Raw genomic sequence first — 57,671 nt, forward strand, 5'->3', positions numbered from 1 at the left:
GTCATCTCGTTCAAATACCGTTACTTCATGCCCCATTTGATTAAGTTGATCTGCTGCTGCTAGACCTGCTGGACCTGAACCAACAATCGCTACACGATAACCTGTTCTAGCATTTGGAATACGTGGTTTTACCCACCCTTCTTCAAAACCACGATCAATAATTGCTCGCTCAATATTTTTAATCGCTACTGCTGGATCATGAATAGCTACCGTACATGCTCCTTCACATGGCGCCGGACAGACTCTACCTGTGAATTCTGGGAAGTTATTTGTTAATTGTAATCTTTCTAACGCTTCTTTCCACTGGCCTTTGTAAACTAAATCATTCCATTCAGGCATTAAATTATGAATCGGACAACCTGCTGCCATTCCTCGAATCTCTACGCCCATATGACAAAAAGGTGTACCACAATCCATACAACGCGCGCCCTGAATTGATAAAACATCATCTTCGAATCGACGTGTATATTCATCAAAATTCGTCACACGTTTTTTAGGTGCAACTTCATTCCCTTTTTGTCTCTCATATTCCATAAAACCAGTTTTCTTTCCCATGATGGACACCTCCTATTTTGTCGCAGACATGAATGCTTGCATCGCTGCTTCTTCTTTATTTAACCCTTCATCTTCAAATGTTTGAATCTCCTGTAGCATCATTTCATATTGCTCTGGAATTACTTTAATAAATGCTTTTTTCTTTTCTTCAAAATGATTTAAAATATCTTGTGCTTTTGTACTTTCTGTAATCAAATAGTGCTGTTCAATTAAATGATGTAAGTTCGTTTCATCTTTTTTCGTTAATACATCTGCGATACGAATCATCTCTTTATTACATGCTTTTTCGAATTCCTCACGATTTGTAGGGCAAATATAGACCACACCACCAGACATACCTGCTGCAAAGTTTTTACCGACATCACCTAAAATGACTACATGACCACCTGTCATATATTCACAGCCATGGTCGCCTATTCCTTCTACCACGATATCAGCGCCACTATTTCGAACTGCAAAACGTTCACCTGCTCGACCATTAATTAGCGCTTGACCACCTGTTGCACCGTAAAGACAGACATTCCCTGCAACAACATTTTCCTCGGCCTGCCCTTTCAATGGTGAGATGACAGCCGCTGTACCACCTGATAGCCCTTTTGCAAAGTAATCATTCGCATCACCTTCTACAGTCATCAACATTCCTTTTGGCATGAAAGCACCGAAACTTTGACCTGCACTTCCTTTAAAATGCAGTTGAATCAGTTGGTCTGGTAATCCTTTTGCACCGTATCTTTTTGAGATTTCGCTACCAACTATTGTCCCCACTACACGGTCTACGTTTCGAATTGGTGAAGTGACTTGGATGGCTGTTTTTGTTTGAATTGCGTAATCAACTTGTCTGAACAATGAACGCATATCAAGTGATTGATCTAAATGATGATTTTGTTCTACTTGTTTCGTACGCGGTCCTTCTACTTGCACAAGCAGTTTCGATAAATCTAAGTGGCGTGCTTTCCAATGCTCTTGCCCTTTCTTTCCTTGTTCGAGTATATCTGTACGTCCAACCATTTCGTCAAATGTACGGAAACCTAATTTCGACATCCACAAGCGAACATCTTCTGCAATAAAGTACATGAAGTTGACTACATGTTCTGGTTTTCCCATGAACTTTTCACGAAGCGCTGGATTTTGTGTAGCTACCCCTACAGGACATGTATCTAAGTGACATGCACGCATCATGACACATCCAAGTGCAATCAGAGGCGCGGTCGCAAAGCCAAATTCTTCTGCACCAAGTAATGCTGCTAGAATTACGTCTTTCCCTGTCATAAGTTTACCGTCTGTTTCCAATGTGACACGCTCACGTAAATGATTCAACATCAATGTTTGATGTGCTTCTGCTAAACCAAGCTCCCACGGTAAGCCCGTATGTTGAATACTCGTCTTAGGTGAAGCACCTGTTCCACCATCGTATCCACTAATAACAATTTTATCAGCTGCACCTTTTGCTACACCTGCTGCAATCGTCCCAACACCTGTTTTCGCTACTAGCTTCACGCTAATACTTGCTTCTCTGTTCGCATTCTTTAAGTCGTGAATCAATTCAGCCATATCTTCAATTGAATAAATATCATGATGTGGTGGAGGTGAAATTAATCCAACACCAGGTGTTGCACCGCGTACTTTCGCGACCCATGGATACACTTTATTTCCTGGTAACTGACCACCTTCACCGGGTTTTGCACCTTGCGCCATTTTAATTTGTAATTCATCTGCATTGACTAAATAATGCGAACTAACACCAAAACGTCCTGAAGCAATTTGCTTAATCGCACTTCTTCTTAATTGTCCTTTTTCATCGACTTCAAAGCGTTCTGGAGATTCTCCTCCCTCACCTGAGTTGCTGCGACCTCCAATTTGATTCATCGCAATCGCTAGTGCTTCATGCGCTTCTTCAGAAATTGAACCATAAGACATAGCACCTGTTTTAAATCGTTTGACAATCGATTGTGCTGATTCTACTTCTTCTAACGGAATTGATTGTAAGTCTTCTTTGAATGTGAATAAATGGCGTAAAAATCCGATTTGTTCTTCATTTGCCATCTCTGCATATTGATAATACAGTCCAGTATCATTTTTACGAACAGCCCACTGTAATGTATGAATCGTTTTCGGATTAAAGGCATGATGTTCTCCACCTGAACGCCATTGATATTCGCTGCCTGATTCTAATAATAAAGAATTAGCTTCAACTGCTTCATGGAATCGTTTTTCAGCTTCTAATTGAATCGTTGCTAAATCAATGCCACTCAACTGTGATTTTGTACCTGTGAAATGTTGAGCAATCACATCCGTATGAATCCCTACTGCTTCAAAAATCTGGGCACCGCGATAACTTTGTACCGTTGAAATCCCCATTTTCGCCATTACTTTAACAATTCCATCTGTCATCGCTTTTCGGTAACATGCGAAAGCTTCTGATAACGTTTGTGACAATTCTTCTGTATGCACTAGTTCCTCTACTGTTGCATAAGCCAAACTTGGATAGATTGCATCTACACCGTAACCGATAAGCGTTGCAAAATGATGAACTTCTCGCACTTCTAGCGACTGTACAACTATGCTGACACGCGTACGTCTACCTGTTCGAATTAAATGATGATGTACGCTACTTGCTGCTAATAAAATAGGTACTGTCGGTGTGATAGTGTGTAGGTCATCTGATAATACGATAATTTCAGCACCATCTTGAATTGCTTCATCTACTTGTTTTGCTAAATTTTTCAATATTTTTTCTAAATCTTCTGTCATTTCAAGAGAGATTGTCGCGATGCGGAATTGATTTTGCTTTTGTAATGCTAGCCATTCTCCTGGTGTTAAAATCGGTGAGTCTAATTGAATGCGACGACTATTATTTTCCGATGGATGTAATAAGTCACCTTCTTTACCAAGCAACGTCATCGTACTTGTTACAATATGTTCTCGAATCGAATCAATTGGCGGATTCGTCACTTGCGCAAATAATTGTTTAAAGTAATGGAATAACGACTGTGGTTTTTCCGATAAAACAGCGAGTGGTGCATCATTCCCCATCGAACCAATCGGATCTTTTCCTTCTTGTAAAACAGGTAACAGATATTTTTTCGTATTTTCATACGTATAGCCATGAATTTTTTGGCGTAATCTTATTTCATTTATTTGCACTTCGTCTTCCAGAGCTGTCAATTTAACAAGGGACTCATCCAACCACTGGCCATATGGTTTTTCTGTCGCCATTTGATGTTTCAGCTCATCATCCGCAATTACGCGACCTTCTTCTAAATCAATTAATAACATCTTCCCTGGACTTAAACGCTCTTTATACAGAACATCTTCTTCTTTTACATCCACTACACCTACTTCAGAAGAAAAGATCATATAGTCATCTTTCGTTACATAATAACGCGCTGGTCGTAAACCATTTCGATCTAAAATCGCTCCAATTTGTTTTCCATCTGTAAAACAAATGGCTGTTGGACCATCCCAAGGTTCCATTAATGTACTGTGATAATTGTAAAAAGCTTTTTTCTCTTTTGAAATATGTGGATTTTCTGTCCAAGGCTCTGGAATCATCATCATCGCTGTTTGTGCTGGTGTACGTCCTGCTAAAACGAAGAACTCAAATGCATTATCTAACATAGAGGAGTCACTACCACTCTCATCAATAATCGGTAAGACTTTTTGTAAATCGTCTCCAAATGCATCTGAAATAAATTGTTGTTCACGCGCTTTCATCCAGTTAACATTTCCTTGTAATGTATTGATTTCACCGTTATGAATCAAGTAACGATTTGGATGTGCTCGTTCCCATGAAGGAAATGTATTCGTACTATAGCGTGAATGGACCATTGAAAAGGCCGAAGTAAAGTGAGGTTGTTGCAAGTCCTTATAAAAAACAGCTACTTCTTCAGGTGCTAATAGACCCTTAAAAACCATTGTTTTACTTGATAGACTCGCACAATAAAATGAGATGTTTTTTGCTTTCGCAAATCGTTCCGTCTGTTTACGAATAAGATATAGTTTACGCTCAAAAGCGAGATTGACTGTTTGTGGGTTTGCTTGAATAAATAATTGTCGAACAACTGGTGCAGTCTTTTTCGCTGTATCACTCAATGTCGACGCATCAACTGGCACTGTTCGGAATCCTAGAACAGTTTGTCCTTCTGCTTCTGCATATTTTTTCATTTGTTCTTCAACTACTTGTTGACCTTTTGCATCGTCTTGCGAAAAGAATAGCATGCCTACACCATACATACCTTCTACCGGTAATTGAAAAGCAGTTATTTCTTGACGAAAGAAATCATGTGGGATTTGTACCATCAGTCCTGAACCATCACCTGTTTTCCCGTCGCTCCCTCTACCCGCACGATGATCTAGACGACATAACATTTCCAATCCTTTTTCAACGATTTCATGTGTTTTTTTTCCTTTTAAATTAACATATAGACCGATACCGCATGCATCATGCTCGTCTCTCGGTGAATATAAACCTTGCTCTTTTGGTAATAAATGAAATGACATATCGATTCCTCCCTTGTATTTTATATTTTAAATTCACAAATTCATATAAACAATATATAATTTATATAGAATCAATCGTTTTTTTAGATGAATAGGGGATGTATAACTATGGAATTAAGACAACTACGCTACTTTGTAGCTGTTGCGGAAAGAGAACACATATCAGAGGCTGCTGAATCTTTACATGTCGCACAGTCAGCAGTCAGTCGACAAATTTCGAATTTAGAAACAGAACTTGGTACAGAATTATTCGAACGTATCGGACGAAATGTTAAACTAACACCAATCGGTAAAATCTTTTTAGAACACGCTCTCATTGCGCTTGAAGCCATCGACTTCGCTGCCAAACAAGTCGAAGAATACTTAGATCCTGAACAAGGAACAATTAAAATCGGCTTCCCAACAAGTCTTGCAAGCTTCTTATTACCAACCGTCATTTCAGCATTTAAAAAAGAGCATCCGAATGTATCTTTTCACTTGCGTCAAGGTTCATATCGCTATCTCATCAATGCGGTGAAAAATCGTGAATTGAATCTTGTTTTTTTAGGACCTGTCCCTAAAAAAGATGAAATCATTGATACAAAAATTCTGTTTACAGAAAAAATATCTGCACTTTTACCTGCTACACACCCACTTGCAACCAAAAAAGAAATTCAACTAGCAGATCTTCGTAACGAACCTTTTGTTTTATTCCCAGATGGCTTTATTCTAAATAAAGTCGTAGTGGACGCTTGTAAGTCGGTTGGGTACACACCAATCGTTAGTTCTGAAGGAGAAGATATGGATGCTCTAAAAGGGCTTGTAGCAGCTGGAATGGGTGTTACATTACTTCCTGAGAGTGCATTTTATGATTCGACACCGAGACGTACGGTGCGCTTGCCATTATCTGAGCCAAGCTTCACACGTAATGTAGGCGTTGTGTTCCCACATAACCGTGAATTAGCACCATCTGAAAAAATCTTTTTAGAATTCGTGAGCACCTTCTTCTCACGTCTTACACAATTCATCTAGTTGTATGAATACCCGAACCTCACATCATCTATACACACCTTAGAAAATGGGATATTAACCGAATGTAAAATAAAAGCTCGGAAAGCTGTGTCATTACACATGCTACTCCGAGCTTTTTCATGTAAAAAAATAAAGAGCATCGCCTAAACTGGCAATACCCTTTAGTTCATTATTGGTTCACAGGAACAACTGAACCTTTCCACTCTTTGTTGATGTAGTCTTGGATTTCTTTTGAGTGTAAAACTTTCATTAATTCTTTGATTTCTTCTTTATCTTTGTCACCTTTACGAACTGCTACTACATTTACATATGGTGAGTTTGAATCTTCAATTGCGATTGCATCTTTTGTAGGAACTAAACCTGCATCAATTGCATAGTTTGAGTTGATAATCACAGCATCACCTTCGTTATTTTTGTACATTTGTACTAATAATTCTGGTGCTGTTTTTGTATCGATTTTTAAGTTTTTAGGGTTTTTATCAATATCTTTTAATTGTGCTGTTGATTTTTTAACGCCGTCTTTTAACGTGATTAAGCCTTTTGCTTCAAGTAATGTTAAAATACGACCTTGGTCTGCTACAGAGTTTGATACTAGAATTGTCGCGCCTTTAGGAAGGTCTTCTAATTTTTTATACTTTTGAGAGTAGATACCGATTGGCTCGATGTGTACGCCACCAGCACTTTCAAAATCATAACCATTTGATTTGATTTGATCTTCTAAATACGGAATGTGCTGGAAGAAGTTCGCATCTAAATCTTTTGAATCTAAATCTTTATTCGGTAAGATGTAATCTTGGTATGGTTCGATTTCTAATTTGATGCCTTCTTTTTCAAGAATTGGTTCTGCTTGTTCAAGAATTTTAGCGTGTGGTACGTTTGAAGCACCGATTTTAATTACTTTTTCATCGCCGTCTCCTGATTTTTCTGAAGAACCACATGCTGCTAAACTAAGTGCTAGTGCTGCTGTTAAAAGACCTGCTACTAATTTTTTTGATGTTTTCATGATTCATTTCCCCTTTTCTTTGCTTTATCGTTTATCAATTTTTGCTGTAATCAAATCTCCAATGAATTGAATGATGAATACAACAACTAATACCAATACTGTTGCGACGAATGTTACGTCGTTTTGACTACGTTGGAAACCATCTTGGAAGGCTAGGTAACCTAGACCACCCGCACCAATGATGCCCGCCATCGCTGTATAACCTACTAAAGCAACTGCCGTCACTGTAATCCCTGAAATTAACGCTGGTAAAGACTCTGGAATGAGTACTTTCCAAATGATTGTTCCTGTTGTTGCTCCCATTGAACGAGCTGCTTCAATCACACCACGATCAATCTCTTTTAATGCAATCAATACCATACGTGCATAGAATGGTGCAGCACCGATAATAAGTGCTGGTAATGCTGCATTTGCACCACGCATTGTTCCCATTAAGAAAATTGTAAATGGAATTAATAAGATAACTAAAATAACGAACGGAATCGAACGGAAAATATTCACGATTGCTCCTGTTAAAAAGTTCACAACCTTATTCGCCCATAATTGGTGCGGTGCTGTTAAGAATAAAATAATCCCTAGCACTAGACCTAAAATAAATGTAATAATTGTTGAAACACCTGTCATATAAAGTGTTTCTAGCGTGGCTTGCCACATTCCTTCCCAATCAACATTTGGGAATAATCCTGTTGCCTCATTATTCATGTGACATCACCTCCGACTTAATTCCTTCAGCAGTTAAATAAGCCACTGCCTTTTCAACTTCTTCATCTGTTCCAGCAAGTTGTACGATTAACGTACCGTATGGACCACTTTTTGTCGGAGATATATTGCCATGTACAATATTTACATCGACATTAAACTGACGAATGAGTTGTGTCATAATCGGTTGCTCTGTTTTTGAGCCGACAAAGAATAATTTAATTAACTTGCCATGTTGGTATTGTTCTTTAATTTGTTCAATCGACTCTTGTTGCCCTACTGTATTCGTTACTTGTTGAACGAATCGTTGTGTAACAGGTGCCTGTGGTGCGTCGAATACTTGAAGAACATCGCCTTCTTCTACGACTTTCCCTTGCTCCATTACGGCTACACGATGACAGATTTTACGAATAACGTGCATCTCATGTGTAATTAAAATAATCGTAATACCGAGTTTTTCATTTACACTGCGTAATAAGTCTAAAATTGAATCCGTTGTTTCAGGGTCTAATGCTGATGTAGCTTCATCACAGAGTAATACTTCTGGGTCATTTGCAAGTGCACGCGCAATCCCTACACGTTGTTTTTGACCACCTGATAATTGTGATGGATAAGCCTTTTCGCGTCCTGTTAACCCAACAAGTTCAATTAATTCAGCTACTTTCTTCTTTTTCGCAGCTGAATCAATACCTGCAATTTCTAAAGGAAAAGCGATATTCTCTTCTACTGTTCTTGACCAAAGTAGATTGAAATGTTGGAATACCATACTAATTTTATGACGTGCTGCACGAAGTTTAGCACCTTTAATTTTTGAAATATCTTCACCATTTACAATTACAGAACCACTTGTTGGTTTCTCTAAGCCATTAAATAAACGAATCATCGTACTCTTACCAGCACCACTGTAACCGATAATACCGAAGATTTCACCATCTTGGATAGTTAAGTTTACTTGATCGACAGCTGTGAGGGGACCATTTGAAGTTTTATATTGTTTTGTCACATTGCTGAGTTGAATCAAATTGTTTCCCACCTTTTTCGAACTTTATTCATAAAAAAACCCCTTCTGTCAGACAACAGAAGGGTTTAAACATCATAAAATATGCTAAACCGTTCTCTCATCTCTCAAAGACCATACAGTCCTTGCGTGAATTGGCACCTTTTCACATAATGTGATGGTTGCCGGGCTTCATAGGGCACTTCCCTCCACCTCTCTTTATAAGAGCAACGAATTAAGTTCATTTAGTTATTGTAGATACTTTATCACTTCTAAATTGAAAGGTCAATACTTCTTTAAAATTTTTTCAAATAAATGTGGTACTGACTGAAAGGCATAAATTTTCTCTACTAACTCGCCATTTTGCGTAATAAGAAGGCAAGGTACACTTTCAATTTCAAAGTCATACGCTAATTGCTCCATATAATTTAAGTTGGCTTTTCCCATTGAAACATGTTCGATTGCTTGCTCCGTTACATCCATCATTCTTGATGCAACTTGGCAAGTCCCACACATTGGTGTATAGAGGTAAAAAGCTGTTTTTTCTTGGGACTTCACTTGTTCTTCCCATTGTTCACGTGTCCATTCTTGCATTATTGTCATCCTTTATCTAATAAGTAACCTGACTTAATCTTAAATTTAGCTCCTTGTAACACTTTTGCTAAATGATAACGCGGCGTGCGTTCAACACCACCGTAACGCGGTAATGTATAAAGATGATGTGTATTGGGATATTCTTGTTGTACAAGCTTACGAAGTTTCTCGCCCATATCATCTGCATCGAAAAATGCATAAAAATCACAACTCTCATAAGGTTGTAATAGTTCATCTAAACGATGAGGACTTACAGTTCCGTTTGTACAGACAATCTCAACAGGTTCATTCAAAATAGGCTTTAACTGTAAACAATCTTGTCTACCTTCTACAATGAGGACTTTCTCAATAATCTTCATACACACCATCCCATCTGATTCCTTATTCTTTTTTCTGTTCTTTCTTACTTTATTTATACCATATTTTCGGTATATTTTTGTAGGAATAGTGCTTATAAAAAAAGTGCATAGAAAAAACTTTACATACTTTACAAAAAATAAAAAAAAGAAGACAACTGAAATCAGTGTCTTCTAATCAAATCGGCATGAAAACGCGCACCTACATGAAAGGGGTGCTATTAACCTGCGACTACTTCTTCATATTGTTCAGCAGTTAATAAAGCTTCTAGTTGTGCAGCGTCAGAAGGTTTTACGACAACCATCCAAGCTTTTTCGTAAGGTGATTCGTTTACTAGCTCTGGGCTATCTTCTAACTCCTCATTTACTTCTACTACTTCACCTGAAAGTGGTGCATATAGCTCAGAAACTGTTTTTACAGACTCAACGCTACCGAATGGTTGATCGATTGTTAATTCATCGCCTACAGATGGTAGTTCAACGAATACGATGTCACCTAGTTCAGATTGTGCAAATTCTGTAATACCGATACGTACTGTACCGTCTTCTTGTAAAACCCACTCATGCTCTTTTGAATAACGTAAATTAGTTGGAATGCTCATTTTTTTACCCCTCCATGAAATATGTAATGTTAATTTCATCTATAGTGTTACATATTTTTTCTGCAAATACAAGTCATTTTAGTTATTTTTTCCAATTTTCAATAAATTTATTTTCATTGAAGCCGACTGTGACACGCTCTCCATCGTACGTAATTGGGCGTTTAATCAACATGCCATCGCTTGCTAATAACTCTAATTGTTCGGATTCTGACATTTCTGCCAAACGATCTTTTAATCCTAACTCCCGATATTTCATACCCGATGTATTAAAGAATTTTTTAAGCGGTAAACCACTTTTTTCTTGCATCTCTTTTATTTCTTCAGCTGTTGGTGTTTCTGTCACAAGATCTTTTGTATCAAATGCAACGCCTTCTGCCTTTAACCAAGCAATTGCTTTTTTACAAGTTGTACATTTTGGATAATGATACACAGTGATTGTCACGATCATTCACTCCATTCTTATTGAATATCCTTATTGTATAAATCTATTAGAAAAGGTGCAACCTATTTCATCACAGATTCATCTATAAATTCCATACTAGATGTACAATTACCAATTGTAAAGGACAAGCTATGTTTATCATTGAGTTTCTACCTATATAATATAGAAGAAATACAATTGATTAAAACGCTTTTTACTGCAAGACAACTAATTGTGAACATTCTGAATGATTTTGTCACTACGTACAACTCTTTCTTTTCTATTTTAATCTTCGAAGCAACAAAAAAGAACCACATCATACTATGCGATTCTCTTTCTAGTTAATTACTTATTTTTTAATAAATTCATCAAATGTTTCTGTTTGTTTGTTTAACAATTCTGCACGATTTTGAATAGAGTCATAATCACTCACTACTTCGCCAATAAATGCTTGATTCAAATCTACTGTCTTTGAAATGGTATCTCCGGCCTTTTCAATCACTTCGATTTGTTTGGTTACATCTTTAATCATCGTACGAATATCCACAATTGATTTATCGACACTTTGCGACAATTTTCGCACTTCCGTCGCCACAACATTAAATCCAAACCCATATTCCCCAGCACGTGCTGCTTCAATCCCAGCATTTAATGCGAGTAAATTTGTTTGTTTCGCAATATGCTGAATCACTTTTACTATCTCTTGAATTGCATCTGTCTTTTCAATTAATTGATGAACAGATTGCTGATTTTGATTTGAAATTTCAACAACTGTATGAAAATTTTCATTCAAATTAGCTACATGATCTTTACCTGCATCAGATAAAACATTCAGATCATCTGACATGGTTTTTAAAGCAGTTGCTAAATCAATCATTTGATTATTTCTCTCTGTAATATCAAATGCAATTTTCATAATGCCAATTAATTTAAAACGTTCATCACGAATCGGCATATATGTTGCTTCTAACCAGACACTTTTTCCGTTCGCATGCTTTCTTTCTACTTTATCTTGAAAGCTTTTCCCAGATAGCAAACTACGCCAAAATTTTTCATACTCAAAACTATTTGCAAACTCTGTTAAACATAACTCAGCATGTTTTTTACCGATTAATTCCTCTACCGAATACCCCATAGCTTCTGCAAATGGCTTACTTGCATATGTAACATTGCGATTCGTATCAAAGCGAATCACAGCTAGATTAGCTTCTAATGCTTTCATCAATAAATCATTCATCGTCACTTGTTCACGCTCTTGTAACTCTCCCATTAAGATGAGACCCCCATTAATTGTAATACTCATATTATACTTTTCCACACAACAAAAACACAGATTTTTCAGTTCTTTTATCACAATCCATTTAAAAACATATGTCTAAAATTTCACTAATAATGATTTTTGAAGCAGTGTAAAGTATGAAAATAAGGAAAAATTGATAATTATTACTGAAAAGTTAATTAAAAAACCTTAGAGTACGACATCATACTCTAAGGTTACTATTTACGTAAGAATATTAAACAATATACTTTTCATTTTCAATTAATTTGCCTGTAGCTTCGCGTTTTTTCGCGACAATATTGTACGGTGTGTGACGTCCTAATTTACGTAGTGCCGATAATAACATACGTAACTCGTCTCCTTCAGTCGCTGTTAGCAATGTTTCTTTTGCTTCTTTTTCGATTTCAGCAAATGCTTCTTGTACAAAAATTTCTGTATATAATACTTTTTGATTTGCTTTTGCTTCACCATCACGTGCAATGGCTTTTTCGGTACGTAATACTACTGACTCCATTGCAAATAATTGATTTGCGATATTTGCGATATTCACTAATACTTCTTGCTCATTTTCAAGTTTTGGACCATATTTCATTGCCGCTGTACCTGCTGCAAGAAGAGCGATTTTCTTCGCCATCTTCACAAGATATTTTTCCTGGGCTAATGTTTCTGTGCCGATTTCTTCTGGCATCATTGAAAGTAGCTCAGCTTGTAATGCTTGTGCTTGTTGTAGAAGTGGTAATTCACCTTTCATCGCTTTCTTCATAAATGTTCCCGGTACAATCAGACGGTTTATTTCATTTGTACCTTCGAAAATACGGTTAATACGTGAATCGCGGTAAATACGTTCTACTTCGTATTCTTGCATGTAACCATATCCACCATGTAACTGAACTGCTTCATCTACCACATAATCAAGTGTTTCTGAACCAAACACTTTATTGATTGAACATTCAATCGCATACTCTGCAATCGCAGCTGCTACTTCTTTACCGTCTTTTATTTCTGCTTCTGTTAATTGGCTCATACGATCTTCAAAGTAGCCTACTGTACGATAGATTAATGATTCAGACGCATAAATTTGTGCTGCCATTGTCGCTAATTTTTCTTTTGTTAGGTTAAATGAAGAAATAGCTGTACCAAATTGTTTACGCTCATTCGTATATTTAATTGCTAACTCTAATGCGCGTTTTGAAGCACCCACTGTACCTACCCCAAGTTTATAACGTCCAATATTTAGAATGTTGAATGCAATCACATGACCGCGTCCAACTTCACCTAGTAAGTTTTCAACTGGAACTGCAACATCTTCTAAAATCAATGTACGTGTTGAAGATGATTTAATCCCCATCTTCTTCTCCTCTGCTCCTGTTGAAACACCGTCATATTCACGTTCTACAATAAATGCTGAGAATTTATCACCATCGACTTTTGCATAAACAATGAAAACATCTGCAAATGCTGAGTTTGTAATCCATTGTTTTTCACCATTTAGTACGTAATGTGTACCTGCTTCATTTAAGCGAGCTACTGTTTTCGCACCTAGTGCATCTGACCCTGAACCTGGCTCTGTTAACGCATAAGCTGCTAATAATTCACCTGATGCTAACTTCGGTAAATATTTCGACTTTTGTTCTTCATTACCGAATAATACGATTGGTAATGAACCTATTCCGACATGCGCACCATGCGTAATCGAGAAGCCACCAGCCGGGGAAATCTTTTCAGCGATTAATGCTGAAGATACTTTATCCAGTCCAAGACCACCATATTCTTCTGGTACATCGGCAGCAAGTAGACCTAAATCGCCTGCTTTTTTCAGTAGTTTTACTGAATGTTCAAACTCATGATTTTCTAGATTTGGTACGACTGGTAACACTTCATTATGCAAATAATCTTCCGTTGTTTTCGCAATCATTAACTGTTCATCTGTAAAATCTTCTGGTGTAAAGATATGTTGGAACTCTGCATCCTCCGTTAAAAAACTACCGCCTTTTACTACGTGCTTTTGTGTGTTTTCTGTCATAATCAATTCCTCCTCATATGTTTGTTAGATCATTTCAAATACGCCTGCTGCACCCATACCGCCACCGATACACATTGTCACAACACCATATTTTTTCCCTTGTCTTTTTAGTTCATGTAATAGTTTTAATGTTAAAATCGCTCCTGTTGCGCCAAGTGGATGTCCAAGCGCAATTGCACCACCATTAACATTCACTTTTTCAAGATCAATTCCTAGCTCTTTTACTACTTGAATCGACTGTGAAGCAAACGCCTCATTTATCTCCCATAAATCAATATCTTCAATCGTTAAGCCTGCAATTTTTAAAGCTTTTGGTACCGCAACTACAGGACCAATCCCCATAATTTCAGGTGGTACACCGCCAACAGCAAACCCTAAAAACTTCGCCATTGGTTGTAACCCTTGCGCCTCTGCTTCCTCGCGGTCCATCACGAGTACAGCTGCTGCTCCGTCCGATGTTTGAGAAGCATTCCCTGCTGTAACACTCCCTTTCACATGAAAGGCTGGACGCAATTTTTGTAACGTTTCAACACTCGTTCCTTGTCTAACGCCTTCATCCATTTTGAAAGTGAATGTCTTTTCTTGTAGTTTATTTTGCTCATCTACAAAACGTTCCGTTACTTCTACTGGTACGATTTCATCATTAAATTTGCCTTCAGCAATTGCCTGTGCCGCTCTTTCGTGTGAACGTACAGCAAACGCATCTTGTTCTTCTCGCGTCACACCATACTTACTTGCAACAGCTTCTGCTGTATGCCCCATTCCGATATAATACTCAGGCGCTTCCTCTGCTAATTTCGCATTTGGTCGAATAACATTCCCCATCATTGGCACCATACTCATCGATTCAATTCCACCAGCTACAATGGCTTTTGCATGTCCGAGCATAATTTTTTCAGCTGCATATGCAATCGCTTGTAAACCTGATGAACAGAAGCGGTTCACTGTAATAGCTGAAGTTGTATCAGGCAATCCTGCCAACGCACCGATATTACGTGCTACATTTAGCCCTTGTTCTGCTTCTGGCATGGCACAACCGATAATTAAATCTTCCACTTCACCTGTATAATTTGCTCGTTTTAGAGCTTCTTTCACAACAAGTCCACCTAAATCATCTGGTCTTACTTGCTTTAACGAGCCTTTTTTTGCTTTTCCAATTGGTGTTCTAGCACCTGCTACGATGACTGCTTCACGCATAATTCAGATCCCCCCTCTTAGTTTCTTAGTGGCTTACCTTTGATTAACATATGCTGCATACGCGCCTGTGTTTTTGGCTGTGCAACAAGTGATAAAAAGGCTTCGCGCTCTAAGTCTAATAAATATTCTTCATCTACAAGAGAACCATATGGTACGAGTCCGCCTGCTAATACATGTGCAATTTTTTTCGCAATTTCTAAATCATATGGCGAGATATAACCTGATTTCAACATGGCATCTGCTCCTAGTAATAAGGCTGCATACCCTGGCGCACCCGATACAGGCACTTTTTCTCGCACTGGCGCTTGATAACCAGCTTGAACTAAACCAAGTACGGCTTGTTTAGCATCATATAATTGATGATCTGGATTCACACTGACAGCGTCTGCTTGATTTAAGAAACCTAAGTCACGTGCTTCTTCACCTGAAGTAGAGGTTTTCGCTGTTGCAATTTTTTCGAATACCGATGCTGCCACTTGTACATAGTCAACTGCTACATCTTTCGGTAAACCTTTTAAGTGCTTCATGTATAATTCTTTATTACCGCCACCGCCTGGTAGCAAGCCCACACCTGCTTCAACAAGCCCCATATACGTTTCTGTTGTCGCTTGAATATGTGCTGCTGGTAAACATACTTCTGTTCCACCACCGAGCGTCATGCCGAATGGTGCTGCAACAACAGGCTTTTTACTATATTTCATACGAAGTGTACCTTGTTGGAATTGGCGCACGATATAATCTAATTCGAATAGAGCATCGTCTTCTGCTTCCATTAAAATCATGGCAAGGTTCGCACCAACTGAGAAGTTTTTACCTTGATTCCCAATCACAAGTCCTTTGTAATCGTCTGATGTATCTAATAAATCAAGTGCATGTGTTAGCATTTGCATAATGTCTAATCCGAGTGCATTTGATTTCGAGTGGAATTCTAGTAGTAATACACCATCTCCAAAATCAATGACGCTTGCACCAGCATTCGACTTTAATACACCATGCTGTTTTTTATATGTTTTTAGATTGATTTCTTTTTCATTCTTTGGAACAGCCACATACGTTTCACCATTATAGTAGTGTAGTACGTGATCCATCTCTTTATAGAAAGTTTGATGTCCTGCTGCTAGTAATTGTTGAACGAAAGTTGGAATGTTTTGTCCTTGTTCTTCCAATCTTTGAACTGCGCGTTCAACACCGATTGCATCCCACATCTCAAATGGTCCTTGTGACCAACCGAATCCCCAGCGCATCGCTTCATCAATCGCTACAATATCATCTGCAATTTCACCATGTTTTTCAGCTGCATATACAAGTGTTGGACTAATAATCTTCCATAATAATTCACCCGCACGATCTTCTGCATAAATTAAATGTTTTAAACGATTCGATAAGCCTTTTAGTTGTTTACTTTGTTCAATTGAAGGAGCTTGCAATTTAGTTGTTGGTACATATTCAAATGTTTCAATGTTCAACTCTAAAATCTCTTTTCCTTGTTTTACAAAGTATCCTTTACCTGATTTCGCTCCTAAGTGACCTGCATCGACCATCTTCTGCATATGTGCCGGTACTTCAAATACACGCTGTTCTTCACCGTCGGTTTTGTGATACACCGTATTCGCTACATGGATGAATGTATCAAGCCCTACAACATCTAATGTACGAAGTGTCGCTGATTTTGGTCGTCCAATTAGTGGTCCTGTTACGGAATCCACTTCACCAACTGAATAACCGTCTTCTAGCATGACTTGTAATGTTTTTAACAACCCATATGTGCCAATACGATTTGCGATAAAGTTCGGTGTATCTTTTGCAATAACAACACCTTTTCCTAATACATCTTCTCCGAATGTTTTCATAAATTGAACAATCGCCTCATCTGTATAAGAGGATGGTACGACTTCAAGTAATTTTAGGTAGCGAGGTGGATTGAAGAAATGTGTTCCTAAAAAATGCTTTTTGAAATCATCTGAACGTCCATCTGCCATGGCATCAATACTAATTCCCGATGTATTTGAACTAACAATCGTTCCTTCTTTTCGAACAGCATCGATTTTTGTATAGAGTGCTTTTTTAATCTCTAAATTTTCAGTTACAACTTCGATAATCCAATCAACTTCGCCTAAGCGATGAGCATCATCTTCTAAATTCCCCGTTGTAATTCTCTGTAGACTTCTCTTGGTTGTAAGTGGTGCAGGTTTTTGCTTTTGTAACTTCTGAATTGCCGTATTAGCAAATTTATTTCGAAACGCTGGATGTTCAACAGTGAACCCCTTCGCCTGATCTTCTTCTGTTAATGTCGGTGGTACGATATCGAATAAGTAGGTATCAATCCCACAATTCGCTAAGTGTGCTGCAATTCCTGAACCCATGACGCCCGAACCAAGAACAGCTGCTTTTTGAATACGTCTTACCATGAACAACTCGCCCCTTCCACATTGAATGAATAACCATTCATTTTTTGATTAAAAAAAATAGCCATTGGCTTATAAACCCATTCTATGCCAATCTAAAAATGATTGCAACGAAAAAATACGATTTTTCTAATAAAAGTATATTTTTTCTTTATTATACGCATTTTCTGTCCTTTACCCCGTACTCGGTACAACATACTATGCGTTTTCTCTAAAAAATTGTAGAATAATAATACATAGGAGGGATTTCATAATGAAACCAATTACAACTGTTGAACAATTCAACGAACTTATTTCGACTGACCAAAAAGTGCTTGTTAAATTTTACGCAGGCTGGTGTCCAGACTGTACACGTATGAACATGTTTATCGACCCAATCATTGAAAAATACACACAATTCGACTGGTATGAATTAAATCGTGACGAACTACCTGAATTAGCTGAAAAATACGATGTAATGGGTATTCCAAGCTTACTAATCTTCCAAAATGGTGAAAAACTAGCACACTTACACAGTGCAAATGCTAAATCACCTGAGCAAGTAACTGAATACTTAGATGCAAACATCTAATGAGTGATGAAGTTAATCACTTCAAACTAGCGTGAATTTTCATTCATGCTAGTTTTTTTCTTTCTGAACAAACCATTTTTCTACTTGAAAACTTTTATTTGTCATATTTCTATATTTACCCAACTACTACTTTTCGGCTATACTTAAGAAAATCAGTTAGAGGATGTGATGATGGGTGGCACAGAATTTAGAAGATCAAATTACTTTACTACGTCATGAAATAGCGCAGTACAAATCGATTATTAAAGAAATGTCTGTTCCATTAATCGAATCCAGCTTAAACAATACATTGCTCATGCCTTTAAGTGGTCATTTATTTCAAGAGCGCATTACACAAATTGAAGCAAAGTTATTCAACTACTTACAAGAACATCGCCATGTAAAAACCGTCATTATGGACTTCACAGGAATTTCGCACAAAAATACGATTATGATGTCGACCGATGAATTATCGGATGCTTTACGTAATCTACACACGACTTTAACTGTTGTAGGAATTCGTGTTGTTTATACAGGATTTCAACCTGAAGTGACTTTCAATTTTGTTAAATCTGGTTTTAATGAGCAGTTGGAGACTTATCCAACATATCGCCTAGCTCTTGAACATCTTTATAAAGAACTACATTTTTTTACAGAGAATTTAAAAAATGAAGATTAATTTTGATTGTCCCGTCTATTCACAATATGATGCAAATGTTAAAAAATCTTATCGTTCTTCCGCTTGTGGTCCTACTGCAGTTGCTTCGATTCTACATTTTTATAAAGATGATGCTCTGTCTATTAATCAACTTTACGAAGCACTACACTGTACAAAGATTGGATTACCTGCTATTTTTATTCATTGGTTTTTACCGAGGGCTGTGCAGGGCAACTATTCAGTTCGAACATTACGGCTCTTTGAAGCTATACATTGGATTCAACAAAAACAGCCAGTAGCTGTTAAATTCGACCGCTATTTTACTTGGAAATTAAATCGCCCTTCTTATTTTAAATATCATTGGACGGTTATGACGGGATTCTATTGGAAACGAGATGGTCTTTATTTAATCGTTGAAGATTTAGGTACACCGAATCGAGCTAGTCGAACACATGAAATTCCTTATGCACCAAATGCACATGCACTCACATTTATAGGAATTCGGCCAACATAGTGTTTTATTTTACTTTCTTCGTGGTATAAATTTTAAAATTGAATGTAGGAAGGTGCGCCTTTATGGACATATATGCACAGGAAGCGCTCTATAAAACGTTATTGCCACACGAAAAGATTGAATATTCTTTAAATGGTCTTCATGCAGATGAGAAAATGAATCGTTTGTTTAAATGTTCGACTTTAGTAGCTGCTACAACCGAACATATTTACTTGTGCATGACAGATGGTGAAAACTATCAGATTCGCAGTATTTCATACGAACAGATTGAAGCTATTTATCAGCGAAATCGAGTGTTAAGCGGTCGTGAAATTATTATTTTAACCAAAAATAAAAGATACTCCATTTCACATATCGAAGAAGCGAATTTACATCATTTTATGCAATTTGTTCAATCGGCTTGGAAGAAGAAATCAGCATACCGTCTATTTCAAGAACAAGAATCTGAAGAAACAGGGGCTTAAATGTCTCTTTTCTTTTAACATATGAGGTTTACATAGACGGTATAAAAGGTATACGGATATATAATATAAAAATAAGCGAGGTGCTTCATATGGAAAATACAACATCAATCTCTACACACTTACATGCTTTTTTAAATAAAAATGAACGTGTTCAAGTGCAATTAGTTGGGAATTTCGCTTATGTCCACGCGGAGACAAAAGGGACTTTATTTGCAACAAACGAACGCATCTGTTTTTATGCGCACGATGATTCAGCATTTTTAACATTTGATTATTATGAAATTGATGCAGTCATCTTACATCCCGACGAAGTGATTTTTTATAACCAAGGTGAACGTCATATTTTATCAGATATCGAACAAGGCAATGTAGAAGAATTTAATCAATTCGTCATTGACCGCATGCAAATTAAATCATAAAAAAACCGTTCGACTACCTCTTCTATTTTTTGTAGAATCCGTAGTCAACGGTTTTTTTATTTTATAGAAATACGCCTATTGCTGTAAAAACAAAAATAATAACTGCCGCTAAGATCAAAATCCATACCGTCGTCAAATCTTTTCGCTCTTTATACTCTCGATATGCAAGCATAAGAAACACGATACACATAAAGACATTGACTAAAGGTAAATATTGAAATTGCTTTGTCAGTAGCATGAAAACACCTAGTGCTGCACTACATACACATAGAATCATGACCGAAATTCTCATGTTGCTCACTCCTATCTAACGCATTAATGATGTTATATGTCTTACTACCAAACTATACTCCTCTGCCATTAAGCGCTCAAATTTCTCTTCATTCCAAGTTGGTAAAGCTAATTCATCGACTGTTGTTTCAATCATCAAATCTGTTTTTATACGTGCTAATTGTAGCGATAGTTTCAACATTTCTTCATCTGCTTCAATTTTTTTTCGTTGTCCTGGTGTTAATTCGTCAATCGAAGCTAAAACTCCTTCTACTGTTCCATACTTTTGAATGAGTTGAAGAGCTGTTTTTGGTCCAATCCCTTTTACACCTGGATATCCATCACCCGAATCACCCATAAATGCTTTTACATCTGCAAAACGTTCTGGTGCAATCGCATACTCTTCTTCAAAACGTTCAATTGTGTAAGGATTATATTCTGAATAACCTTTTTTTGTTAAAGCAATCGTTGTATTTGGGTTTAATAGTTGCAATAAATCTTTATCACCGCTAATAACTGTAATCTTCGCATCAGACTTCCATTTTTCAACGAGCGATCCAATCGTATCGTCTGCTTCCATTCCTACTTGACCAAAACTTTTCCAACCAATTAAATCTGAAATTTGGCGCGCCAAATCAAATTGTGGTTTCATCTCCTCAGGTGGTTCTGGACGATGTGCTTTATAGCCTTCAAATAAGTCGTTACGAAATGTTTGCGACCCCATATCCCAGCAAATTGCGAGGTGGGTCGGATTCATAATCGATTGCGCACTTAGCACATGTCTCGCAAATCCTTGAACACCATTCGTTGGTGTACCATCTTTTTTTCTAAAAAATTGATTCATTGGTGCTGTCGCATGGTATGAGCGGAATAGTAATGCCATACCATCCACAAGCATAATATGTGGTTGTGTCATGTAATATCTCCTCTATTCTTTCTTCTAGTATAACAAAAAAAGTGCTCAAAGAAGATTTCTTTGAACACGCTCTTCGCTATTCATTCGCAAATTGAATCGTTACATTTAGCGCTAATTCGACATTTCCACGAATCGCCTTTGAAATCATACACGTTTTTTCGGCTTTTTCAGCTAATCGTTGTACCATTCGCTGCGTGCGCTCATCTGTATTTTTTTCTAACAAAATAGTTGGATGGTGTGTGATTTTTTCATATGTGAAAACACCATTTGTCACATCGACAATTCCTTCTGATGATAGCGTTAAATCAACAGGAATAATTTTCGCGCGTTCCAACATCGCTGCATAGGAAATCAAATAACATGTAGCTGCAGCACCTAACAACATCTCATCTGGATTCGTGCCAACTCCAGGTCCATCCATCTCTTTTGGTATCGAAATTTTCGTTTGGAGCTGACCCGAGGAAATTGTTCCCACTTCATTTCTACCACCAGGCCACTGCGCTTCCAATATAAAGCGATGTGCTGTCATCTAATTCTCCCCTTACTTAGAAAAAGAGTAGTATTGTTGATTATCTGGATCAAACGCATAACGGTATACACGATCACCTTTTTCAACAGCAACTAAATACACTTCTTTTCCTTCATATGTTTTAATCACATTTGCATAATCTCGGTCTTTGATCACTTTACCACCTTCAGTTCGTACAATAAGAGCTTGTGCTTCTTCCACTTTTGTTTGTGGCATTTTTGAATGAAAAAAGAATGGCGCTGCTAATAATAACGCGTAGGCTGCAGCAAATAACATATATTTTTTTCGGAATTGATTCCCATCAATTAACACAAAATACACAACAAAAAAAGCGATATTCCCTACTATAATATAATCAATTAAATCATCTAAACCATTCACATAATTATAAGGTTTTCCCATGAAGTAGAAATAAATAATTTCGATTAACGATACAATAATAACACCTAGTAATAGACGTGTACGCTTATTCATTTTTTTACGATCTTGTCTTCTCTGTTCTGCATCCATGTAAATCCTCCTTTATCATTGCTTCTATTATACATCATTTGATTTATTCAATATGACCGCATATGAGGACGGTTCACCCATCCAAATGGTTCCATTTAAGTAATACGAATGATTCGTTTAAATTGTTTCATTTATGTATACCTTTTTACCGCGCCCTCTAAATACATAACAAAATAAAAAAAGAAGCTACATCACATCGATGCAACTTCTATTTTTTAATTAAGCTTGCTCAATTGTTGGTCCCATAATTGGTGGAACAGGTAGTTCAGCTTGACGAATTAACACCGTCATCTGTCCACGGTGATGCGTTTGGTGGTCAATCATACTACGAAGCACTTGTCCAACAGGCATATTTTTTCCGAAAGCTTCTACTCTGCGCTCTAAATCGTGATCAGATAGTTTTGTTGCTTCTTCTTCTACTTTCGCTGCTTTTTTCTTATAAGCTTCTTCTAGTTCTTTTACCGTTGTTGGTTTTTCACCTTCTGGAATAGACGGTACATCAAGCCCTGCTAATCCACCGAAGAAACTCGGTGCATCTACTAAATGACTACTTAACCACCCTAATGTATTATGCCCTTCAACAATTGCTTGATCGAGTTTATCATCTTCTAATGCCTCAATCGCTTTTAAAGTTCCTGCTGCTGAATAGTTCCAATCTCGAATAAAATCATCTACTTTACGATACATACTCGCATCTCTCCTTTAGTTATAGTTCCCTTTTATCGTATACACCATAACCAAAAAACACAAATTTTAACCTACCTTTGAATATATTGACTATAGAGTTGTTCTAATGTATTGATGTCATATTCCTGTAATTGTTCGACTAAGGCAAGCCAGAGCTGCGCTGTTAACTGTGCATCTCCTAAAGCATGATGACGATTTTTAATCGGCACTTGATAATGTGTACATGCTTCATCTAATGTTATAACAGAAGACGTTACATCACATACTTGCAGTGCGATATGCGTATCAATAATGCGATGTTGGAATTTCTTTTGAAAACATTTTAAATAATACGTTTCTAAAAAATCACGTTCATGTTGGGCATGATGAGCAATCAAAGGTCGGTGTCCGATAAATCGCATAAATTGTTCCAATACATCCCTTAACGGAAATGCATTTGCAATCTCTTTATTTGTGATTCCCGTCAGTTCTTCTACCTCTTTTGAAATCCACCCTTGAATTTTCGTCAGCGCATAAAATTGCTCCGTTGTTACCTTATTTCCCCTTACTTTAATGGCACCAATCGATAAGATTTCATCTCCTCTTAATGCCTCAAAACCTGTTGTCTCGATATCCAATATGACAAATTCATTTTGATGAAAAGGTTGGTCAAAATCACGTGCTAATCGAACTGTTTTCTCTAGTCTTCGTAAATAAGCCATTTGCTCTTTCGAAGCGACTTCATTCGTTAGTCCCGTATGTCCACGCCCAACGAGCTGACGAAATAAGGTTGAAAAATTCATTATGAACACCCGATTCCAATTTTTTCTCTCACATCATTGTGTAATTTACGAACCGATTTCACAAGTTCTTTTATAGCTTTTCGATTGGATGGCTGAATTTCGACGAAAGAAGGCTCTGTCATTCGAATTTCCATAATGGCATCATATAGCTTACAATCTTGTTGCATGCCCGCCATCTTTTGTAATCTTCTACTATTGATGTAAGGTACATATACTGCATTTTTAAAATCGAAATATTTCGATTTTTCTAAAATCAATTTCCCTAATGGTGTCATACTTTTTTTTACCCACGTCGTCGTACAAATATATTTTTCAAGTTGTTCATGACTTTGAGGTTCCGTCCAGTTTTTCACCATCTGTTCATATGATTTATCCCCATAGACAATACGTAAATCATAAAGCATTTGCAAATGACGAGTCGCTGTTATGTCATCACTGCAATACCATTCCATGAGTTGTTTTTGCCATTCATTTAGCGAACGACACCATGCACGTTCACTCGCCATAACGCCACCATCACAGTAAGAAAAGCCAATTTGGTGTAGACCATCTGCAATCTCTTGTCCTAATTGTTGAAAATAGCGCTCATGTCCATCCTCTCTATACATAATGCCGTGGTCTTGATCACTTGTTGGAACTAATTCTCTGCGTCCACCACTACCGATTACAAACCATGCGAAGTGACAAGGTGGCTCAGGGTATTTTTTTAGTGCAATTCGAATGACTTGAATCATCGCCCGATCATATAGACCATTTAAAGAACGAATGCCGAGCTCATCTTGCTGAACATCTTCTAACCATTCTTTAATTTCTGTGTAGCTTCTCATCGACTTCACTCCACACTTCTTGTTCACGACGCTTCATATGTTCTGGATAACCAAAACTACCATGTTCACTTAAATCAAGTCCCATAATTTCTTCCTCTTGTGTCACACGTAAAGTTCCCATGATTTTTTTCATGATATACAAGATGATATATGACCCGAAGAATGCAAAAGCACCACATGTCACAACACCTAGTGTTTGAACCCATAATTGTTCGAAACCACCACCATAGAATAAACCCGCTTTGCCGACTACAGCTAATTCAGGTGTTGCAAAGAATCCAGTTGATAGCGTTCCCCAAATCCCTGGTACACCATGCACAGATAATGCAAAAATCGGATCATCAATACGTCGCGCTTCCAAGAAACGAGCGCTATAGAAACAAACGATTCCAGCGATAAAACCGATGATGACAGATGCATATACGTCAACGAACGCACAAGCAGCTGTAATAGCGACTAACCCAGCTAATGCCCCGTTTAAAATAGACGGAATATCCGGTTTGCCAAGTACTACCCATGAAATTAAAGTTGCAGCAACAGCACCTGCTGCGGCAGCTAAGTTCGTATTTACAGCTACAAATCCGAAGAAAGCTTCATCTACTGATACAGTTGAACCTGCATTAAAACCAAACCAACCTACCCATAAAATCAAAACAGCCAGTGCTGTATAAACTTGGTTATGACCAGTAATACGATTAGCTGAGCCATCTTTATTAAATTTACCAATACGTGGTTTTAAGAGCATTGTTGCAGCAAGTGCCGCCATCGCTCCAGTTAAATGGACGACTGTTGAACCAGCGAAATCTTGTTCACCGCGTTCTGCTAACCAGCCACCACCCCAAATCCAATGTGCGATGACAGGATAGATGAGTGCGCTAAATAGAATAGTGAAGATGACATATACAGAGAACTTTGCTCTTTCTGCAAAACCACCGAGTGCGACGGTTACAGAAATCCCTGCAAAAGCAAGTTGGAATAAAAAGAAGACGGTTGTAGAAAGGCTCGCATCTTTAATTTGCTCACCTGAAAAGAAGAAGTCGGTCATACCGACGAAGAAGTTTGCATTACTACCGAATATAAAAGCGTAACCTACTGCCCAAAATACGAGTGAAGCGAGACCAAATGTAAAGACTGTCTTACTCGCAACATGTCCTGCATTTTTCATGCGAGTTGACCCTGCTTCTAATAAGATAAAACCGCCAATCATAAATACGACTAAAATTGCACCTAACATTGTCCACAAACTGTTCATTAAAAAAGAAACATCCATTGCATAACCTCCCAAATTTTATTCATGTCAGTTTTCCTAACATGAAAGTTTTATATTTCATATTTTACAGAAAAAAACGATGTAGTCAAATGTTTTTTCTGAATATTCTTTTTAACATGTCAGTTTTTCTCACATAAAAAATCTTCAAAAGCTTTATTTATTCTACATTTCTTATCTTTTTTATATTTATTAAATTTTTTTCTGGAAACGCTTCCTAATTTCTTTTTAAAACAATGTTTTTTCGCTAAATTGGTATTTTTAACCTTTTTCTGTTCATATTCTATTCATATTCACCCGACATACTAGAAGAAAAGTGGAGGTGTTCATGTTTGGAAAGAAAAGAGATTAAATTTTTACGTACAATGGGCATTTGGGATGGTATTTCATTATTAGTCTTACTCGGTATTGCGATGCCGTTAAAATATTTTGCAGATCTGCCAATCGCAGTTCGTATTACAGGTAGTGTGCATGGCGCAATCTTTATTACATATGCAATTGCAATTCTTATCGTGCAATTGCGTGTAAAATGGGCATTTTTCTACAGTGTTATTGCAGGTGCAGTAGCCTTTATTCCTTTTGGTAACTTTGTATTTGATAAGCACATCAAAAGGTATAGTGATTCATTACAAGCAAAAGAGAAAAAAGCAGTTCAAAACACAGAAGTTGTTTAAAATGAAAAGAGGTCAGGGAAAAATTCCCTTGACCTCTTTGTTATGTGGTTTATAAACCTATTGAGATATATTTTGTTTCTAAATACGGCTCAATTCCTTCGACGCCACCTTCACGTCCAATACCTGATTCCTTCATACCACCGAATGGAATATGCGCACCAGACGGCGCACCATCATTCCAACCGACAATACCATATTGTAAGTTTTCACTGAAGTATAGTCCTGTTTTATAGCTTTCTGTGAAGAAGTATGTCGCTAAACCATATGGCGTATCATTCGCAATTTGAATCGCTTCATCAAATGACTCAAAAGTAGTAATTGGAATGACTGGCCCAAATGTTTCTTCATGCATAATTTGAGAAGATAGATCCACATTTGTTAGGACAGTTGGCTCTACGAAATAGTAACCTTTTTCATCATCAAAATCATATTGATTACCACAAAGAACTTCCGCACCTTTTGAAGTTGCTTCTTCAATTTGTTGTTTGATTTTATCGAAGCCTTTTTTATTAATGATTGGACCTAGATCCACATCTGCTTCTAAACCATTACCCATCTTCAACTTACGAACGCGTTCTACCAACTTCTCTGTAAACGCTTCTACAACATTCTCATGTACGATGAGACGATTCGGTGAGACACATGTCTGACCTGCATTACGGAACTTTGCCATAACCGTTTGCTGTACAGCTAAATCTAAATTTGCATCTTCTGCTACAATAATTGGCGCATGACCACCTAATTCCATTGTTGCATGCTTCACTGTATCCGCACATTTTTGCATGAGTAGTTTGCCAATTGGTGTCGAACCTGTAAATGTAATTTTACGAATCGCTGGATGTGACGTAAATACGTCGCCTACCATTGGCGCATCACCTAATACATATTGTACAGCATCTTCTGGAATCCCTGCTTTATGCGCTAATTCGATTAAACGAATCGTTGTCAGCGGTGTTTCTTCTGCTGGTTTCACAATGAATGTACAACCTGCTGCGAGTGCTGGTGCTGCTTTACGCGTCATCATCGCTGCTGGGAAGTTCCATGGCGTAATCGCTGCTACGACACCAATCGGTTCTTTCGTTACAACAATACGTTTGTTTTGTACATGCGCCGGAACCGTACGTCCATATACACGTTTCGCTTCTTCCGCATACCAATCAATATAACTCACTGCGTAGTCTACTTCACCTAGCGCTTCTGCTAATGGTTTTCCATTCTCTAATGTGATGAGTTCACCTAGTTCTTGGCGATTTGTGCGAATCATCGCTGCCCATTTCATTAAAAGAGCTGAACGTTCATGCGCACTTAACTTCTTCCATGACGTGTAAGCTTCTTTAGCACGATCTACTTTTTCAACTACTTCTGCTTCTTCACTTCGTGTTAGCGTATGAATAATTTCACCCGTTGCAGGGTTCGTTACTTGAATTGTTGTCATCGGTTACGCCTCCTTCGCTGCTGCTTCGAATGCACGATCTAAAATCGCTAAACCTTTTTCTAATTCTTCATCTGTAATAACAAGTGGTGATAAGAAGCGAATGACATTTCCTTTAATGCCTGCTGTTAATAATAGTAATCCGTTGTCGTTTGCATATTTTGCAATCGCTGTTGCTGCTGCTTTATTTGGCGCTTTATGCTCATCTACTAATTCCACTGCGACCATTGCACCTAGACCACGAATATCGCCTACAAATGCATATTTTTCTGCATAGCCATGTAAGTGTTTTGTTAACTTGTCACCTAATACTTGTGCTTTTTTACATAACTGCTCTTCTTCAATAATATCAATTACTGCAAGTGCCGCTTCACATGCTACTGGACTTCCTGCATATGTACCGCCTAATTCACCTGCTGTTGACACTTCCATCATCTCTTTACGACCAACAACCCCACTAAGTGGTAGACCTGCCGCTAGTGATTTCGATACCGTCATTAAATCTGGCTCTACATCAAATTGCTCAATCGCAAATAATGTGCCTGTACGTGCAAAACCTGTTTGAATTTCATCTGCTACAAAAACAATATTGTTTTCTTTACAGAAGTTCGCAACGGCTTGTACGAATTTTTTAGGCGGTACGATAAATCCACCTTCACCTTGAATTGGTTCCATGACAACACACGCCACCATCTCCGGTGCAATTGTCGAGATAAAGAAGTCATGGAATTGCTCGATAATATGATCTACATAAGCTTCATCTGTAATGCCTTTTGGTTTACGGTACATGTATGGATAAGGCGCTTTATAAATTTCAGGCGCAAATGGTCCAAATTCATATTTATAAGGCTTTACTTTTGACGTCATACCCATTGTTAAGTTGGTACGACCGTGATAACCGTTTGTAAAAGCTACAACAGCTTGTTTTTTCGTATATTTACGTGCAATTTTCACTGCGTTTTCAACTGCTTCTGCACCTGAGTTTAATAAAACGACTTGTTTTTCAAAACTTCCTGGTGTAATTTCTGCTAATTTTTCTGCTAAACGAATATAAGAATCATACATAATGACATTGAAACCAGGGTGTAAGAATTTTTCTACTTGGTCTTTGACAGCTGATACTACTTTCGGATGACTATGACCTACGTTTAATGTACCAATGGCTGCTGCGAAATCAATCCAGTCATTACCTTCAATATCGACGATTGTTGCCCCTTTTGCTTCTTTCGCAACCGCAAGATTTCCGTTACTTACCCCTTGTACTACGTATTGCTTGCGTTTTTCAACTAATTCTTTTGTTTGATTTGTTTGTAACATTTCATTTCCTCCTTCGTTTCTTTTTTCTAATTATGCCCTTTTTTGGTACAATAAAAAGCACCAAGTTTATAAAAAAAAGGTACCAGAGGTGATAAGATTGCAGATTCAAGTAAACTCAAAAGGAAAAGGGCGCTTTATTTACCAACAAATTTATCGTCAAATTAAAGAACAAATTCTAAGCCATCAAGTGCGTGCACATCACAAATTACCACCAAAACGTGAACTCGCAAAATCACTTGCTGTTAGTACGAATTCAGTTGCGACAGCTTACGACCAGCTTTTGGCTGAAGGATATATTTATACAATTGAACGACTTGGATATTTTGTAGAGGAAATTCAGCGCTTTGATATTAACGACCAGATTACGCCCTCATTCCCTGAAATACTAAGAGAAGAAGAAAGTTCGCGTGAGGGATGGATTTCGCTCTCTCATATGAATGCAAATCCGAAATTATTCCCTTTTCGTAAGTGGCTGAATTGTCAGGCGAAAATTTATGAGGAACATATGGATGAATTAAGTGAAATGCCACATACACAAGGACCTTACATACTACGGAAAAATATTGCGAATTTTATTTATGCGACGCGTGGTGTGAAGTGCGAACCTGAACAAATTATTATTCACGCAACAAGTCAGGGGTTAATGGAACGTCTCTTAATGTTGCAGACAACTAAAACAGCTTTTGCAGTTGAGAATCCGGGCTATGCAAGATACTATCAACTTCTACAACGACATCAGTTTAAAACACACCTCATTCCACTTGATGATCACGGGATTGATGTAAAGTATATTGAGCAGACGAATGCACAGTTTGTCATCACGACACCTTCTCATCAGTTTCCAACAGGCACTATTATGCCGATTTCAAGACGTGTTGAATTACTCAACTGGGCTTCACGCGATGAACAGCGCTATATTATAGAGGATGATTATGATAGTGAGTTTAAATACCAAACGGACAATGTTCCTTCGCTTCAAAGTTTGGATTATAACCGAAAAGTCATTTATATGGGGACATTCTCAAAAACATTGTTACCTGGAATGCGTATTAGTTATATGGTACTTCCAACAAAACTATTGGCAGCTTATCAAGAAGCATTTCCACTTGAGATTCAACCAGCGAATAATTTAGCACTTTATACGTTGAATGAATTTATCGAGAGTGGGCAATATGAAAAACATATTCGAAAGATGACGAAACATTATGAGGAGATTCGAACCGCATTAATTGAAGCACTCTCTAACAATTTGACGCGTGATCTTGTGATTTACGATATTCCTGCTGGACTTCACTTTTTAATTGAAGTACCTACATCAAAATCTTATGAAGAAATCGAACAAGCAGCACAACAAGAGAAGTTAGAACTCTATACATTAAAACGTTTTTCATTGAATCCACTACCACTTATTCAGCGCAATCGTTTACTTGTGATTGGCTTTGCAAATATTCAAATGGAGGAAGTAGACGAAGCCATTCAACGACTGGCGCGCTGTATTTAAATATAAATCTATAGGCTTTAAAAAAACGAAATCGCTTCACACAATGCGATTTCGTTTTGATGTTATACGTGTCCTTTCATTATTTCGCCACTTCTTCAAATGCTCGACCTAAAATGACCAATTCTTTTTCACATAACTTTTCTCCATGTACATTAAACCCAGGTAATAAAAACTTCTCTGCTTGCTCTTTTACAGCAGCTACAACTTCCGGGTGATTATGCCCAACATTTAATACACCAATCATAGATACAAAATCACTCTACTGTTTACCACCTAAATCCGTAACCGTTGCGCCTTTTGACAATCGCTAAATTCCCATTACTTACACCACGTACAATATATTGTTTTCTTTTTTCAATCCATTCATTCGTTTATTCTGACTAAGACATACAATTTCCTCCTTTGATTTATAAAGATTCCTTCTACAATCATTTGCACTTATACCCTTTTCAATAATGAAAAAGCAAACTAGACAATGTATGCACTAGTTTGCTGTAATGTTTGTTTATTTGAATGTATTTGGTTGATTTGTTTGCAAGAATTTTGTCACTGCATTCGTTACTTGAATCGCTTCTGCATTTTCATTCGTTCCAATCAAACCCGTTAAGTCCGAATGAGATAATTCATGTGTTGTGAGTAAATCAACTGGTTCGCCTAGTTTTTTTGCAGCCTTTACGAATTTCGTAGTTGATGCGTCCTCTCTTGAGATAATTAACATCGGCGGAACTGCTTGCTGACCAAGATAAGTACTAGGTGAAGCTGCTTTCCATACATTCGGATTTTTTCCGTAAACTGATTTATATTTCGGGACTTCTTTAATAAAGTCGCTCATATCAAGTGGTCCTTCAATATTAATAACACCGCGTATCGTATTAAGTGGTAATCCTACTTCTTTTAAGTATTGAGGATCTAATGCAACCAATGAGGCCAAATGTCCTCCTGCTGAATGCCCCATCAATGTAATTTGATTGGCATCTAAATGATATTGATCCGCATGATCGACAATCCACTTCATCGCAGCTGCTACATCATTCGCTTGGTCTTGATAATTGCCTACCGGTGATAAGCGATAATTCATCGAAATAAAGGTGTAACCCTTTTTGTTAAAATAACCTGGTTTTTTACCTACATTCGCTTTATCTCCTGCATACCAACCACCGCCATGTATATACAGTACAACAGGCGTTTTCTCTCCTTTTTTTAACCCTTTTTGATAAATTTTTAAGTCTTGATTCGCCTGTTCTCCATATGAAAACTCGTGCTTTGCATCAAATAATTCTGCACTTGTATAGTCGGCCCTCATTGAAAATACACCTACACTAATGACAAGTAATAATAATACAAATAACGGGATAAAGATTTTTTTATTCAGTTTTCCCAAATCGAACACCTCTTTACAAAATTTATATTTTATAAAAAATGTCATTTCGTAAGATTTTTACTATCATAAATAATTGTAATTTTAAATAAAGTACCCTTTTTTATGGTTATTAATATATCACCTTTATTCAAACATCGCACGTAAGTTGTCTTGTCAGATAACAAGATAAAGAAGATTTTTAAATTCTGATTTTATGAAGATTATTTTTGTGCAGGATGCGCGAATAAATGATACTATTTAGGATAGTGAAAATTTTATAGAAGTATGCAAGGAGAAGATACGATGAGTAAGCAATCAGAAAACTTTTGGCAAGATTTACCGAAGCCATTTTTTATATTAGCACCGATGGAAGACGTAACAGACGTTGTATTCCGTCATGTAATTAGTGAAGCAGGTCGTCCTGATGTGTTCTTTACTGAGTTCACAAATACAGAGAGCTTCTGCCACCCAGAAGGTATTTATAGTGTACGTGGTCGTCTTACTTATACAGAAGATGAACAACCTCTTGTTGCACATATTTGGGGAAATAAACCAGAGATGTTCAAAGAGATGAGCATCGGTATGAAAGAGATGGGCTTTAAAGGGGTCGACTTGAATATGGGTTGCCCCGTAGCCAATGTTGCTTCACGCGGTAAAGGGTCAGGTCTGATTAACCACCCTGAAACAGCAGCGGAAATTATTCAAGCCGCAAAAGCAGGCGGATTACCAGTTAGCGTAAAGACACGTCTTGGTTATACAGATGTGAATGAATGGCGCGAATGGTTAACACATGTTTTAAAACAAGATATCGCGAACTTAACGATTCATTTACGCACACGTAAAGAAATGAGTAAAGTGCCTGCTCACTGGGATTTGATTCCTGAGATCAAACAATTACGTGATGAGATTGCACCGAATACATTATTAACGATTAATGGCGATATTCCTGATCGTAAAGTCGGCTTAGAATTAGCTGAAAAATACGGCATTGATGGTGTCATGATTGGCCGTGGAGTATTCACAAACCCATTTGCATTTAGCGAAGATCCACGCGAACGTAGTGTAGAAGAATATTTAAATCTTCTATTGCTACAACTTGAACTATATGAAAAATATGCAGAAGAAACACAACGCCCTTATAATCATCTACATCGCTTCTTTAAAATCTATGTACGTGGATTTAGCGGCGCAGCTGAGTTACGCAATAGCTTAATGCAAACCAAGTCAGTTGAAGAAGCACGCAGTATGGTGGAAGCTGTACTAGCGAGTGAAGTAATCTAATATATGAAACCCGAATGCCCATCATTCGGGTTTTTTTGTGCCTTTTATCATCGCCTTCACCTTACAAACTTTGCATTGTTGTGGAAGCAAATCACTTACTTGATGAGGCAAAATCGCATCGCCTATCCGAACTTTTTTAATTTTTTTATGACATGTATCACAATAAATAACTTTTGTTTGAGACTGCATATAATCCCCTCCTATAAGACAACGATACCATTCGTCCTGTACATTTTAATGCACACTTCAGCAATCCAATTTATTATATTTTTGATTAAAATATCATTTTTTCGCGTTAAACTACTCTTTTTTTCAATATGATTCAATGTCAAAATAGGATTTAATCCATATATTACCTTTCGTATTCATTAGGGTATAATAGGATGGATTGGAGGTTTTAGACAAAATGAAATTAAAATTAACTTGGAGTCTATTCATCATTTTAGCAGGGTCTTTATTCTTTTCCGCACAGGTCGACGCCAAATCGACTACTTATTATGCAAAGCCTGATACGTATTTATATGCAAAACAAAGCAAGTCATCTACGAAATTAACTACATTAAAACAGAACCAAAAATTCACAACAACATCGAAAGCATCTGCAACTTATTACAAAGTGAAGATTGGAACAAAAACGGGTTATATCCCAAAATCCAAAGCATTAAAAAAGAAAACATGGTATTACTATGCAGATCAAGCAAACTTATATGGCTATGCGAAAAGAAGTTTCCAAGCGACTTCAACTCGTTTGACGAATAAAAAAGGAACACTATTCACATCAAACGAAACCCCAAAAGCTACAAAAAATGTTTCTTCTGCCCAAAATTTAATTCCTATTACGTATAAAGGAAAAAAATACTATGTACCTTTTATGTATTTGAATATAGGAAAGACCGAAAAACAATTGCGTTCTTATTTTACGAATATTCATAAAGGCAAAGATTACGCATTCCAAGGTTCGTATTTTGACACGTACACATTCTACGACGCAAAACGTGCCAAGACAATGCAAAACTATATTGAACGAAAAGGATTCGTAAAAGCCAGCCCAACCCTTTCTTTCTTCAATCCCTACACATACACCTATAAATTTGAACAGTTTGGTTCGTATAAATATTACACACTGAAAGTGAATAAAAAGTAAAAAAGAGGAGGTATCGCCATCGCGATACCTCCTCTTCTTTATCCTAGCCTTCTACATATACTGCATCAAGTGCAGCCGCAATTTCTTTCATCTTTTCTTCTATGACTGGATGGGAAATTGCTACATAGAGTTCCCCATCGAAGAAACGAAATGGTACTTTCACTTGATCGACATGCCACATAAAAAAGTCACCTTTGATTCTCATCTCAACGCCTTCTTGATTGCGTGACACAAATGCATCTTCATACGTAAAATCAGATTGTGTAGAAAAGAATTGTTGGAAATCTTCCAATGTTAACATTGGCTCCTCTTGCTCATTTAAACGTGTAATTTTATAACGTGTATTCATCGTAAACTCCTTTAACATAGTCGTTACTTATATTATAAAGCTTTGAAAGCTATTCGCAAAGTAACCTATTTAATGACAATCCGATGAATCGTCTTATTCGTCTTTGTATCGACTAGACGAAGCACACCTTTCTCGATTACCGCATCATGCTCTAAATACCAAATCGCCATACCTTCCAGACGATATTTTTTTACAACTTCTTTTGGCAACTCATCTAAATTTAAAAATGTTGCTTGTTGTTTATTAAAGTAGACAGCGTGATTTTTTGTATTTTTCAATAGACCATACATGAGCTGTCCTTCGTATTCTTGATAACCTGTTAGCTTTTCGGAAGTATTTCGATCATCATGAATTTTTGTCCAAATAATACCACGTGTTTTCCAACCCCACATCCCTTTTTGAGCGTAGGTTACACCATACTTATGGTCATCCTTCACAAAAAAGTACAGTGCTTGGTTGTCTGTCTGATGAGCAGGAATCAATGTTAAATTCTTTTCAGCTGCACGAATCGCCTGCTCGGGCTTTTCATACGATGTATTCTTTAAATAAAATAACCATATCACAGCTAATACAAGCACAATAATGCCCACAATCGTGACAGACTTTTTATTAAGAATACCTTCTTTTCGCTGATGCACAGGCAACACCTCGTTTTTACAAGTTATTCCCTACTCATCATAAATAACACGCCTTACTTGACTGGTTGGTATATCTCATATAAATGTTCAAATGTTTTTAAAAACTCCTCACGGAAGGCTTTCGGCTCTAATACCTCTACATGTTCCCCCTGACTCATTAACCACATTTTAATTCCTTTACCGAACACTTCTGCTTCAAAAATCCAACCATCATCAATCGCCATGACCTCTTTTGCTGTTGGTAAACGATCTAATACAGCTTGTTTAGAAGCTCCTGTGAACTTAAACTTCACTTTTAATAAATCTCCTGTATACATAAACTGCACACGTTTACGGAATTCTCCCTCTTGGAATCGTTCTGAATAAGGGATTTTGAAAGATACCTGTTCCGCTTTAATCGACTTAATACGATCAATTCGGTAAATAATTGGATAATCAATTTCTTTATTTGCAGGGTATGCAAGCAAATAGAAATAGTACTCTGAAAAAATAATGCCAACCGGTTTAACAAGATGCTCTTTTTCAGCGTCTGCTAGTTCACGCTGATATGTAATCGTCATGATGTGTTGGTTCTGGATATGCTCTGATAACGTCCAGATTTTTTCAATCACTGCTTGCCCATGCGATAAATCTGTATAGAGAAGTCTTTCGTTCCCTGTCATTTTCTTTAAAATTTCTTGATCCTTTTTATTTACAAGCATTAATAACTTACTTACAATGCTGTCCATCTCATCTTTTTTAAATGCCCTTGAATCCATTAAAACTTTTAAAATCGCTAAGATATGTTGACTATTCAAACGACTTTCATCTTCACCTATACTCAACTGATACACTTTTTCTTTACGATTATAGTCTAAGTATGCATTATTTTTTTCCAATTCTAAAAATCTTCGAATATGATCAATATCACGTTGAATTGATTTCTCACTCGTTTGGAATCTTTGAGATTCTTCCTTCTTTACAAGTTTTTCACCTTTTTCCAGTCGATCATACATCGATAAAATACGATGTATTTGTGTTTCTTTTTCTCGACTCATAACATCACCTCTTTACACTCTATCTTACATAGGTCAATGGTCGTTATATGACCATTCAAAAAATATATAACTAAAATAATTATAACATTTTTCCCCTCAAAAAAGGACTTTATATCTAATGATCGAACTGTTTTTGAATTAAAAACAACAAAAAAAGTTATTTTTAGTATTTATGATTCACATGAAAAATGATTTCACAAAAATCTTAGCGGTTAGATAAGTAAAACAGTATTATTTCCTCTTAAAAATAATCTTAAATAACTATTGCATACAAATCCCAATTTTTCTTTTCAAATCAAATCATTCGTTCTTTTGTTTTATTTTCTTATATAATAGGAGTGTAAAAACCCCTAGATAGAAGGAGGACTACTTACTTATGAGTATTTATAATTATTTAGTAAAGAAACCAAACGGTGAAATTTTATCGATGGAAACTTATCGTGGAAAAACAATGTTAATCGTCAATTCTGCAAGTCAGTGTATGTTTACATATCAATATGAGGACTTACAAAAGCTCTATGCAAAATATAAAAATCAAAACTTCGTTGTACTCGCATTCCCAACGAATCAGTTCGGTGAACAAAACCCTGAAGATGGTGTCACAACGATGACAACATGTAAAACTCACTTTGGCGTAGAGTATCCTGTATTTGATTTAATTGAAGTAAATGGTGAACGCACTGCTCCATTATTCAATTACTTAAAACACGAAGTCGATGTACGCGATGTCGATCAAACGAATATGCAAGAGATGATGGTCATGGACCGCGTAAAGCGTGATTACCCAGACTATTTAATCGGACGTAATATTCGCTGGAACTTCACAAAATTCTTAGTCGATGCGAATGGTCAAGTGATTTCACGCTTCGAACCAACTGATTCACTACTTGATTTAGAACAAGCAATTGAAAAAGTATTATAATAAAAAAAGAACATCCTGTATGATTTACCACATACAAGATGTTTTTTTATTTTTTTAAAGCTACTAATTCAAATGCCTTTGTAATTTCACCTTCATTTATATCTTCGCTTTTAATCATGCCATAGCCTTTAGCATAGTAATCTATAGACTGCATGCTTAAATCTGGTGTTGAAATCCAAATTTTCAATACATGTTTAAAAGTTTTTGCTGGTGTTCGAACTGTTGTATTTGTGGATAAAACTTTATATTTATGACGATCATTATAAGCAGCATCGCCCATATAACCTTTCGCACCCTTTTTTAAATTTCGCGGTAAAATTTGAGAACTTATAATACGTTCACCCGTTTTGTGCTTATAAACAGCTGTGCCATAGACACCTGTTGAATCGCTGCCATAATCAACATACCAGTTTTCATTATTAATTCTCCACATATCTTTGTAAGGACCTTTTAACATATAACGATATGTGACAATTTTAGCTTTTTTACCTTTTTCATAACTTTTAAAAACATATGTTTTATACGTACTTGAGCGTTTATATTTTTCATGATTATATTTTACTTTTGCTTCGACAGTTGAAATCGGACTGTTTCCACTTCCCCATATTAATAAGCCAATTAGGAAAAATAAAATGTATTTTCTTTTACCCATGAATCGCACCTGTTTTACAATTCACACGTCCGATTGTATACCATGTACCATTCCATTTGTGCTGAATGCTATAGTAACCATCTTTACCGTATTTTTTACTTTTCACAAAACGGTATGGATCGTTATCTGCGTAACTTTTTGCATATTTCTTCGCTTTTGCTTTTACGCCTGGAACCCAACTATAAGCACTTGTAAAATTTAAATTACCTTGTGCCACATAGCCCTTTTTATTTTTGTATGTGATTTTATAAAAACCAAATTGATCAGCAATCGGCCAATAGTATTGATCCGAACCTACATCTACGCCACCAATTACTTTAACTGCTTTTCCTTTTGGTACAGTGTACGCTACTTTATAAGATGTACCAGCCTTCACATACACTTTTACTGTTTTTGCTGTTTTAGCGCGGTCATACGAAGCCGCAGAAGCTTGTGTTGACCAGACACTACTAACTAACATTAAAACAAATACCATACTTAGAATTTTTTTCATTTGAATTCCCTCCTCTTATTTATAAACCAATGGATACAATAAACTGCTCATCTTGAATCGCAATTTCTTTAATATGTCCAATGGGAATTGCCTTCACTTTATCAAACGCATTGAGGTCAATCTGAATGACACGCTCATCATATGTCACAACGGGCGGCTTATGAAAAATCTTTTTATGCACTGTACTAAAATCAAGCGGCTTCATCTTTTTCAACTCAAACTGTAGCGCACGCCCCTCTGCATGAACAGGCTTTAAAGAAAGCGTGAAGTGAATATTTTTCGATATACCAAATTTCTTCACTTTCGTATCCCCTTCTAAAATAAGAAGCCCTTCCTCAATCTTCACTTGAAGATCCTCTACCCCTTCAATAGATTGACGCTCTAAAATCTTTTCAAACACAGACGCATTTAACAGTAAATCCACTGCCTTCTTTTCTTTGAAGTCCATAAACCCTGCTTTTAATTGGTCGAACATCTAAAAACCTCACTTCATTTATTTGTAATATCTACCTTCTTTTACAGTATAGAGTTTGTATTGGACGAAATATGACCATAATGGGAAAAGAAAAAGATTTTAAATTGTATATATTGGAAATGCACGTTATTATACTACTATCAATTAAAAGAGGTGATTATGATGCCCGTATATAACAAACTTGTGCGTGACAATATTTTAAACATCATTCAAAAAGATGGTTTACGTTATGAGTCTCGTTTATTAAAACCAGAGGAACATCTAGTGGAAATTAAGAAAAAATTATATGAAGAAGTAAAAGAATTCGACGAAACAACTAATACACATGATGCTTTAGAGGAAATGGCTGATATTTTAGAATTACTTCACGCTGCTCTACGTGTACAAAATCATACATTTGAAGACCTTGAACAGATTCGAGTAGCTAAAAAAAATAAACGCGGCGGTTTTGAAGAAGGTATATACCTTATTGAAGTGGAAGATCGATGAAGTTAATTACACAAAATTTAATAGAAGAATTGAATACACTCAATAAACAATCCAAACAAATTCATTGGATCATCGCATTCGCTATGGTATCCGGTGTACAAAAAACAATCGACACATTAAAATTCGCAATGGAACAAGGTGCTGAAATTCAAATTTTAGTAGGTGATTACTTATCCATTACACAACCTGATGCACTCGCAATGCTTCATAATGAATTACCAAAAGCAGATATTCGCCTATTTCAAACATCGAATCAATCATTTCATCCAAAAGCTTATCTATACCAATCAGATACAGGTTGTCATGTAATTGTCGGTTCATCAAATTTATCTAAACCTGCTCTTACCACAGGAGTTGAATGGAATTTACAAGTTGTTGAACCAACGATTTATGAGGAAGCTTTACATTCATTCTCAGAATTATTTTATGCAGAAAATACTGTGTCCGTTAATTCTTTTTCTATTCATCAATATTGTTCAATTTATGAGCAAAACAAAAAAGCACTTCCATTAATACAACGATGGGAAACAGAAGAAGAAATTCAATTAATGTATGAAGCTAACGACTATAATCGTGTCATATTTGATGACCATTCTTCAGAAGAAGCAGTACTTTCACCAAGACCCGCTCAGCAACTTGCATTACAAGCTCTATATGATACACAAGCTCAAGGATATCAAAAAGCACTAGTTGTTCTTGCGACAGGTTTAGGTAAAACATATTTAGCTGCTTTTTTCGCAAAATCATTTAAGCGTATTTTATTCGTGGCACATCGAGAAGAAATTTTATATCAAGCAAAAAAAGCATTTGAGCATATTTATCCTGACCGCTCAGTTGGTGAATTTAATCGCTACCTTAAAGATATGGAAGCAGATATGACATTTGCATCTATTTATACACTTGCTCAACCACATCATCTTGCTTCATTTGATGCTAAACATTTTGATTTAATTATTGTAGACGAATTCCATCATGCTGCCGCTACTACTTATCAAAAACTATTAAAACATTTTGATCCTTCTTTTTTGTTAGGTATTACTGCGACACCCGATCGTTTAGACAATAAGGATATCTATGCACTCTGTGATGGAAATGTGGCGATTGAAATTCACTTTTTAGAAGCCATTGCAAAAAAGTGGCTTACTCCTTTTCAATATTATGGTGTAAAAGATACGGTTGATTATAGTCAGATCAGATGGTCGGGTTCAAAATATGATGAATATGAATTATTTGAACAACAGACAAAGCAAAATACTATGCAACAAGTATTTGATCAATGGTCTAAATTGAAACAAACACGTACAGTTGGATTTTGTTCTTCTATTCAACAAGCGACCCAACTAACAAAATTCTTTCAGGAAAAAGGTGTCTCTACTGCTACATTGACCGGACAACATACTTCTAAAGAACGTAAATTAATGCGTGATCGATTAGATTCAGGTGATCTTGATATTCTATTTACAATTGATTTATTCAATGAAGGTGTCGATATTCCAAAAGTCGATACACTTTTATTTATCCGCCCGACAGAATCATCTACTATTTTCACACAACAAATTGGGCGTGGTTTACGTTTAGCTGATCAGAAAAAACAATGTGTTGTAATTGATTTTATCGGTAATTATCGCCATGCAGAGAAAAAGCTAAAGTGGCTATCTCCTAAGTTAGAAAGTACGTCTATTCAACCACACATTGCCATTGAAAATACAGAGATTGTATTACATTTCGACTTAGAAGTGATTGATTTACTGCAAGAAATCTTGCGAAAGAAGCAGACAAAACGCCAACAAATCGAACAAGCTTTTCAAGATATGCAGTATGATTTAGGACGTACACCTACTTACCTTGAGTTTTACTTACAATGTGGAATTGACGACGTACCGATCACAAAGGAGTATGGCACATATATTCATTTTTTTAATGCTCTAGATGAATTAGACGCTATTGAAAAAGAAATCTTCATCTCCTTTGAAAAATTATTACTTGAAGTAGAAAAAACGAATATGTCACGAAGCTATAAAATGGTCCTTTTACAAACTATGCTAGAACGCGGTGCAAGCAATTGGTACAAACCGATCACAGCAGCAGAAGTAGCACCGTCATTTATTGCTTACTTAGAAGAACCTTCTCGCAAGCAAATCGAAGCCCTTCCTACCGACTTCAATCAAGTCATTCGTCGCATTGAACAAATGCCCATGACAAAATGGGCATCAAGTAGTAAAGGTCTTGCTACATTCGAAAATGGCTCTTTTGCCTTTCTTATTGATATACCGAAAGAATTTGAAAACATCCTCTTTGAATGGATGCAACAAATTTGTGCTTATCGTCTACATAGACACTTCGCTAAAAAAAGTGAATGACACTATACAACAGGTTGGAACAAAACATATCACTTCCCTTGTTAGCCTTCAAAACGAAAAACTGGAACCGCGCCATAGCGTGATTCCAGTTTTTTTATGCTCATTTAGAATGCTATTTTTACACTTATGTCACAACCTGTTTCTGATTTATTAACCCGCAAATGTAGCATCATAACTAACTGTATATTCTGCTCCATTTTTTATTTTCCCTTTAGATATTTTACCGTTGAAGTAGGTGTGCGCCTTACCTGATATAGGGTATAATTTTGTTTCCTTTGTTTTAATTTTTCCAGTATACAATTTATTCCCTACATAAAATTTATTATTTTTAATACTAACTGTTTTCTTTTTATCTAATTGAATTGTAAGTTTCTTCACTATTTTTTCATCTAAATTGTTTTCCATAATAAATGTTGTATAAAATACTTTATTCTTTCTAAAAATCAACTTCACTTTATTTCCTTTTGTTGTTGTTGCTATAAAAGAGAATTCTTCATTTGGTTGGAATACACTTTTGTAAACTTCAGGTTTTTTTGCTATTGCTGTTGATGGTGATACAAAATTTAAAATAAGACTTATTGCAATAAGTATAGAAAACATAAATAATCGATTAACACATTTCATTTTCGCCACTCCATATCTCTTTACTCTAGTATGTTTTGTTTGCTTCGTAGCTTTTTTTACGCCTTCTCCAATTTCTTCAATATATTCATTATTGAGTGCTTTTCCGATAAATTTAATTGGCTCTCCAGTAACTGTTCCTGTTACATTCCCCAGAAATTGACCGATTTTTTTCAAAACCATTCTATCATTCCTTTCTAATAGTTATAAAAGACTATTATATTACATAGTCTTTTATAACTAAATAGAATACATTATTATGAAAAAACAATAATATGTTTTTTATTTCTAAAATTTTAATAATTCTTTTGTAACCAAGCAATGACTTGCTGCTGATTTAAGTCTCCTTTACCATTTTTAGTGCGAGAAATCCGATAAAATTCAACTTGATGATTTCTTTTTTTAAAATAGATTCTTCCTAAACGATCTTGTCCAAATGGGTATTCATTAATTGTGAGTTTTCTATTTGTTCTTACATTATTGGGACGTATTTTATGTACATTTTCTTCATAACGATAAGTTAGATTAACAATACAAGCCTCAACTCTTAAACGATCTGATGGAATTAATGTGAAAAAATCCCTGAAGAACTCTTTATGAAAAAAACAATTTTTATAAAGTTCCGCAAAACGAGGTTCATATTCTTGTTCCAATATTTTCAATTCTTCTATATTTAGTTCATGCGGTGCACCTTGATTTGCTTTTTCAATTGCTAAATTATTTTGTTCTTCTAACAGCCGAATTTTTAATACTTGTATATCACTTTCTGCTTTTTGTAATTCTTCTCCATATAAAGCTTCTATCTCATTCAATTCCTTTTCGTATTCTCTTTTTTCTTTTAATATAGACTCTAATTGTTCTTTCTCATGTTTTGCTTTTTCTTTAGCATTTTCAAATTGTATATATAACAAACTTTTTTCATGTTGAACATAATCTAATCGGTTCTGCAAAATATATTGTTGTTCTTGTAAATAATGAATCTGCTTCTCTTTTTCACTTAATTCATTTTCCAAACTTTTAATATTCGTATGTAGCGTAGTAACTTTTTTCATACTATTTATTAGATTTGTTTGAGTTATAGAAAAAGATTTCTCATATTCTTTCTTTTCTTCTTTTAAGTTTTTTAATATCAATTCATATTCTTGTTTTTTTAATTGATTTAGTTCCGAATTTTGATTTTCTAACTCTTTAATTTTATGAATGTATTCATTTTGTGACTCAAAGTTTGCTTTTAAAATTCTTTGTAAATTATCGTACTCTGCCTTCAAATAATTTCTTTCTAAAATATATTTTGCTTTTTCTTCATATAAACCATTAATTTTTTTATGTATGATATTCGTTTGATCTTTTAATGTATAAATCACTTTATCTTTTTCCTGTAAAAAACTCTGTTTCTCCTCTATTTCTTTATATAGAAATAAAATTTTTTCGCTATATGTATTTTTTAATTCTTCATTTTTTCTTTGTAAAACTATTATTTTATTTTGTGATTCAGTGATCGTTTTTTCTAGCACTTTTCTTTTTTGAAAGTATATATCAAAAACTTTTTTATTTTTTTCAATTACTAATAGTAAACGACTAATTGAATCATCTGTATTACGAAAAAAACGTTGCAAAAAAAACATGCTTTTATCAACTAAATACCCTAATAAATCCTTCACTTTACCATCTCCTAAGTTCTTTTGACTTATACTTATATTACTATTTCAAAATAAAAAAGGAAGTACAAATTGTACTCCCTCACAACACCATTTCAAAATCTTCTTCAATTTCTAATACTTTTCGACCGACGCGTGTCGCAATATCGGGTGGTAGTGTCACGATGACAGGGTGTTCTGCTTTCAATGGCTTTTGATTCGCTGTTAGTTGAATTTGCAGTGAATCGTGACATAAGAAATCGACGGTCACTTGTTTGTAGGCATCAGCAATAAGTAGCTCCAACCCTTCATCACTAATGAAGCGAAGTGGTTTTGCCTTCCCTTTATATTCGCCAAACCAGCTATTTCCGTACCCTGTAAGTATGACTTCATGTGCTTCTGGTACGGGTTTTGGTTCGATTGTTGCACGTTCTTTTAAGTAAATGGGTTCTCCTTGATGGAAGTGAACAATCGTTTCATGAACCGTCTGATGAATCGACTGTACTTGGCGTTCTTCGACACATATTAATTGTTTCGTATCGACTTCAAAAGCGTATAAATGCCAATCTCGGTCCACACAGCTCATATAGAGTCGCCCTTGTTCAAACGTACAAAACTGCACACGTTCTTCTAAATGAAGTGTTTCAGTTCTCGATAAAACATCGAAGGACATGAGTGAAGCAGTTTTTGGTTTTGGATAGTAAATATTTTTACCATGTGATGCGACATCATAAAGGTTCGTAAAGTATTGATAACGCTCGCTCAAACATTGCGGGTAATTCGCTTCATTCCACTGATGATCTTTTTTCATAAAAGCATCTGAACGGAGCAGGTAGCGATAGCGAATTTCATGATTTTTCATTTTCGAACCGACATCATTCCACGTCGCATCGATATGATACCAATCGTCATCTAATTTGACCATATTCCATGCATGTCCTAAATCACTCTCACCGTCTGCTTGACCAATAACGTAATAACAAGGAATTTTTAGCTCCTCCATCATTTTTTCGAACAGTAGTGCATACGCCATACAGACGCCCTGCTTCTCATGCATAAATGTATAGACCGTAAACGGTGAACCAGTCGTATTCATCTCATATTGGTGATTGCGTACAATATAGTCATGAACAGCAATCACTTTTTCTACATCACTCATCGTATTCGTTATGAGGTCTTTTAAAATTAATTGAATCTCTTGTATCACCCATTGTTGTTCTTCTCTCGTCATACGATAGGTCATCGAAAAATTCATCTTAATACGGTTCTTCGATACATATTTGAACGAGCTCTCCTGTCTCGCACAATGTTGCGTATAAAAAGGCTCTTGTAAGTGCAGCAGTGAAAAAGCTTCTTGTAATAAATCTGGTACAGACTTTGGTAGACGTCCTTGTAAGTAGAGTGAAAACTGACGGTCGCCACGCTTCATATGTGTAACCATCGCTGGTAGTAATTGTTTCGCTGTAATCGTTGTTTGTTTTAAACCACCATCTTTTTGAAACATCTCCATTGACTCAAAATAGATGCCCATGTGTTCCCCCTACATTCGTATTTTCATTCATTATACACTAGTTCTTTTATAAAGACTTTTTCCAATATTAGGTTGTTTTTAAAATCAACTTCAAGTAAGCTAGAAGTTAAATGGAAAGGAGCTATTACTATGAAAAAAATCATCGTTCTTTTCATCGCCATATGCTGCATCATGAATCTTACTACCCTGAATGCCGATGCAAAAACAAAAAACATCACATTACAAGAAGTTAAAAAACAAGTGAAACAAAATAAATTACCTTATGCTCTCGCAAAGATTGGTGATCCGTATAAAAAGTTTAAAGGAAAAAAACATGCGGGGTTGCCTTATTACGCTAAAGAACGTGACGCAAAATTAAATGTATACGGTTATGCGAACAATAAATATTTTAAAACGAAAGATACAATTTTTACGTATATTCTAAACGGGAAGCAAAAAACAAACAAAGCGACGGATAAAGTGCGTGGTATGCTGCTCTCGACTCCTCAAAAATTCACAAAAAAACAAGTGACACAAACTTTTGGCAAACCAGTTGAATATAAGGCTTCAAAAAACGAGGCAGGTTATATTTATTTTTACAATACAAATATTCTAGTCATTTTAAGTGAATACGAAAAAGGCAAAGCCTATACGCGATTCTTACTTATTCCATTTAGTGAATTTTCACAAGGTGGAATCTTTGAAAGTTATCTTAAATAAACAACAAAAAGCCGAAATTGCAACAAGTGCGATTTCGACTTTTTTGTATGCTTAAGAACTATTTATCTACCTTAAATACTTCGGTTCGATTGGACCATACGGTGGTTCTGGCTCAATATGCACATAATTTGATAATCGAATGCGAATGTCTGGCGGTAAATTGTAATACTCAATTTGTCGTTGTCTTTGAAGGTTATTAAATCTTGGTGTTAAATCATGACCGATTTTTTCAAAAGGTAGTCTCGTTAATGTTGAGAACTTAGCGCCCGCTTCATATTCCTCGACTAATCGATCATAACGCGTATGATTTTCAATTTTATTTGCGCCATGCATTATAATGAACGTCATACAAAAACCAATTACAGCTAAAACAACAAACTTGTTGCCTTTTCTCAGCCATTCTACGATTTTTTCATCACAAATTAGTAATAAACAAATGACTAGTAACATATAAGTTAACAGCATATTTCTTGGTCCAAATGGTGTAATTAATAAAAATGGACCTAATAAAATGATTGCATATAAAAAATATGTATAGAAATATCGTTTATTTTCATTTTTCACTTTTGATTTCCCTACTATGATTAATAGTGCAATCAAATAGATACACATTAAAATAAATTCCACTACTAGTAAGTAATAAGGTAGTGATGCGGGGCTTAATCCAACTAGATTTCTCATAATGAAATACATGGCAATTACTAGTATAGAACCTACTAAATACTTTTGCCCTTTACCAATTACCGCTAATACGATTGTAAACAATACGATGAGAATGAGATTATCTTTAAAATAAAATTCACTCCAACTCGTGATCATCGTTGTGAATAATAACGTGAAGTCTAATCCTCCAACCGCGCGCATATTCCCTTCCGTATGATAGGCCGTATTAGAGAACATTATATAAGCGCCAACCGCTGCCCCCATTAGCCACATAATAAATACAGCTTTCTTTTCTTTATAGAATAGTGCCAATAACAATCCAATCACTGCCATAACAACGCTAGCGACAGATACGTTTTCCACGAAAAATTGTCCTAAAAACGCGACGATTCCTACGAAAAACAACTCAATCATTTTCGGCTGTTTTTTCTTGGCAACATATAAAATATATAAAATTGCCAATAAAGAAGTATTGTAGTTTGCGAAGCCTGCTAACCACCCATATGTTTCACCATAAATTGAGATTGGCATAGATATAATAAGTAACATGATGAGTGGAATGCTAAATTTTCGATTTAGTAATAACCAAGTCACATACACGATTCCTGTATTAACTAAAGCATAAATTGCAATTCTAAATAGTAGAGAGCGCGTAATAAAAATTTCAATTATATTCCCTAAGTAACGTCCGTTGTAATAATCGAATCCATTTTCAAGTCTTGACCATCCTTCTTCAGAACCCCATGCCCAATCATCACCTGACAGTATTAATAATGAGGCAATCACTGCATAGAATATAAAGATTGATAGCCAAATGTAACTTTTCTTAAAAGTTGTAATAATCAATGCAACTGCTCCTTATTTACTCTTTCCGCTTTAAAAACGGCTTTTTTTGAAATAATATAGTTTATAATAATTGCTAATATTTGTACGATAAATACAAAAATAAATTCATTTAATAAAGCAGGTGTTCCAATGAATCCTTTTGTTAATGAAGATGAAAAAAGAAGATGGTCGTAATTAATAGAATTCAAACCTAAGAAATGAATGATTTCTTTAGAATAGGCTACGACTGCAATATACGTAATCAGCAAGTCCAAACCAAATACGAATGCTCGACCTGCTATAAACCCTGTAATTTGTTTTAATAAATCGATTGGCTTCCATTTTTGATCTTTAAAGACGAAGATTTTATTCGTAAAGTAAGCGAATAATATGGCGGTAATTTGAGCTGTAATGACTGCCCACATTGAGTTTTCAGTTATGTTTACAATTAAAAATCTTGTCAAAAAATAGACTGCTGTCGTACCAATCCCAAATAGGAGATAGAGTATTTTTTCATTTTTAAATAATTTTTTCATTCTTTTTATACACTTTCTGTTTTCGCAAATCTTTGCGATAATTGAATTTTTTCTAGTTCAATTTTTTTACCTGTATATTCTTGAACAAAATAAAGCGGTCTGTTTTTCGTTTCATGAAAAATCTTCCCTAAGTATTCACCCATGATGCCTAATGAAATTAGTTGGAAACCACCAAGCAGTAGAATCAATGTGACGAGCGTTGGATAACCTGGTACACTCGTTCCGTAAATTAATGTCGTTATGAGAATATAAACCATATAAAGCATCGAACTGAATGAGAGAATTCCGCCCAATATACCTGCAATTTTAAGTGGGAATGTTGTGTTCGATGTTAAGCCATCAATACCAAGTTTTAATAAGTCCATGAATTTCCACTTCGTTTCCCCCGCAAATCTCTCCTCCGCATCGAAGTTGACTTCTTTTTTACGGAAACCAATCCACATATATAACCCTTTTGTATATCTTTGCGTTTCTTTCATTTTTCTAATACTGTCGATGCATACACGATCTAATAATCTGTAATCACCTACACCTGGCAATACTTCTACTTTTGAAAATTTAACGAGTAATTTATAGTAGATTTCGGACATTTTCTTTTTTAGAAAACTTTCGCCTTTTCGTTCATTCCTTTTTCCATATACATCAAGATAACCAGCTTCCCATTGTTCAACCATTTCAAGAATCACTTTAGGTGGATGTTGCAAATCTGCATCCATCGTAATCACTGCATCTCCTAAACAATAGTCAAAACCTGCCGCCATCGCGACTTCTTTCCCATAGTTTCTCGATAAATCGAGCAACTTCACCCTTGCATCTCCTAATGTTAAAGCTTTTACCTTTTTCACACTATGGTCGATACTTCCATCATTAATAAAAAGGAACTCAAAATCATACTTTTGAGTTAGAGGTCTAATCGTTGTTGTTAGTTGCTTATAAAATGCATCGATGTTTTCAGCTTCATTGTACATCGGCACACATATTGAAATAAGCTTTTTCACTACTTACACCCTTCCATATATTGTTATATTTTAATTCTGTAACAATTTTAACATAAATTTGTTATAAATTATTATTTTTTCATTATTTAATAAAATCTATGTATAAAACGGTGTTTCGCCCTCTAAATAAGTAAATTTACAGCAAGCTAATATTACATTTCTCTAACAAATCTTTCAAAGCAGGTCTTGAATTTCCATCGCGTCCTACGATTTCATGTGCCGTAACCATCGAGTTTAATACAGCTTCCTCAGTCGCTTCACCAACTGCTCTAAAAGCAATATCAATCACGTCTTCTGGAATTTGAGGAATCGCTATTAATTTCGTTTTTTCATTGTGTGGAATTCTCGTCGCTGTTGAAAAACCGAAGACGACTTCTCCACTACCTGTTGTTATGATGGAACCTGTTCGGGATAGCCCTGTCACAGTTCTTTTCAGAATTCTTTGAAGTTGTCTTTCTGAAACTGGTAAATCAGTCGCAACAATTGTTATGATGGAACCTTTATCTTCTTCCTTATACACTTCATCGAGTTTTTGCTTCAATTGCTGGCCAATTGGATTTCCTTGAATCATTAAGTCTTTTAATATGCCAAAGTTTGTTAATACAAGGACTCCTAGTGTATATGAACCAAATTCAAAGTCCATTATTCTAGAAGCGGAACCGATTCCACCTTTTAATGAATAGCAAAGCATACCCGTCCCTGCGCCGACTGCTCCCTCTTCAAATACCTCATCACACTTATTCAATGCTTCTCGTACATGCTCGGGTTTTACAAATTTACCTCGAATATCGTTGATGATCATATCATTGCACTCACCAATCACTGCATTCACCGTACCCGTCGTTCGTCCAATTTCAGGATTCTGTTCTAACATATAATCAATTAAAGTATCTGCTGCAATCCCCGTACTTAAAGTATTCGTCAAAATAATCGGAGTTTCAATTGTACCAAGCTCCGTCAATTGAATCGTTCCCATCGATTTGCCAAAACCATTAATAACGTAGCTTGAAGCGATTAATTTCTCTTTAAATAGATTTCCACTATGAGGTAGAATTGCTGTAACACCCGTCTGCATATCTCCTTCACTTAATGTGACATGCCCTACTTTTACCCCTTTAACATCTGTAATTGCGTTTAAAAGTCCTGTGCGTATTTCCCCAATCTCAATTCCGTAATCTCTTATTCTTTTTTGATTATGCATGTGAAGCACCCCTTTATTTTTTGTATGTTTATTTCCATTTTAATTAGTCATATATTTGGGAGTTGTTTCATGCGACTAAAAAGGGTTATTTTAGCATCTATTACTTTTTCAAATGGTATCCCCTTGCACTGGCTCTACTCCCCCTTCAAATCGAATGCGTAGCGAATTGGATTGCTCTATATGTGGACAATCCATCACTTGAAAGTGAATATGTGCTTCAGAAGAATTCCCCGAGTTACCACACAATGCGATTAATTGTCCTTTACTCACTTCATCACCACGCTCTACTACAACACTATGCTGTTTCAAATGGGCAACTAAACTATATTCTCTTTCCGCATGTTCGAGTACTATATAGTTTCCTAAAAAATCAACTTCGTTCATCTCACCTACTGGTTGATCTGGAATGTGCTGAATCACTTGAAGTACTTTTCCGTCTAATGGAGCTACTACTTTAGCTCCAAAAGCAAAATAATCTTCGTTGTGTATTCCTTCATTTTTAAATGTTTGATGATCGACAACACGTATTAAATCATACGCATAGCGCTGATGAGGATAGAGATAATGGTAATTTTCAAATTCGTTCGTGCCACCCCAAAATACAAACCATTCGTCACAAATGGGCATGCGATATGTATTTTTTGTCCATTGTTGATCTGTGTCGAATTGATAGTAAGGACGCAATGTAAAGCCATGAATCGTCCCTTGTAAATCGGTCACGATATGAACTGCTTTTTCACACTGTTCATCGACAAAAAGAATTTGAATCGAATGAAGTAGCTTTTTTTCGTATTGACGTTTTAATGTAGTAACACCTTTTAAAAAGCTGCAACACATTCTTCTAAAACGCCAATAGGAAATCTGCTTTTGAAAACTATTTGATGTACACTTATAATATTTTTTCCATTCACCTTGTACAAATTCCACTTCAAAGTTTGGTAACATTCACTTTCTTCCTTCCATTAAAAACTGAATAAACTTCTCTACTTCCACTGTGCGTACTTTGGTTAAAAGATAGGTCGTCGAAGTCGGTGGTGAGATGGCTTGTACTGGGATTGTCATGACTTCGTTCATTTCTTGAATCATTGAATACGGTAAATAGGCACTTCCAAGCCCTGCTTCAATGAATCGTTTTGTTACTTCAATCTGATTCACTGGCATCGTTCTAACGAGTGGATAAGCGTGTTTTAGTTGCTGCAAAAATGCATCGCTACAATGAGGGTGGTTATGCGTCATAATACGGTCTGTCTGCATAACTCGCTCCTCATCCCAAGTCCCTTGTCTTTTCTTCGACGTTAAAAGCATTGGTTCTTCATGTATATGAAGTGCTTCAATACTCGGTTGAATCGGTAGAATACGTGCTAATCCAAGATCCGCTCGCTCTGAACTCACCTCTTGCCCCACATCATAAGAGGAGACAATATTCGTTATGACCTCAATTGTTGGATTTTCAGCCATAAACTGCGCCAACCATGTCGGTAATAGTGATGCCGCAATTTGAGGTGCAACTGCGATAACGAGCTTCTGTTCATATCCCTGTTTCCACGATTCAAAAGCTTCCATACCTGCTTCATATTCTGCGAGTAAATCATTCGCAAAGGTATAAAATCTCTTCCCTGCTGCTGTTAATGTGACGCGATTACTCGTGCGATGAAATAACGTTGTATGAATGACTTCTTCTAAACGCTGAATATGTTTTGTGACGGCTGGTTGCGTTAAAAATAATTGTTCTGAGGCTTGCCTAAAATTTTCACACCTCGCCGTTACAACAAATGTTTGTAGCCATTTAATTTGCATAGAAACCCCTCTTTACGATAACGAATCGTTATACTAAAACGCTATTTTCTTGAATGTTCTTCGGTATATTTTTCCATTATACTCAAATGAATCACAGCGAATCAATAAGGAGATGGAAAAGATGACCAAACAAGATTACTGGAATGCGACGCGTTATGATATGCAACACGCCTTCGTTTCACACTACGGAAAAGATATTTTGTCACTATTACAACCACAGCAAGGCGAGACCATTATAGATGTTGGATGCGGCACAGGCGACTTAGCACATGAACTTTCAAAACAAGATGTTCATGTGATTGGCATTGATGCTTCACCGAATATGATTGCCACCGCAAAAGAAAAGTACCCACACATTCCATTCTATGTACAAAGCGCAACACAACTAACAGGCTTTTCAAATGTAGATGCAGTCTTTTCAAACGCGACACTACATTGGGTGAAAGAGCCATTCACTGCTCTACAAAGTATGTACGCCATTTTAAAATCAGGTGGAAGATTCGTCGCTGAATTCGGCGGCGCGCACAATGTCGAAACGATTACACATACCATCATTGATGAAATCAGACATGCTGGATACCGATTTGACGATTCACAGTTCCCCTGGTATTACCCAAGTATTGCTGAATACACAACACTAATGGAAGCAGCGGGTTTTCACGTCACATTCGCCGAACATATCAATCGCCCGACACCACTCCAAGGTGACGAAGGCTTGCGCAACTGGATGGAGATGTTTGCGGACGGATTATTTGAAGGAATTGAAGACGATGTGAAAGACAGAATTATTAAGAAAGTGGCAGAACGCTTGCGCGATGTACTGTGGCAAGACGGGAAATGGGTGGCGGATTATAAAAGGATTCGTGTGGTGGGAGTTAAGTAGATGGAGATGAAAAAAACAAGAATCGGATGAATGATTCTTGTTTTTTTATGTTGGCAAAATTTGTTGTTATTTTTCTTTTAATATTATAATTATTTAAAATAATATATGGTGTTCTTCTAAAGTAAACGATTTAGCGTCTTTTATAAAACCCTATTTATTAAAAACGTATAAAAAACTCTTTTATTATTAAGGTTTTTTTCTAAATTCATAATACGAACATGTTGAACTACAAAATACATTGCAACTATTAAAAATAAAAAATTTGTTATGATAAAAGCTATATTCTTTTTATCTTCATCTCCTGAATAGATATTAGTAAAGATTGAAATACAGGTAGTTACTATTGCTAATATAAAACCTAGACTACTATACCATCCATTCATAGCTTCTTTATCTCTATTTTCACCTCTTTTAAAAGTTGAAAGCATCGCTTTAAGTTCTGTTTCTTCATAGTTAAGTCTTAATATTTCAACATAGTTATTTACTAGAATATCTTTATCTAATTCTTTAATTCCTAAATCACTTAGCTCATTGAAAATTTTCTTTTCATCATTTAATTGAAATAACCTTTTATTTAAATCATTAATCATATAAACTCCTCCTAATACACCAGTATTAAAATACTTTAACACTCTTTTTATACTATTATTGTAATATTAGTGTCTATTATATATTTGATGATTTTATTAACAAATATATGAGAAAGGTGCACTAAACTAGATAGGATAAATGAATTCTTTCATTATCATTTGATTCTCCAAGATATCTTTTGAAGCTTCTTTCGTACGAAGTCAATTGACTAATCCTGACTTTATTGTATGACTGGAGCTTTTTATCCATAGCTAAAAGCTTTTTAGCCCCCTCGCATAGTAAGGGGATTCATTTATACAAAAAACAAACTCTACAATATATGTAAAGTTCGTTCTATCTAAGCTATCGTTCAATATCTACATTAAATAACGGCATGAGCTTACCAATCGTATAATCCTCTAAATAAAAACGACTGACGACATGTTCTAGACCGTGTAAAGGAATATAGCTAAAACCCCACATGGTTCACGATTATATCAGCTGTATTCGCATGTGATTGGAATAATCGCTCAATCCCTCTACGCAATTGATCCGACGTTGTTTTCCCTGTATATTTTGCTTGATGAATTTGCAGATGTAGCGCCATTCGCTTCAAAATGCTATCCGCACTTTTCCCAACATACAATGGAATATGCCCTTGATATTGTGTGAGCCACGCGTCCGTCCACTCAATCTCCACTGAATGATACGCATCTGGTGCGTCTTCACCTACTACCTTCTTTCCCTTCACGGAGTAAGTCCGTGTACAATCCGGCGCAAAGAGTGGGTGAAGGCTCTCTGGAGAATTATTCAACCACCAAAAGACATAGATGCCACCTTGATCTAAATTTTCCAGTGAAGGTGTGTCCATCACCCTCTTAAACTTCCAACCTGAAGGATAATTTTTGTGCAGCTCACCATTTTTATTCTTCACTTCTAGTAAAAGGTTCGTGATGGGTTGTGGTTCTGTTGCACGGAGTTCAGTATATAATTGTTCGATATTTTCGGTTAGTGATGGCATGGGGACCTCCAGAGTAATTTAGATTTTCAAATAAGGAAATATAGAATGTTTAAATAATTATATTCGATAAATGCGAAGATTATTAAGAAATAAAAACTACTCAGACCTTTATTTATCAAAAAGGATGAGTAGTTTTGTATGGAGACGGTGGGAGTGGAACCCGTTTATTCCATGAATAGCTCTACAATAGTGTTTACACATTTAATTGGACTAATTTATAAATTACTAACATCGGTTTACATTAAAACGCCTATTCGGAGGCAAGTACCTACAAAAAACGATATTCGATTTTTCTTTTCGCAACAATCTATTATTTTTACATAATACATTACTCAATATGCTCCCCCATATTTACAAACCAATATATTATATATAGCAATTTACTTTTTTGGGGGAAATCAAATTTAAAACATAAAGTCGTTTAGACACATTATTAAAAGTATTAAGAAATGAGTAGCTGTCTTGGATTTTGCTGGAGTTGTAGGTGGTTTTGGTGTTTAGTTCAAAATTTTATACTTCCACTAGCAATCTTTTTAATAAATAAACATCTCTATTCTTTTTCTTCTTTTCATATGAGGAAAGAACCTTGTTTTCTGTTTCTGGAGACCAATATATTTTTAACTCTTTTCGCGCTCTAGTAATAGCTGTATAAAATATATTATGAGTAATTAACTCTCCTATTTCATCTGTAATAATAATTTTCACAGAGTCAAACTCTAGTCCCTGTGCTTTATGAATTGATATAGCATATGAAACTTGAAAAGGAATTACAGTATCCAAAGATTTCTCATCATCGTCAGAATTACTATATTTATTCACTTTAAATTTAAGCATTGTATTACCTTGCTCTGTTATTGAAACCCAGATAAGGTTTTGACTCAATGCTTCGCTTTCTGTGATATTCTTTTCTATCTCAACAGTAAAAGTAATTGAGAAATTATCACTTTCTATATCAACAATTTTACCCTTTAAATTATTGTACAGAACTGGAGAAAATCTATTTGATTCATTAAATAAAATTGGATCATTAATTTTATATGAATATACGCCCCATTTATAAAGTTTTCCTTTGTTATTAGCTTGTAGTATGCGATTAAGGTTATTGATTCCGTATAACCCATCATAGTTTAGACATAGTATAATTTCATCATTACTTGTTTCATTAAAAATAGAAGAATTTAATCGGGTAGAATAACTATTTTTAGCCATATGTTCTTGTATATCGTCATCTAATTCTCTAACTTTTTTCCATAATTGAATTAAATTTTCGTCAGTAGTTCTATAAGGTATAAGTAATTCAAATACCGAATTACTTTGTATAAATTCTTTAGCTAAATCAAACCAGTTCCCAAATATTATAGAATCTATTTGATAGACATCTCCAACTAACACAAGGAGGTCAAAATTTGATTTTTTTATAATTTGAATAAAATCTTTATTACTTACGGTACTACATTCATCAATAATTATTACATCATAATAACGGTGATTATAAGTAAAATTATTCAAGTATTTCGCAATCGTGGCAAAGCCTACATTTTCAGCAGTTACTTTTGATTTTAAATTTTCTACTGCTGGATTAGTATTTGCTAAAAACAACTTTTGTTTATCTTCAAAAAGCTTCGAAATATGATTTACCATAGTTGATTTACCCGTGCCTGCCGCTCCGTATATTAATGCAACTTTAGACTTTTCAAACATAACATCTATCATGTCATTTTTCTTTTGGCAATCAATCTCATAGTTATATTCTTCTTTCCATTCTTTCACAATTAAGTTGTAATCATTAATACCTTGCTCAGTTAATTTCAATAAATTCTTTAAAATATTAAAAACGTCTTCTTCATATTTTTGTATATAAACAAAATCCTTAAACTTTTTTAAACTTCTTTCCTTGTGCTTTTTATATAAAAGTTCATTATATTTTTCTATTAATATATTAATATCCGAGAAATCTTCAATCTCATTAATTGCGGTATAAATCTTTCCTTCCTTTTCAGCTTTATTTTTAATATATCTCGCTAAAAATTCATGCTCCCTATCTTTATTTTCTATACACTCAAATAAATCATATAAATTTGGATTATGGTTTTTTAATGATGTCGCAAAAGGCATCTCATCAAAAGGTATGCAACCAAATTGCAAGTTTAAGTTTGTTAATATATAGCATTTATCCCAGGAATATTGGCTTTTAATTACCTTATTATTCATCTTATAAAGAAGATATCTTAAAATATTTGCCCCTGGTTTATTAGCTATAATAATTTCTCGCGATTTGTTTAAAACTTCAATTATCTGTTTTGATTTATTGTCATTACTAATTTCCATTGTATATTGGTTAAATTCATAATCTGATAAAGTCACTAAATCCACTAAACTCAATCTTGATCTAGTTAAAAATTTCATCAATTTTCTATAGTCAGAATGACTACTTTGAATTTTATAATTTAAACCTAGTATTTCTGAAAAGTTTTTTAATTCACATGGTCTAATTGATACTTCCCACTTATCTATAATTAATATTTCAATT

The 57,671-nt window shown here is 35.7% G+C and carries 59 protein-coding genes and 1 riboswitch (2 of these 60 cut by a window edge); of the genes, 15 read left to right on the forward strand and 44 right to left on the reverse strand.

Going from position 1 to position 57,671, the window contains the following annotated elements; genetic code table 11:
- Positions 1 to 555 carry the 5' end (the start) of a glutamate synthase subunit beta gene (locus ACKVQX_RS09020; RefSeq protein WP_409136217.1) on the reverse strand. The gene continues 921 nt to the left of window position 1, outside the view, so only the first 555 of its 1,476 coding nucleotides appear in the window; its start codon is at positions 553 to 555; its stop codon lies beyond the left edge, outside the window.
- Between the two features lie 12 nt (positions 556 to 567).
- Positions 568 to 5,055, reverse strand: coding sequence for a glutamate synthase large subunit (gltB, locus tag ACKVQX_RS09025; protein ID WP_409136218.1), 4,488 nt, complete (start codon positions 5,053 to 5,055; stop codon positions 568 to 570).
- A 108-nt stretch (positions 5,056 to 5,163) separates the two neighbouring features.
- Between gltB and ACKVQX_RS09030 the strand changes: the two genes are divergently transcribed.
- A complete protein-coding gene (locus ACKVQX_RS09030) occupies positions 5,164 to 6,066 on the forward strand; it encodes a LysR family transcriptional regulator (protein ID WP_068451423.1) in 903 nt (300 codons plus the stop codon).
- Positions 6,067 to 6,235: 169 nt separating this feature from the next.
- Here the strand turns inward: ACKVQX_RS09030 and ACKVQX_RS09035 are convergent, their stop codons facing one another.
- The 11 genes from ACKVQX_RS09035 to ACKVQX_RS09085 form a co-directional block, all read right to left on the reverse strand.
- Positions 6,236 to 7,069: a MetQ/NlpA family ABC transporter substrate-binding protein gene (locus ACKVQX_RS09035; RefSeq protein ID WP_087680025.1), complete on the reverse strand. Its 834-nt coding sequence runs from the start codon at positions 7,067 to 7,069 to the stop codon at positions 6,236 to 6,238.
- Positions 7,070 to 7,093: 24 nt separating this feature from the next.
- Positions 7,094 to 7,771 carry a methionine ABC transporter permease gene (locus ACKVQX_RS09040; RefSeq protein WP_068451418.1) on the reverse strand — a complete coding sequence of 226 codons (678 nt, stop codon included), beginning with the start codon at positions 7,769 to 7,771 and terminating at the stop codon, positions 7,094 to 7,096.
- Positions 7,764 to 8,789, reverse strand: a complete 1,026-nt coding sequence (locus tag ACKVQX_RS09045; protein WP_068451415.1) for a methionine ABC transporter ATP-binding protein — start codon at positions 8,787 to 8,789, stop codon at positions 7,764 to 7,766. The genes ACKVQX_RS09040 and ACKVQX_RS09045 overlap by 8 nt, the downstream gene beginning before the upstream one ends.
- A 94-nt stretch (positions 8,790 to 8,883) precedes the next feature.
- A riboswitch (SAM riboswitch) is annotated at positions 8,884 to 8,993 on the reverse strand.
- Between the two features lie 57 nt (positions 8,994 to 9,050).
- The gene (locus ACKVQX_RS09050) at positions 9,051 to 9,359 is read right to left on the reverse strand and encodes a thioredoxin family protein (protein ID WP_068451412.1); all 309 of its coding nucleotides are present in this window, start codon (positions 9,357 to 9,359) and stop codon (positions 9,051 to 9,053) included.
- 5 nt (positions 9,360 to 9,364) lie between these two features.
- Complete coding sequence (locus ACKVQX_RS09055) at positions 9,365 to 9,718, reverse strand: toprim domain-containing protein (RefSeq protein WP_197409937.1); 354 nt, start codon at positions 9,716 to 9,718, stop codon at positions 9,365 to 9,367.
- A 218-nt stretch (positions 9,719 to 9,936) separates the two neighbouring features.
- Positions 9,937 to 10,317, reverse strand: a complete 381-nt coding sequence (gene gcvH / locus ACKVQX_RS09060; RefSeq protein WP_068451409.1) for a glycine cleavage system protein GcvH — start codon at positions 10,315 to 10,317, stop codon at positions 9,937 to 9,939.
- A gap of 82 nt (positions 10,318 to 10,399) precedes the next feature.
- A complete protein-coding gene (locus ACKVQX_RS09065; protein WP_068451406.1) occupies positions 10,400 to 10,759 on the reverse strand; it encodes an arsenate reductase family protein in 360 nt (119 codons plus the stop codon).
- Positions 10,760 to 11,087: 328 nt separating this feature from the next.
- The gene (locus ACKVQX_RS09070; RefSeq protein ID WP_409136219.1) at positions 11,088 to 12,041 is read right to left on the reverse strand and encodes a methyl-accepting chemotaxis protein; all 954 of its coding nucleotides are present in this window, start codon (positions 12,039 to 12,041) and stop codon (positions 11,088 to 11,090) included.
- Between the two features lie 211 nt (positions 12,042 to 12,252).
- Positions 12,253 to 14,040: an acyl-CoA dehydrogenase family protein gene (locus ACKVQX_RS09075; protein ID WP_343174812.1), complete on the reverse strand. Its 1,788-nt coding sequence runs from the start codon at positions 14,038 to 14,040 to the stop codon at positions 12,253 to 12,255.
- Positions 14,041 to 14,064: 24 nt separating this feature from the next.
- Positions 14,065 to 15,237, reverse strand: coding sequence for an acetyl-CoA C-acetyltransferase (locus ACKVQX_RS09080; protein WP_068451398.1), 1,173 nt, complete (start codon positions 15,235 to 15,237; stop codon positions 14,065 to 14,067).
- Between the two features lie 17 nt (positions 15,238 to 15,254).
- Positions 15,255 to 17,645, reverse strand: coding sequence for a 3-hydroxyacyl-CoA dehydrogenase NAD-binding domain-containing protein (locus tag ACKVQX_RS09085; protein ID WP_409136220.1), 2,391 nt, complete (start codon positions 17,643 to 17,645; stop codon positions 15,255 to 15,257).
- Between the two features lie 250 nt (positions 17,646 to 17,895).
- Here ACKVQX_RS09085 and ACKVQX_RS09090 point away from each other — a divergent pair, with 250 nt between their 5' ends.
- The 5 genes from ACKVQX_RS09090 to ACKVQX_RS09110 all read left to right on the forward strand — a co-directional run bounded on the left by ACKVQX_RS09090 (position 17,896) and on the right by ACKVQX_RS09110 (position 20,247).
- Positions 17,896 to 18,213, forward strand: coding sequence for a thioredoxin family protein (locus ACKVQX_RS09090; RefSeq protein ID WP_087680020.1), 318 nt, complete (start codon positions 17,896 to 17,898; stop codon positions 18,211 to 18,213).
- 175 nt (positions 18,214 to 18,388) lie between these two features.
- Positions 18,389 to 18,871 carry an STAS domain-containing protein gene (locus ACKVQX_RS09095; protein ID WP_338838136.1) on the forward strand — a complete coding sequence of 161 codons (483 nt, stop codon included), beginning with the start codon at positions 18,389 to 18,391 and terminating at the stop codon, positions 18,869 to 18,871.
- Positions 18,861 to 19,364, forward strand: coding sequence for a hypothetical protein (locus ACKVQX_RS09100; protein ID WP_409136221.1), 504 nt, complete (start codon positions 18,861 to 18,863; stop codon positions 19,362 to 19,364). Before ACKVQX_RS09095 ends, ACKVQX_RS09100 begins: the two co-directional genes overlap by 11 nt.
- 62 nt (positions 19,365 to 19,426) lie before the next feature.
- A complete protein-coding gene (locus ACKVQX_RS09105; protein ID WP_409136222.1) occupies positions 19,427 to 19,828 on the forward strand; it encodes a PH domain-containing protein in 402 nt (133 codons plus the stop codon).
- A gap of 89 nt (positions 19,829 to 19,917) precedes the next feature.
- Positions 19,918 to 20,247, forward strand: a complete 330-nt coding sequence (locus ACKVQX_RS09110; protein WP_068451381.1) for a PH domain-containing protein — start codon at positions 19,918 to 19,920, stop codon at positions 20,245 to 20,247.
- 61 nt (positions 20,248 to 20,308) lie between these two features.
- Here the strand turns inward: ACKVQX_RS09110 and ACKVQX_RS09115 are convergent, their stop codons facing one another.
- From ACKVQX_RS09115 to ACKVQX_RS09150, 8 genes are all read right to left on the reverse strand, one after another.
- Positions 20,309 to 20,539 (reverse strand): hypothetical protein, encoded by a 231-nt coding sequence (locus tag ACKVQX_RS09115; protein WP_068451378.1) that lies wholly within the window; start codon positions 20,537 to 20,539, stop codon positions 20,309 to 20,311.
- A gap of 15 nt (positions 20,540 to 20,554) precedes the next feature.
- Positions 20,555 to 21,433 (reverse strand): 5'-3' exonuclease, encoded by an 879-nt coding sequence (locus ACKVQX_RS09120; protein ID WP_068451375.1) that lies wholly within the window; start codon positions 21,431 to 21,433, stop codon positions 20,555 to 20,557.
- A 76-nt stretch (positions 21,434 to 21,509) separates the two neighbouring features.
- Complete coding sequence (locus ACKVQX_RS09125; protein WP_087680018.1) at positions 21,510 to 21,962, reverse strand: OsmC family protein; 453 nt, start codon at positions 21,960 to 21,962, stop codon at positions 21,510 to 21,512.
- 12 nt (positions 21,963 to 21,974) lie between these two features.
- The gene (locus tag ACKVQX_RS09130) at positions 21,975 to 22,472 is read right to left on the reverse strand and encodes a hypothetical protein (RefSeq protein ID WP_409136223.1); all 498 of its coding nucleotides are present in this window, start codon (positions 22,470 to 22,472) and stop codon (positions 21,975 to 21,977) included.
- A gap of 219 nt (positions 22,473 to 22,691) precedes the next feature.
- On the reverse strand, positions 22,692 to 23,159 hold the full coding sequence (locus tag ACKVQX_RS09135) for a DinB family protein (protein WP_068451369.1): 468 nt from the start codon (positions 23,157 to 23,159) through the stop codon (positions 22,692 to 22,694).
- Positions 23,160 to 23,230: 71 nt separating this feature from the next.
- On the reverse strand, positions 23,231 to 23,941 hold the full coding sequence (locus ACKVQX_RS09140) for an exonuclease domain-containing protein (protein WP_068451367.1): 711 nt from the start codon (positions 23,939 to 23,941) through the stop codon (positions 23,231 to 23,233).
- Positions 23,941 to 24,768: a DUF294 nucleotidyltransferase-like domain-containing protein gene (locus tag ACKVQX_RS09145; protein ID WP_068451364.1), complete on the reverse strand. Its 828-nt coding sequence runs from the start codon at positions 24,766 to 24,768 to the stop codon at positions 23,941 to 23,943. The genes ACKVQX_RS09140 and ACKVQX_RS09145 overlap by 1 nt, the downstream gene beginning before the upstream one ends.
- Positions 24,746 to 26,038, reverse strand: a complete 1,293-nt coding sequence (locus tag ACKVQX_RS09150) for an ammonium transporter (protein ID WP_087680017.1) — start codon at positions 26,036 to 26,038, stop codon at positions 24,746 to 24,748. Before ACKVQX_RS09150 ends, ACKVQX_RS09145 begins: the two co-directional genes overlap by 23 nt.
- Before the next feature lie 329 nt (positions 26,039 to 26,367).
- Here ACKVQX_RS09150 and ACKVQX_RS09155 point away from each other — a divergent pair, with 329 nt between their 5' ends.
- Positions 26,368 to 26,709: a DUF3817 domain-containing protein gene (locus ACKVQX_RS09155; protein ID WP_231726976.1), complete on the forward strand. Its 342-nt coding sequence runs from the start codon at positions 26,368 to 26,370 to the stop codon at positions 26,707 to 26,709.
- Positions 26,710 to 26,758: 49 nt separating this feature from the next.
- On the opposite strand, the gene ACKVQX_RS09160 is transcribed toward ACKVQX_RS09155, so the two are convergent.
- Together ACKVQX_RS09160 and gabT are read right to left on the reverse strand one after the other, a co-directional pair.
- The gene (locus ACKVQX_RS09160; protein WP_121176960.1) at positions 26,759 to 28,144 is read right to left on the reverse strand and encodes an NAD-dependent succinate-semialdehyde dehydrogenase; all 1,386 of its coding nucleotides are present in this window, start codon (positions 28,142 to 28,144) and stop codon (positions 26,759 to 26,761) included.
- Positions 28,145 to 28,147: 3 nt separating this feature from the next.
- Positions 28,148 to 29,458, reverse strand: coding sequence for a 4-aminobutyrate--2-oxoglutarate transaminase (gene gabT, locus ACKVQX_RS09165; protein ID WP_409136224.1), 1,311 nt, complete (start codon positions 29,456 to 29,458; stop codon positions 28,148 to 28,150).
- 88 nt (positions 29,459 to 29,546) lie between these two features.
- Here gabT and ACKVQX_RS09170 point away from each other — a divergent pair, with 88 nt between their 5' ends.
- The gene (locus ACKVQX_RS09170) at positions 29,547 to 30,959 is read left to right on the forward strand and encodes a PLP-dependent aminotransferase family protein (protein WP_409136225.1); all 1,413 of its coding nucleotides are present in this window, start codon (positions 29,547 to 29,549) and stop codon (positions 30,957 to 30,959) included.
- A 79-nt stretch (positions 30,960 to 31,038) separates the two neighbouring features.
- Here the strand turns inward: ACKVQX_RS09170 and ACKVQX_RS09175 are convergent, their stop codons facing one another.
- Both ACKVQX_RS09175 and ACKVQX_RS09180 read right to left on the reverse strand, forming a co-directional pair.
- Positions 31,039 to 31,203, reverse strand: a complete 165-nt coding sequence (locus ACKVQX_RS09175) for a hypothetical protein (protein WP_409136226.1) — start codon at positions 31,201 to 31,203, stop codon at positions 31,039 to 31,041.
- 261 nt (positions 31,204 to 31,464) lie between these two features.
- On the reverse strand, positions 31,465 to 32,340 hold the full coding sequence (locus tag ACKVQX_RS09180; protein WP_409136227.1) for an alpha/beta hydrolase: 876 nt from the start codon (positions 32,338 to 32,340) through the stop codon (positions 31,465 to 31,467).
- Between the two features lie 282 nt (positions 32,341 to 32,622).
- On the opposite strand from ACKVQX_RS09180, the gene ACKVQX_RS09185 reads away from it, so the two are divergent.
- Positions 32,623 to 33,600 carry a tRNA-dihydrouridine synthase gene (locus ACKVQX_RS09185; RefSeq protein WP_068451347.1) on the forward strand — a complete coding sequence of 326 codons (978 nt, stop codon included), beginning with the start codon at positions 32,623 to 32,625 and terminating at the stop codon, positions 33,598 to 33,600.
- Between the two features lie 21 nt (positions 33,601 to 33,621).
- Here ACKVQX_RS09185 and ACKVQX_RS09190 read toward each other — a convergent pair whose 3' ends face one another.
- Entirely contained in the window at positions 33,622 to 33,789 is a 168-nt protein-coding gene (locus ACKVQX_RS09190) for a hypothetical protein (RefSeq protein WP_170214709.1), read from the reverse strand.
- A 217-nt stretch (positions 33,790 to 34,006) separates the two neighbouring features.
- Between ACKVQX_RS09190 and ACKVQX_RS09195 the strand changes: the two genes are divergently transcribed.
- The gene (locus ACKVQX_RS09195; protein WP_409136228.1) at positions 34,007 to 34,744 is read left to right on the forward strand and encodes a hypothetical protein; all 738 of its coding nucleotides are present in this window, start codon (positions 34,007 to 34,009) and stop codon (positions 34,742 to 34,744) included.
- A gap of 43 nt (positions 34,745 to 34,787) precedes the next feature.
- On the opposite strand, the gene ACKVQX_RS09200 is transcribed toward ACKVQX_RS09195, so the two are convergent.
- From ACKVQX_RS09200 to ACKVQX_RS09210, 3 genes are all read right to left on the reverse strand, one after another.
- Positions 34,788 to 35,093 carry an excinuclease gene (locus ACKVQX_RS09200; RefSeq protein ID WP_285215349.1) on the reverse strand — a complete coding sequence of 102 codons (306 nt, stop codon included), beginning with the start codon at positions 35,091 to 35,093 and terminating at the stop codon, positions 34,788 to 34,790.
- A gap of 65 nt (positions 35,094 to 35,158) precedes the next feature.
- Entirely contained in the window at positions 35,159 to 35,731 is a 573-nt protein-coding gene (locus ACKVQX_RS09205; RefSeq protein WP_338838145.1) for a hypothetical protein, read from the reverse strand.
- Between the two features lie 53 nt (positions 35,732 to 35,784).
- Positions 35,785 to 36,768, reverse strand: a complete 984-nt coding sequence (locus ACKVQX_RS09210) for a YafY family protein (protein WP_068451335.1) — start codon at positions 36,766 to 36,768, stop codon at positions 35,785 to 35,787.
- Positions 36,769 to 37,144: 376 nt separating this feature from the next.
- On the opposite strand from ACKVQX_RS09210, the gene ACKVQX_RS09215 reads away from it, so the two are divergent.
- Entirely contained in the window at positions 37,145 to 37,690 is a 546-nt protein-coding gene (locus ACKVQX_RS09215) for a glutathione peroxidase (protein WP_336663694.1), read from the forward strand.
- A gap of 46 nt (positions 37,691 to 37,736) precedes the next feature.
- On the opposite strand, the gene ACKVQX_RS09220 is transcribed toward ACKVQX_RS09215, so the two are convergent.
- The 3 genes from ACKVQX_RS09220 to ACKVQX_RS09230 are packed head-to-tail and all read right to left on the reverse strand — an operon-like array spanning position 37,737 to position 39,310.
- Positions 37,737 to 38,342, reverse strand: coding sequence for a hypothetical protein (locus tag ACKVQX_RS09220; protein ID WP_409136229.1), 606 nt, complete (start codon positions 38,340 to 38,342; stop codon positions 37,737 to 37,739).
- Positions 38,335 to 38,835: an SH3 domain-containing protein gene (locus tag ACKVQX_RS09225; protein WP_338838148.1), complete on the reverse strand. Its 501-nt coding sequence runs from the start codon at positions 38,833 to 38,835 to the stop codon at positions 38,335 to 38,337. The genes ACKVQX_RS09220 and ACKVQX_RS09225 overlap by 8 nt, the downstream gene beginning before the upstream one ends.
- Before the next feature lie 19 nt (positions 38,836 to 38,854).
- Positions 38,855 to 39,310 (reverse strand): hypothetical protein, encoded by a 456-nt coding sequence (locus tag ACKVQX_RS09230; RefSeq protein WP_068451324.1) that lies wholly within the window; start codon positions 39,308 to 39,310, stop codon positions 38,855 to 38,857.
- A 162-nt stretch (positions 39,311 to 39,472) separates the two neighbouring features.
- Between ACKVQX_RS09230 and ACKVQX_RS09235 the strand changes: the two genes are divergently transcribed.
- Entirely contained in the window at positions 39,473 to 39,799 is a 327-nt protein-coding gene (locus ACKVQX_RS09235; protein WP_325943619.1) for a nucleoside triphosphate pyrophosphohydrolase, read from the forward strand.
- Positions 39,796 to 42,159 (forward strand): DEAD/DEAH box helicase family protein, encoded by a 2,364-nt coding sequence (locus tag ACKVQX_RS09240; RefSeq protein WP_409136230.1) that lies wholly within the window; start codon positions 39,796 to 39,798, stop codon positions 42,157 to 42,159. The genes ACKVQX_RS09235 and ACKVQX_RS09240 overlap by 4 nt, the downstream gene beginning before the upstream one ends.
- A gap of 150 nt (positions 42,160 to 42,309) precedes the next feature.
- On the opposite strand, the gene ACKVQX_RS09245 is transcribed toward ACKVQX_RS09240, so the two are convergent.
- The 3 genes from ACKVQX_RS09245 to ACKVQX_RS09255 form a co-directional block, all read right to left on the reverse strand.
- Positions 42,310 to 42,963 (reverse strand): hypothetical protein, encoded by a 654-nt coding sequence (locus ACKVQX_RS09245; protein WP_325943555.1) that lies wholly within the window; start codon positions 42,961 to 42,963, stop codon positions 42,310 to 42,312.
- Between the two features lie 113 nt (positions 42,964 to 43,076).
- Positions 43,077 to 44,441: a hypothetical protein gene (locus ACKVQX_RS09250; RefSeq protein WP_409136231.1), complete on the reverse strand. Its 1,365-nt coding sequence runs from the start codon at positions 44,439 to 44,441 to the stop codon at positions 43,077 to 43,079.
- A gap of 79 nt (positions 44,442 to 44,520) precedes the next feature.
- Positions 44,521 to 45,948: a transglutaminase domain-containing protein gene (locus ACKVQX_RS09255; RefSeq protein WP_285215354.1), complete on the reverse strand. Its 1,428-nt coding sequence runs from the start codon at positions 45,946 to 45,948 to the stop codon at positions 44,521 to 44,523.
- A 129-nt stretch (positions 45,949 to 46,077) separates the two neighbouring features.
- Here ACKVQX_RS09255 and ACKVQX_RS09260 point away from each other — a divergent pair, with 129 nt between their 5' ends.
- A complete protein-coding gene (locus ACKVQX_RS09260; protein ID WP_409136232.1) occupies positions 46,078 to 46,647 on the forward strand; it encodes a hypothetical protein in 570 nt (189 codons plus the stop codon).
- A 66-nt stretch (positions 46,648 to 46,713) separates the two neighbouring features.
- Here the strand turns inward: ACKVQX_RS09260 and ACKVQX_RS09265 are convergent, their stop codons facing one another.
- From ACKVQX_RS09265 to ACKVQX_RS09290, 6 genes are all read right to left on the reverse strand, one after another.
- Positions 46,714 to 48,156, reverse strand: coding sequence for a hypothetical protein (locus tag ACKVQX_RS09265; RefSeq protein WP_409136233.1), 1,443 nt, complete (start codon positions 48,154 to 48,156; stop codon positions 46,714 to 46,716).
- Positions 48,153 to 48,671, reverse strand: coding sequence for a GtrA family protein (locus ACKVQX_RS09270; protein ID WP_087679999.1), 519 nt, complete (start codon positions 48,669 to 48,671; stop codon positions 48,153 to 48,155). The genes ACKVQX_RS09265 and ACKVQX_RS09270 overlap by 4 nt, the downstream gene beginning before the upstream one ends.
- A 5-nt stretch (positions 48,672 to 48,676) precedes the next feature.
- Positions 48,677 to 49,669, reverse strand: coding sequence for a glycosyltransferase family 2 protein (locus ACKVQX_RS09275; protein ID WP_409136234.1), 993 nt, complete (start codon positions 49,667 to 49,669; stop codon positions 48,677 to 48,679).
- A gap of 136 nt (positions 49,670 to 49,805) precedes the next feature.
- Positions 49,806 to 50,870, reverse strand: a complete 1,065-nt coding sequence (locus ACKVQX_RS09280) for a P1 family peptidase (RefSeq protein ID WP_409136235.1) — start codon at positions 50,868 to 50,870, stop codon at positions 49,806 to 49,808.
- A gap of 108 nt (positions 50,871 to 50,978) precedes the next feature.
- Positions 50,979 to 51,815, reverse strand: coding sequence for a M23 family metallopeptidase (locus ACKVQX_RS09285; protein WP_409136236.1), 837 nt, complete (start codon positions 51,813 to 51,815; stop codon positions 50,979 to 50,981).
- Positions 51,816 to 52,667: a LysR family transcriptional regulator gene (locus ACKVQX_RS09290; RefSeq protein WP_409136237.1), complete on the reverse strand. Its 852-nt coding sequence runs from the start codon at positions 52,665 to 52,667 to the stop codon at positions 51,816 to 51,818. It abuts the gene before it with no gap.
- A gap of 121 nt (positions 52,668 to 52,788) precedes the next feature.
- Here ACKVQX_RS09290 and ACKVQX_RS09295 point away from each other — a divergent pair, with 121 nt between their 5' ends.
- Positions 52,789 to 53,550 carry a class I SAM-dependent methyltransferase gene (locus tag ACKVQX_RS09295; protein WP_409136238.1) on the forward strand — a complete coding sequence of 254 codons (762 nt, stop codon included), beginning with the start codon at positions 52,789 to 52,791 and terminating at the stop codon, positions 53,548 to 53,550.
- A gap of 140 nt (positions 53,551 to 53,690) precedes the next feature.
- Here the strand turns inward: ACKVQX_RS09295 and ACKVQX_RS09300 are convergent, their stop codons facing one another.
- From ACKVQX_RS09300 to ACKVQX_RS09310, 3 genes are all read right to left on the reverse strand, one after another.
- Complete coding sequence (locus ACKVQX_RS09300; RefSeq protein WP_338838160.1) at positions 53,691 to 54,140, reverse strand: hypothetical protein; 450 nt, start codon at positions 54,138 to 54,140, stop codon at positions 53,691 to 53,693.
- Positions 54,141 to 54,589: 449 nt separating this feature from the next.
- Positions 54,590 to 55,141, reverse strand: a complete 552-nt coding sequence (locus tag ACKVQX_RS09305) for a hypothetical protein (protein ID WP_409136239.1) — start codon at positions 55,139 to 55,141, stop codon at positions 54,590 to 54,592.
- Positions 55,142 to 55,651: 510 nt separating this feature from the next.
- On the reverse strand, positions 55,652 to 57,671 hold the 3' portion of the coding sequence (locus ACKVQX_RS09310; protein ID WP_409136240.1) for an ATP-dependent RecD-like DNA helicase. The gene runs 677 nt beyond the window's last position; 2,020 of the gene's 2,697 nt are visible here — the last part of the coding sequence; its start codon lies off the right edge, out of view; its stop codon occupies positions 55,652 to 55,654.

Origin of the sequence: Kurthia sp. ISK08, assembly GCF_046159805.1 — a bacterium.
GTDB classification, from domain to species: domain Bacteria; phylum Bacillota; class Bacilli; order Bacillales_A; family Planococcaceae; genus Kurthia; species Kurthia gibsonii.

What these genes read in the sequence shown, in the direction of transcription:
- gltB (WP_409136218.1), bottom strand. Translation starts at nt 5,055, where the DNA reads ATGTCATTTCATTTATTACCAAAAGAGCAAGGTTTATATTCACCGAGA.
- ACKVQX_RS09030 (WP_068451423.1), top strand. Translation starts at nt 5,164, where the DNA reads ATGGAATTAAGACAACTACGCTACTTTGTAGCTGTTGCGGAAAGAGAA.
- ACKVQX_RS09035 (WP_087680025.1), bottom strand. Translation starts at nt 7,069, where the DNA reads ATGAAAACATCAAAAAAATTAGTAGCAGGTCTTTTAACAGCAGCACTA.
- ACKVQX_RS09040 (WP_068451418.1), bottom strand. Translation starts at nt 7,771, where the DNA reads ATGAATAATGAGGCAACAGGATTATTCCCAAATGTTGATTGGGAAGGA.
- ACKVQX_RS09050 (WP_068451412.1), bottom strand. Translation starts at nt 9,359, where the DNA reads ATGCAAGAATGGACACGTGAACAATGGGAAGAACAAGTGAAGTCCCAA.
- ACKVQX_RS09055 (WP_197409937.1), bottom strand. Translation starts at nt 9,718, where the DNA reads ATGAAGATTATTGAGAAAGTCCTCATTGTAGAAGGTAGACAAGATTGT.
- gcvH (WP_068451409.1), bottom strand. Translation starts at nt 10,317, where the DNA reads ATGAGCATTCCAACTAATTTACGTTATTCAAAAGAGCATGAGTGGGTT.
- ACKVQX_RS09070 (WP_409136219.1), bottom strand. Translation starts at nt 12,041, where the DNA reads ATGAGTATTACAATTAATGGGGGTCTCATCTTAATGGGAGAGTTACAA.
- ACKVQX_RS09075 (WP_343174812.1), bottom strand. Translation starts at nt 14,040, where the DNA reads ATGACAGAAAACACACAAAAGCACGTAGTAAAAGGCGGTAGTTTTTTA.
- ACKVQX_RS09080 (WP_068451398.1), bottom strand. Translation starts at nt 15,237, where the DNA reads ATGCGTGAAGCAGTCATCGTAGCAGGTGCTAGAACACCAATTGGAAAA.
- ACKVQX_RS09085 (WP_409136220.1), bottom strand. Translation starts at nt 17,645, where the DNA reads ATGGTAAGACGTATTCAAAAAGCAGCTGTTCTTGGTTCGGGCGTCATG.
- ACKVQX_RS09090 (WP_087680020.1), top strand. Translation starts at nt 17,896, where the DNA reads ATGAAACCAATTACAACTGTTGAACAATTCAACGAACTTATTTCGACT.
- ACKVQX_RS09100 (WP_409136221.1), top strand. Translation starts at nt 18,861, where the DNA reads ATGAAGATTAATTTTGATTGTCCCGTCTATTCACAATATGATGCAAAT.
- ACKVQX_RS09105 (WP_409136222.1), top strand. Translation starts at nt 19,427, where the DNA reads ATGGACATATATGCACAGGAAGCGCTCTATAAAACGTTATTGCCACAC.
- ACKVQX_RS09110 (WP_068451381.1), top strand. Translation starts at nt 19,918, where the DNA reads ATGGAAAATACAACATCAATCTCTACACACTTACATGCTTTTTTAAAT.
- ACKVQX_RS09115 (WP_068451378.1), bottom strand. Translation starts at nt 20,539, where the DNA reads ATGAGAATTTCGGTCATGATTCTATGTGTATGTAGTGCAGCACTAGGT.
- ACKVQX_RS09120 (WP_068451375.1), bottom strand. Translation starts at nt 21,433, where the DNA reads ATGACACAACCACATATTATGCTTGTGGATGGTATGGCATTACTATTC.
- ACKVQX_RS09125 (WP_087680018.1), bottom strand. Translation starts at nt 21,962, where the DNA reads ATGACAGCACATCGCTTTATATTGGAAGCGCAGTGGCCTGGTGGTAGA.
- ACKVQX_RS09130 (WP_409136223.1), bottom strand. Translation starts at nt 22,472, where the DNA reads ATGGATGCAGAACAGAGAAGACAAGATCGTAAAAAAATGAATAAGCGT.
- ACKVQX_RS09135 (WP_068451369.1), bottom strand. Translation starts at nt 23,159, where the DNA reads ATGTATCGTAAAGTAGATGATTTTATTCGAGATTGGAACTATTCAGCA.
- ACKVQX_RS09140 (WP_068451367.1), bottom strand. Translation starts at nt 23,941, where the DNA reads ATGAATTTTTCAACCTTATTTCGTCAGCTCGTTGGGCGTGGACATACG.
- ACKVQX_RS09145 (WP_068451364.1), bottom strand. Translation starts at nt 24,768, where the DNA reads ATGAGAAGCTACACAGAAATTAAAGAATGGTTAGAAGATGTTCAGCAA.
- ACKVQX_RS09150 (WP_087680017.1), bottom strand. Translation starts at nt 26,038, where the DNA reads ATGGATGTTTCTTTTTTAATGAACAGTTTGTGGACAATGTTAGGTGCA.
- ACKVQX_RS09160 (WP_121176960.1), bottom strand. Translation starts at nt 28,144, where the DNA reads ATGACAACAATTCAAGTAACGAACCCTGCAACGGGTGAAATTATTCAT.
- gabT (WP_409136224.1), bottom strand. Translation starts at nt 29,458, where the DNA reads ATGTTACAAACAAATCAAACAAAAGAATTAGTTGAAAAACGCAAGCAA.
- ACKVQX_RS09175 (WP_409136226.1), bottom strand. Translation starts at nt 31,203, where the DNA reads ATGATTGGTGTATTAAATGTTGGGCATAATCACCCGGAAGTTGTAGCT.
- ACKVQX_RS09185 (WP_068451347.1), top strand. Translation starts at nt 32,623, where the DNA reads ATGAGTAAGCAATCAGAAAACTTTTGGCAAGATTTACCGAAGCCATTT.
- ACKVQX_RS09190 (WP_170214709.1), bottom strand. Translation starts at nt 33,789, where the DNA reads ATGCAGTCTCAAACAAAAGTTATTTATTGTGATACATGTCATAAAAAA.
- ACKVQX_RS09195 (WP_409136228.1), top strand. Translation starts at nt 34,007, where the DNA reads ATGAAATTAAAATTAACTTGGAGTCTATTCATCATTTTAGCAGGGTCT.
- ACKVQX_RS09200 (WP_285215349.1), bottom strand. Translation starts at nt 35,093, where the DNA reads ATGAATACACGTTATAAAATTACACGTTTAAATGAGCAAGAGGAGCCA.
- ACKVQX_RS09210 (WP_068451335.1), bottom strand. Translation starts at nt 36,768, where the DNA reads ATGAGTCGAGAAAAAGAAACACAAATACATCGTATTTTATCGATGTAT.
- ACKVQX_RS09215 (WP_336663694.1), top strand. Translation starts at nt 37,145, where the DNA reads ATGAGTATTTATAATTATTTAGTAAAGAAACCAAACGGTGAAATTTTA.
- ACKVQX_RS09220 (WP_409136229.1), bottom strand. Translation starts at nt 38,342, where the DNA reads ATGGGTAAAAGAAAATACATTTTATTTTTCCTAATTGGCTTATTAATA.
- ACKVQX_RS09225 (WP_338838148.1), bottom strand. Translation starts at nt 38,835, where the DNA reads ATGAAAAAAATTCTAAGTATGGTATTTGTTTTAATGTTAGTTAGTAGT.
- ACKVQX_RS09230 (WP_068451324.1), bottom strand. Translation starts at nt 39,310, where the DNA reads ATGTTCGACCAATTAAAAGCAGGGTTTATGGACTTCAAAGAAAAGAAG.
- ACKVQX_RS09235 (WP_325943619.1), top strand. Translation starts at nt 39,473, where the DNA reads ATGCCCGTATATAACAAACTTGTGCGTGACAATATTTTAAACATCATT.
- ACKVQX_RS09240 (WP_409136230.1), top strand. Translation starts at nt 39,796, where the DNA reads ATGAAGTTAATTACACAAAATTTAATAGAAGAATTGAATACACTCAAT.
- ACKVQX_RS09245 (WP_325943555.1), bottom strand. Translation starts at nt 42,963, where the DNA reads ATGGTTTTGAAAAAAATCGGTCAATTTCTGGGGAATGTAACAGGAACA.
- ACKVQX_RS09255 (WP_285215354.1), bottom strand. Translation starts at nt 45,948, where the DNA reads ATGGGCATCTATTTTGAGTCAATGGAGATGTTTCAAAAAGATGGTGGT.
- ACKVQX_RS09260 (WP_409136232.1), top strand. Translation starts at nt 46,078, where the DNA reads ATGAAAAAAATCATCGTTCTTTTCATCGCCATATGCTGCATCATGAAT.
- ACKVQX_RS09270 (WP_087679999.1), bottom strand. Translation starts at nt 48,671, where the DNA reads ATGAAAAAATTATTTAAAAATGAAAAAATACTCTATCTCCTATTTGGG.
- ACKVQX_RS09280 (WP_409136235.1), bottom strand. Translation starts at nt 50,870, where the DNA reads ATGCATAATCAAAAAAGAATAAGAGATTACGGAATTGAGATTGGGGAA.
- ACKVQX_RS09285 (WP_409136236.1), bottom strand. Translation starts at nt 51,815, where the DNA reads ATGTTACCAAACTTTGAAGTGGAATTTGTACAAGGTGAATGGAAAAAA.
- ACKVQX_RS09290 (WP_409136237.1), bottom strand. Translation starts at nt 52,667, where the DNA reads ATGCAAATTAAATGGCTACAAACATTTGTTGTAACGGCGAGGTGTGAA.
- ACKVQX_RS09295 (WP_409136238.1), top strand. Translation starts at nt 52,789, where the DNA reads ATGACCAAACAAGATTACTGGAATGCGACGCGTTATGATATGCAACAC.
- ACKVQX_RS09300 (WP_338838160.1), bottom strand. Translation starts at nt 54,140, where the DNA reads ATGATTAATGATTTAAATAAAAGGTTATTTCAATTAAATGATGAAAAG.
- ACKVQX_RS09305 (WP_409136239.1), bottom strand. Translation starts at nt 55,141, where the DNA reads ATGCCATCACTAACCGAAAATATCGAACAATTATATACTGAACTCCGT.